The sequence below is a fragment of the Streptomyces sp. NRRL F-5122 genome (assembly GCF_001507435.1).
Lineage (GTDB): Bacteria > Actinomycetota > Actinomycetes > Streptomycetales > Streptomycetaceae > Streptomyces > Streptomyces lannensis.
In genome coordinates this window covers 173,015-227,777 of record NZ_LMWH01000302.1, presented here as the reverse complement: position 1 = coordinate 227,777, position 54,763 = coordinate 173,015, and the positions used below count along the sequence as shown (strand labels likewise).

At 71.4% G+C, this 54,763-nt stretch carries 54 protein-coding genes (1 of these 54 only partly in view); 19 read left to right on the top strand and 35 right to left on the bottom strand.

The features are described from left to right. From ADL25_RS44530 to ADL25_RS44490, 9 genes are all read right to left on the bottom strand, one after another. Positions 1-514 (bottom strand): amino-acid N-acetyltransferase (locus tag ADL25_RS44530; protein ID WP_059133671.1); only part of this gene is annotated, 514 nt, incomplete at its 3' end. A 9-nt stretch (positions 515-523) separates the two neighbouring features. Beyond that, positions 524-1,036, bottom strand: coding sequence for a BlaI/MecI/CopY family transcriptional regulator (locus tag ADL25_RS44525; RefSeq protein WP_059133670.1), 513 nt, complete (start codon positions 1,034-1,036; stop codon positions 524-526). A gap of 202 nt (positions 1,037-1,238) precedes the next feature. Further along, on the bottom strand, positions 1,239-1,418 hold the full coding sequence (locus ADL25_RS44520) for a hypothetical protein (protein WP_059133669.1): 180 nt from the start codon (positions 1,416-1,418) through the stop codon (positions 1,239-1,241). Between the two features lie 88 nt (positions 1,419-1,506). Further along, positions 1,507-2,160, bottom strand: a complete 654-nt coding sequence (locus ADL25_RS44515) for a hypothetical protein (RefSeq protein WP_181923124.1) — start codon at positions 2,158-2,160, stop codon at positions 1,507-1,509. Between the two features lie 205 nt (positions 2,161-2,365). Continuing rightward, entirely contained in the window at positions 2,366-3,163 is a 798-nt protein-coding gene (locus ADL25_RS44510) for a type III pantothenate kinase (protein ID WP_059133668.1), read from the bottom strand. A 6-nt stretch (positions 3,164-3,169) separates the two neighbouring features. Then, positions 3,170-4,147 (bottom strand): carboxylating nicotinate-nucleotide diphosphorylase, encoded by a 978-nt coding sequence (nadC, locus tag ADL25_RS44505; protein ID WP_059133667.1) that lies wholly within the window; start codon positions 4,145-4,147, stop codon positions 3,170-3,172. Positions 4,148-4,152: 5 nt separating this feature from the next. Next, the gene (locus tag ADL25_RS44500) at positions 4,153-5,907 is read right to left on the bottom strand and encodes an L-aspartate oxidase (RefSeq protein WP_059133666.1); all 1,755 of its coding nucleotides are present in this window, start codon (positions 5,905-5,907) and stop codon (positions 4,153-4,155) included. After that, complete coding sequence (panC, locus tag ADL25_RS44495; protein WP_059133665.1) at positions 5,904-6,920, bottom strand: pantoate--beta-alanine ligase; 1,017 nt, start codon at positions 6,918-6,920, stop codon at positions 5,904-5,906. The genes ADL25_RS44500 and panC overlap by 4 nt, the downstream gene beginning before the upstream one ends. Further along, complete coding sequence (locus tag ADL25_RS44490; RefSeq protein ID WP_059133664.1) at positions 6,917-7,837, bottom strand: Rossmann-like and DUF2520 domain-containing protein; 921 nt, start codon at positions 7,835-7,837, stop codon at positions 6,917-6,919. The genes panC and ADL25_RS44490 overlap by 4 nt, the downstream gene beginning before the upstream one ends. A 207-nt stretch (positions 7,838-8,044) precedes the next feature. On the opposite strand from ADL25_RS44490, the gene ADL25_RS44485 reads away from it, so the two are divergent. Next, positions 8,045-9,292 carry a threonine aldolase family protein gene (locus tag ADL25_RS44485; RefSeq protein WP_059133663.1) on the top strand — a complete coding sequence of 416 codons (1,248 nt, stop codon included), beginning with the start codon at positions 8,045-8,047 and terminating at the stop codon, positions 9,290-9,292. A gap of 169 nt (positions 9,293-9,461) precedes the next feature. After that, positions 9,462-10,568, top strand: coding sequence for a DUF5937 family protein (locus tag ADL25_RS44480; protein ID WP_059133662.1), 1,107 nt, complete (start codon positions 9,462-9,464; stop codon positions 10,566-10,568). Between the two features lie 19 nt (positions 10,569-10,587). On the opposite strand, the gene ADL25_RS44475 is transcribed toward ADL25_RS44480, so the two are convergent. From ADL25_RS44475 to ADL25_RS44465, 3 genes are read right to left on the bottom strand one after another with little or no spacing between them, the layout of a single operon-like run. After that, positions 10,588-11,220, bottom strand: coding sequence for an AAA family ATPase (locus tag ADL25_RS44475; protein WP_059133661.1), 633 nt, complete (start codon positions 11,218-11,220; stop codon positions 10,588-10,590). A 46-nt stretch (positions 11,221-11,266) separates the two neighbouring features. Next, positions 11,267-11,938 carry a response regulator gene (locus ADL25_RS44470; protein ID WP_059133660.1) on the bottom strand — a complete coding sequence of 224 codons (672 nt, stop codon included), beginning with the start codon at positions 11,936-11,938 and terminating at the stop codon, positions 11,267-11,269. Positions 11,939-11,995: 57 nt separating this feature from the next. Beyond that, complete coding sequence (locus ADL25_RS44465; protein WP_059133698.1) at positions 11,996-13,201, bottom strand: sensor histidine kinase; 1,206 nt, start codon at positions 13,199-13,201, stop codon at positions 11,996-11,998. A 227-nt stretch (positions 13,202-13,428) separates the two neighbouring features. Between ADL25_RS44465 and ADL25_RS44460 the strand changes: the two genes are divergently transcribed. After that, positions 13,429-14,454: an SAM-dependent methyltransferase gene (locus tag ADL25_RS44460; RefSeq protein ID WP_059133659.1), complete on the top strand. Its 1,026-nt coding sequence runs from the start codon at positions 13,429-13,431 to the stop codon at positions 14,452-14,454. On the opposite strand, the gene ADL25_RS44455 is transcribed toward ADL25_RS44460, so the two are convergent. Beyond that, on the bottom strand, positions 14,419-15,570 hold the full coding sequence (locus tag ADL25_RS44455; protein WP_059133658.1) for an NADH-quinone oxidoreductase subunit D: 1,152 nt from the start codon (positions 15,568-15,570) through the stop codon (positions 14,419-14,421). The genes ADL25_RS44460 and ADL25_RS44455 overlap by 36 nt on opposite strands. 31 nt (positions 15,571-15,601) lie before the next feature. Between ADL25_RS44455 and ADL25_RS44450 the strand changes: the two genes are divergently transcribed. Together ADL25_RS44450 and ADL25_RS44445 are read left to right on the top strand one after the other, a co-directional pair. Beyond that, positions 15,602-16,093 (top strand): PH domain-containing protein, encoded by a 492-nt coding sequence (locus ADL25_RS44450; RefSeq protein WP_059133657.1) that lies wholly within the window; start codon positions 15,602-15,604, stop codon positions 16,091-16,093. Then, on the top strand, positions 16,090-17,418 hold the full coding sequence (locus ADL25_RS44445) for a PH domain-containing protein (RefSeq protein ID WP_059133656.1): 1,329 nt from the start codon (positions 16,090-16,092) through the stop codon (positions 17,416-17,418). The genes ADL25_RS44450 and ADL25_RS44445 overlap by 4 nt, the downstream gene beginning before the upstream one ends. A gap of 69 nt (positions 17,419-17,487) precedes the next feature. Here the strand turns inward: ADL25_RS44445 and ADL25_RS44440 are convergent, their stop codons facing one another. Then, the gene (locus ADL25_RS44440) at positions 17,488-18,918 is read right to left on the bottom strand and encodes a hypothetical protein (protein WP_059133655.1); all 1,431 of its coding nucleotides are present in this window, start codon (positions 18,916-18,918) and stop codon (positions 17,488-17,490) included. A 442-nt stretch (positions 18,919-19,360) separates the two neighbouring features. Beyond that, positions 19,361-20,488: an alpha/beta hydrolase gene (locus ADL25_RS44435; protein WP_059133654.1), complete on the bottom strand. Its 1,128-nt coding sequence runs from the start codon at positions 20,486-20,488 to the stop codon at positions 19,361-19,363. A gap of 205 nt (positions 20,489-20,693) precedes the next feature. On the opposite strand from ADL25_RS44435, the gene ADL25_RS44430 reads away from it, so the two are divergent. The 6 genes from ADL25_RS44430 (at position 20,694) to ADL25_RS44405 (ending at position 26,054) form a co-directional block, all read left to right on the top strand. After that, positions 20,694-22,580 (top strand): phosphatidylglycerol lysyltransferase domain-containing protein, encoded by a 1,887-nt coding sequence (locus ADL25_RS44430; protein ID WP_079051038.1) that lies wholly within the window; start codon positions 20,694-20,696, stop codon positions 22,578-22,580. Between the two features lie 275 nt (positions 22,581-22,855). Beyond that, the gene (gene folP, locus ADL25_RS44425; RefSeq protein WP_059133653.1) at positions 22,856-23,716 is read left to right on the top strand and encodes a dihydropteroate synthase; all 861 of its coding nucleotides are present in this window, start codon (positions 22,856-22,858) and stop codon (positions 23,714-23,716) included. Continuing rightward, positions 23,713-24,216, top strand: coding sequence for a nuclear transport factor 2 family protein (locus ADL25_RS44420; RefSeq protein ID WP_059133652.1), 504 nt, complete (start codon positions 23,713-23,715; stop codon positions 24,214-24,216). Before folP ends, ADL25_RS44420 begins: the two co-directional genes overlap by 4 nt. 300 nt (positions 24,217-24,516) lie before the next feature. After that, positions 24,517-24,876: a dihydroneopterin aldolase gene (gene folB, locus ADL25_RS44415; RefSeq protein WP_059133651.1), complete on the top strand. Its 360-nt coding sequence runs from the start codon at positions 24,517-24,519 to the stop codon at positions 24,874-24,876. Further along, positions 24,873-25,484, top strand: coding sequence for a 2-amino-4-hydroxy-6-hydroxymethyldihydropteridine diphosphokinase (gene folK, locus ADL25_RS44410; RefSeq protein ID WP_059133650.1), 612 nt, complete (start codon positions 24,873-24,875; stop codon positions 25,482-25,484). Before folB ends, folK begins: the two co-directional genes overlap by 4 nt. A gap of 84 nt (positions 25,485-25,568) precedes the next feature. Next, complete coding sequence (locus ADL25_RS44405) at positions 25,569-26,054, top strand: DUF3180 domain-containing protein (RefSeq protein WP_059133649.1); 486 nt, start codon at positions 25,569-25,571, stop codon at positions 26,052-26,054. Positions 26,055-26,073: 19 nt separating this feature from the next. Here ADL25_RS44405 and folE read toward each other — a convergent pair whose 3' ends face one another. The 6 genes from folE to dacB form a co-directional block, all read right to left on the bottom strand. Continuing rightward, positions 26,074-26,679, bottom strand: a complete 606-nt coding sequence (gene folE / locus ADL25_RS44400; protein WP_059133648.1) for a GTP cyclohydrolase I FolE — start codon at positions 26,677-26,679, stop codon at positions 26,074-26,076. Positions 26,680-26,825: 146 nt separating this feature from the next. Beyond that, positions 26,826-28,850, bottom strand: a complete 2,025-nt coding sequence (gene ftsH / locus ADL25_RS44395; protein ID WP_059133647.1) for an ATP-dependent zinc metalloprotease FtsH — start codon at positions 28,848-28,850, stop codon at positions 26,826-26,828. A 221-nt stretch (positions 28,851-29,071) separates the two neighbouring features. Beyond that, positions 29,072-29,632 (bottom strand): hypoxanthine phosphoribosyltransferase, encoded by a 561-nt coding sequence (gene hpt / locus ADL25_RS44390; protein WP_059133646.1) that lies wholly within the window; start codon positions 29,630-29,632, stop codon positions 29,072-29,074. Positions 29,633-29,859: 227 nt separating this feature from the next. After that, positions 29,860-30,888 (bottom strand): tRNA lysidine(34) synthetase TilS, encoded by a 1,029-nt coding sequence (tilS, locus tag ADL25_RS44385; RefSeq protein WP_059133645.1) that lies wholly within the window; start codon positions 30,886-30,888, stop codon positions 29,860-29,862. Positions 30,889-31,079: 191 nt separating this feature from the next. Next, complete coding sequence (locus tag ADL25_RS44380; protein ID WP_059133644.1) at positions 31,080-32,204, bottom strand: zinc-dependent metalloprotease; 1,125 nt, start codon at positions 32,202-32,204, stop codon at positions 31,080-31,082. Positions 32,205-32,296: 92 nt separating this feature from the next. After that, positions 32,297-33,919 carry a D-alanyl-D-alanine carboxypeptidase/D-alanyl-D-alanine-endopeptidase gene (gene dacB / locus ADL25_RS44375; protein WP_059133643.1) on the bottom strand — a complete coding sequence of 541 codons (1,623 nt, stop codon included), beginning with the start codon at positions 33,917-33,919 and terminating at the stop codon, positions 32,297-32,299. Positions 33,920-33,998: 79 nt separating this feature from the next. On the opposite strand from dacB, the gene ADL25_RS44370 reads away from it, so the two are divergent. Beyond that, on the top strand, positions 33,999-34,490 hold the full coding sequence (locus ADL25_RS44370) for an inorganic diphosphatase (protein ID WP_059133642.1): 492 nt from the start codon (positions 33,999-34,001) through the stop codon (positions 34,488-34,490). A gap of 129 nt (positions 34,491-34,619) precedes the next feature. Next, on the top strand, positions 34,620-36,380 hold the full coding sequence (locus ADL25_RS44365) for a threonine/serine ThrE exporter family protein (protein ID WP_079051037.1): 1,761 nt from the start codon (positions 34,620-34,622) through the stop codon (positions 36,378-36,380). Between the two features lie 46 nt (positions 36,381-36,426). Here ADL25_RS44365 and ADL25_RS44360 read toward each other — a convergent pair whose 3' ends face one another. Both ADL25_RS44360 and ADL25_RS44355 read right to left on the bottom strand, forming a co-directional pair. Beyond that, on the bottom strand, positions 36,427-37,599 hold the full coding sequence (locus ADL25_RS44360; protein WP_059133641.1) for a DedA family protein: 1,173 nt from the start codon (positions 37,597-37,599) through the stop codon (positions 36,427-36,429). A 237-nt stretch (positions 37,600-37,836) separates the two neighbouring features. Continuing rightward, a complete protein-coding gene (locus tag ADL25_RS44355; RefSeq protein ID WP_059133640.1) occupies positions 37,837-38,595 on the bottom strand; it encodes a MerR family transcriptional regulator in 759 nt (252 codons plus the stop codon). An 825-nt stretch (positions 38,596-39,420) separates the two neighbouring features. Between ADL25_RS44355 and ADL25_RS44350 the strand changes: the two genes are divergently transcribed. Beyond that, positions 39,421-40,833, top strand: a complete 1,413-nt coding sequence (locus ADL25_RS44350) for a glutamate decarboxylase (RefSeq protein ID WP_059133639.1) — start codon at positions 39,421-39,423, stop codon at positions 40,831-40,833. Positions 40,834-40,889: 56 nt separating this feature from the next. Here the strand turns inward: ADL25_RS44350 and ADL25_RS44345 are convergent, their stop codons facing one another. The 6 genes from ADL25_RS44345 to ADL25_RS44320 form a co-directional block, all read right to left on the bottom strand. Beyond that, positions 40,890-41,618 (bottom strand): ABC transporter permease, encoded by a 729-nt coding sequence (locus ADL25_RS44345; RefSeq protein ID WP_059133695.1) that lies wholly within the window; start codon positions 41,616-41,618, stop codon positions 40,890-40,892. A gap of 77 nt (positions 41,619-41,695) precedes the next feature. Continuing rightward, complete coding sequence (locus ADL25_RS44340; RefSeq protein ID WP_059133638.1) at positions 41,696-42,652, bottom strand: ATP-binding cassette domain-containing protein; 957 nt, start codon at positions 42,650-42,652, stop codon at positions 41,696-41,698. Positions 42,653-42,725: 73 nt separating this feature from the next. Then, the gene (locus ADL25_RS44335) at positions 42,726-43,367 is read right to left on the bottom strand and encodes a PadR family transcriptional regulator (RefSeq protein ID WP_059133637.1); all 642 of its coding nucleotides are present in this window, start codon (positions 43,365-43,367) and stop codon (positions 42,726-42,728) included. A gap of 25 nt (positions 43,368-43,392) precedes the next feature. Beyond that, positions 43,393-43,941: a DinB family protein gene (locus ADL25_RS44330; protein ID WP_059133636.1), complete on the bottom strand. Its 549-nt coding sequence runs from the start codon at positions 43,939-43,941 to the stop codon at positions 43,393-43,395. A 129-nt stretch (positions 43,942-44,070) separates the two neighbouring features. Further along, on the bottom strand, positions 44,071-45,531 hold the full coding sequence (locus ADL25_RS44325) for an aldehyde dehydrogenase family protein (RefSeq protein WP_059133635.1): 1,461 nt from the start codon (positions 45,529-45,531) through the stop codon (positions 44,071-44,073). Positions 45,532-45,667: 136 nt separating this feature from the next. Further along, positions 45,668-46,504 (bottom strand): helix-turn-helix domain-containing protein, encoded by an 837-nt coding sequence (locus tag ADL25_RS44320; RefSeq protein ID WP_059133634.1) that lies wholly within the window; start codon positions 46,502-46,504, stop codon positions 45,668-45,670. 347 nt (positions 46,505-46,851) lie between these two features. Between ADL25_RS44320 and ADL25_RS44315 the strand changes: the two genes are divergently transcribed. Beyond that, complete coding sequence (locus tag ADL25_RS44315; RefSeq protein ID WP_059133633.1) at positions 46,852-47,340, top strand: ATP-binding protein; 489 nt, start codon at positions 46,852-46,854, stop codon at positions 47,338-47,340. 124 nt (positions 47,341-47,464) lie between these two features. Here the strand turns inward: ADL25_RS44315 and ADL25_RS44310 are convergent, their stop codons facing one another. The 4 genes from ADL25_RS44310 to ADL25_RS44295 all read right to left on the bottom strand — a co-directional run bounded on the left by ADL25_RS44310 (position 47,465) and on the right by ADL25_RS44295 (position 49,086). Then, the gene (locus ADL25_RS44310) at positions 47,465-47,713 is read right to left on the bottom strand and encodes a DUF397 domain-containing protein (RefSeq protein ID WP_059133632.1); all 249 of its coding nucleotides are present in this window, start codon (positions 47,711-47,713) and stop codon (positions 47,465-47,467) included. Between the two features lie 173 nt (positions 47,714-47,886). Further along, positions 47,887-48,348: an SRPBCC family protein gene (locus ADL25_RS44305; RefSeq protein ID WP_059133631.1), complete on the bottom strand. Its 462-nt coding sequence runs from the start codon at positions 48,346-48,348 to the stop codon at positions 47,887-47,889. Next, positions 48,345-48,704: an ArsR/SmtB family transcription factor gene (locus ADL25_RS44300; protein WP_059133630.1), complete on the bottom strand. Its 360-nt coding sequence runs from the start codon at positions 48,702-48,704 to the stop codon at positions 48,345-48,347. The genes ADL25_RS44305 and ADL25_RS44300 overlap by 4 nt, the downstream gene beginning before the upstream one ends. Positions 48,705-48,714: 10 nt before the next feature. Next, positions 48,715-49,086: a VOC family protein gene (locus tag ADL25_RS44295; RefSeq protein WP_059133694.1), complete on the bottom strand. Its 372-nt coding sequence runs from the start codon at positions 49,084-49,086 to the stop codon at positions 48,715-48,717. Between the two features lie 547 nt (positions 49,087-49,633). On the opposite strand from ADL25_RS44295, the gene ADL25_RS44290 reads away from it, so the two are divergent. Together ADL25_RS44290 and ADL25_RS44285 are read left to right on the top strand one after the other, a co-directional pair. Continuing rightward, positions 49,634-50,149: a hypothetical protein gene (locus ADL25_RS44290; RefSeq protein ID WP_234381308.1), complete on the top strand. Its 516-nt coding sequence runs from the start codon at positions 49,634-49,636 to the stop codon at positions 50,147-50,149. Positions 50,150-50,276: 127 nt separating this feature from the next. After that, positions 50,277-50,786, top strand: a complete 510-nt coding sequence (locus tag ADL25_RS44285) for a DUF4232 domain-containing protein (protein ID WP_059133693.1) — start codon at positions 50,277-50,279, stop codon at positions 50,784-50,786. 7 nt (positions 50,787-50,793) lie between these two features. Here the strand turns inward: ADL25_RS44285 and ADL25_RS44280 are convergent, their stop codons facing one another. After that, on the bottom strand, positions 50,794-51,954 hold the full coding sequence (locus tag ADL25_RS44280; RefSeq protein WP_059133628.1) for a DUF2786 domain-containing protein: 1,161 nt from the start codon (positions 51,952-51,954) through the stop codon (positions 50,794-50,796). Between the two features lie 79 nt (positions 51,955-52,033). On the opposite strand from ADL25_RS44280, the gene ADL25_RS44275 reads away from it, so the two are divergent. After that, entirely contained in the window at positions 52,034-52,768 is a 735-nt protein-coding gene (locus tag ADL25_RS44275; protein WP_059133627.1) for a Clp protease N-terminal domain-containing protein, read from the top strand. A 56-nt stretch (positions 52,769-52,824) separates the two neighbouring features. Continuing rightward, entirely contained in the window at positions 52,825-54,522 is a 1,698-nt protein-coding gene (locus ADL25_RS44270; RefSeq protein ID WP_059133626.1) for a bifunctional 3'-5' exonuclease/DNA polymerase, read from the top strand. 69 nt (positions 54,523-54,591) lie between these two features. Here the strand turns inward: ADL25_RS44270 and ADL25_RS44265 are convergent, their stop codons facing one another. Beyond that, positions 54,592-54,763 carry the 3' portion of an AfsR/SARP family transcriptional regulator gene (locus ADL25_RS44265; protein WP_059133625.1) on the bottom strand. Its footprint extends 2,942 nt past the window's final position, so only the last 172 of its 3,114 coding nucleotides appear in the window; its start codon lies beyond the right edge, outside the window; its stop codon occupies positions 54,592-54,594.

Here is a 54,763-nt window from a genome sequence, read left to right as displayed (position 1 = left end):
GGCTGTTGCCCAAGGTGTTCGGTTTCACTCGTTCGAGACCGAGGAACTCCGCCACACCCTCGTCATAGGAACGCATCAGCTCCGCGTACACATCGGTGTCCACGGGCGTCTCACCGATCTCCACGAAGCCGTGCTTCCCGAAGAAGTCCACTTCGAAGGTGAGACAGAAAACGCGGCGAACGCCGAGCCAGCGGGCGGTTTGCAGCAACTTCTCCAGCAACTGATGCCCGGCACCCAGCCCTCTGGCCACAGGGTTCACCGCGAGAGTGCGGACTTCCGCAAGGTCTTCCCACATCACGTGCAGGGCGCCGCATCCCACGACCTCGCCGTTGTCGTCCCGTTCCGCCACCCAGAACTCCTGGATGTCCTCGTAAAGGGTCACCGTCGCTTTGTCGAGCAGGATGCCGCGCCGGACGTAGGCGTCGAGGAGGAGCCGGACGGCCGGGACATCGCTCGTCCTGGCCCGTCGAACGGTGATGGCTTTTGCGGTGACTTCGGGGCGCTCTGCTGCCATGACCGGACGCTATCGCCCGGTGGGGTCCTCGCTGGCGTCGGGGCTCTTCTCGTCCCGCATCTCGGCGGGGTTCTTGCCGGGGTTCCCCCCGGGCTTCTCGCCCTCGCTCCCCGCGGGAGCACCCGGGGGCACGGGGGATTCGGCGGATTCCGCCTCCGCGGGGGCCGTTTCGGTACCCGGGGGCTCCCAACTGGTCTCCGGGCCCTGCACGATCCGTACCGCATCCCTCAGCGCCTGCCGCTGTTCGTCGCTCATCATGCCGAAGAAGGCGACGAGCGCGGCGGCGGGGTTGTCGCTCTGCGACCAGGCGTCGTTCATCAGTGCGGCCGCGTAGGCGGCACGGGTGGAGACGGCCTCATATCGATAGGCGCGGCCTTCGGCCTCCCGGCGCACCCAGCCCTTCTGATGGAGATTGTCCAAAACGGTCATGACCGTCGTGTACGCGATGGAGCGCTCCTGCTGAAGGTCTTCCAGGACTTCTCGAACGGTCACCGGGCGGTTCCACTTCCACACCCGCGTCATGACCGCGTCTTCGAGTTCTCCCAATGGGCGAGGCACGTTCAGCACAATAGTGGGAGATGTCCCCCACGGCCCGTCGAACGAGCCCTTGACCCACGAAGAGCTACAAAAAGGGCGTACGACTCGAAAAGTCAGCGAGTCGTACGCCGGACGACGGAAGAGGACCCCGGTGTGCGGGTGCCGCTCGGGCGGGCCCCGGGGCGGGTCAGACCTCGGCGTCGCGGGTGGTCTTGCGGACGCTGTCCGCGCGTGCGAGCGCCGCGTCGACGGCCGCGTCCTCCTTGGCCTTGTTGGCGCCGCCCTGGGTCTTCACGATCACCCTGATGAGCCCGATGAAGAAGACGGCCATGACGACCGGGGGCACGAGCGCGGAGACGTAGTCCATGCGTCCAGGGTAGCCAGGGCCCGTCCCATGCATCCCGGTCGGGTCGGTGTCGCACGGATCGGGGCAGGTACGGCGCCCTCGGCGCGGGCTAGCCGACGGCGAGCTCCCGCTCCGCGTGCGGAGGCCCCGGCTTGCGCTTGGGCGGGAAGACCTCGCCCGGGGTCGGAATGGGGCGCGAGGGGCGCGGCGACTGCGGATCGGGGCGCGGGGCCGGCTTCTCCGGGCGTTCGGCGGGCTTCTCCCCGGGCTTGCGGGTCGGCTTCTCGACCGGCTCGTCCGCGCTCGCACGGCCGCCCGGGAGGGCAGTGAGGCGGGCACGCGAGGCGGGAATGGCCGCCCGGGGCGGGATGAGGTGCACACGCACGTCACGGTCGGCAAGGGCCCGGCAGCGGTCGAGGAGGGCCGCCGCGACGGGGGTGCCACGCAGTGCGCGCAGGGCGGCGAGATCGTCCGGAACCGGGCGGTAGCCCGCACGCAGGGCATCCTCCAGCAGGGCCAGATAGCCGGTGGAGGCACCGGGAAGGGCGGCCCGGTAGCGCACGAGATCCGCCAGCAGGAAGGCCCTCAGTCGGGCACCCTCCCGCACCGCCTCGTCGACTGAATCGGCGAGGCGGAGGCAGTCCTGGACGTCCTCGGCGGAAGCGGTGCAGGGGTGGAGGGCGAGGGCGAGGGCACGGCGGAGCACACGCAGCTCCTCCGCGCCGAACGCCAGGCCGCCACGGGATCCGTATGGCGTGGGCATGCGGCGACGCTACCGCTAATCGGACAAAATCGACCTAAAGGGGTGCCGTGTCGCTCTCCCGTTCCCTCAGGTGGGGGCGGGTAGGGCCCATCACCGCCGTCAGGAGCGCGCACGGTCGCCGGCGGACGCGTCGCGGCCACGCGGCGGACCGCGCACGCACCGCTCCGCGCCCCCGAAGCGGCGAGTGGTGCCCCCGTGACGCGCCCTACATGCGTGACACGTTGCGTTCGTACACCAGCCGCAGACCGATCAGCGTCAGCCAGGGCTCGTGCTCGTCGATCGCCGCGGCCTCGCCCAGGACCATCGGGGCCAGGCCGCCCGTCGCGATGACCGTGACGTCGTCCGGATCGTCCGCCAGTTCACGGGCCATCCGGCTCACCACGCCGTCGACCTGACCCGCGAAGCCGTACACGATGCCCGCCTGCATGGCCTCGACCGTGTTCTTGCCGATCACCGCGCGCGGCCGGGCCAGTTCGATCTTGCGGAGCTGGGCGCCCCGGACGCCCAGTGCCTCCACGGAGATCTCGATACCGGGGGCGATCACGCCACCGGTGTACTCGCCGCGCGCGGAGACCGCGTCGAAGGTCGTCGCCGTGCCGAAGTCGACGACGATCGCCGGACCGCCGTAGAGCTCGACCGCCGCCACCGCGTTGATGATGCGGTCGGCCCCGACCTCCTTCGGGTTGTCCATCAGGATCGGGACGCCCGTCTTGATGCCGGGTTCCACCAGGACCGCGGGCACGTCGCCGTAGTAGCGGCGGGTGACCTCGCGCAGCTCGTGCAGCACGGACGGGACCGTGGAGCAGATCGCGATGCCGTCGATGCCGTCGCCCAGTTCCTCACCGAGGAGGGGGTGCATGCCCATGAGCCCCTGGAGGAGCACCGCAAGCTCGTCCGCCGTGCGGCGCGCGTCCGTGGAGATGCGCCAGTGCTCGACGATGTCCTCGCCGTCGAACAGACCCAGAACCGTGTGCGTGTTGCCTACGTCGATGGTCAGCAGCATGGGTACCTACTCCGCCGCTCTCAGGTCCAGGCCGATGTCCAGGATCGGGGACGAGTGGGTCAGCGCTCCGACCGCCAGGAAGTCGACGCCCGTGTCCGCGTACGCCCTGGCGTTCTCCAGGGTGAGCCGGCCCGAGGCCTCGAGGAGGGCCCGGCCGTCGACGATGGCCACCGCCTCCTCGCACTCCCCCGGTGTGAAGTTGTCCAGCAGGATCAGGTCGGCGCCCGCGTCGACGACCTCGCGCAGCTGGTGCAGGGTGTCGACCTCGACCTCGATGGCCACGTCCGGGAACATCTTGCGGACCGCCTGGAAGGCCTGCGCCACCCCGCCGGCCGCCACGACGTGGTTGTCCTTGACCAGCGCCGCGTCCGACAGGGACATGCGGTGGTTGACTCCGCCGCCGCAGCGGACCGCGAACTTCTCCAGGGACCGCAGACCCGGCGTCGTCTTGCGGGTGTCCCGCACGCGCGTCCCGGTGCCCTCCAGGGCGTCCGCCCACGCGCGCGTCGCCGTCGCGATGCCGGACAGCCGGCACAGGAGGTTCAGCGCGCTGCGCTCGGCGGTGAGCAGATCACGGGTGAGTGCGGTGACCGTCAGCAGCTTCTGACCGGCCTCCACCCGCTCCCCGTCGTCCACATGGCGCTCGACCTCGAACTCCTCCGAGCAGACCACCGAGATGACCGCCTCGGCCACTCTCAGGCCTGCCGCGACGCCGGCCTCGCGCGCGGTGAAGTCGCCCGTGGCGACCGCGTCCTCGGGGATCGTCGCGACCGTGGTCACGTCCACGCCGTGCGCCAGGTCCTCCTGGATGGCGACGTTGGCGATGTCCTCGACCTCCAGTGGGTCGAGCCCGGCGTCGGCCAGGATCTGGGCGAGCGCGGGGTCGAGCCCGCACTCCAGGTACTCCTCGTCGCCGTCCGCGCCGCAGGCACAGCCGTCGCCGCAGCCGCCGCTCGGGACGAGGGGAAGGTCGGGGGTGCTCACTTCTGTCACTGCTCCTGGGAATGCATGGCGGTGCCCGCTGCCCGGACCGGGCCGAGGGCTTGGGGGAGGGTCGGGGGGAAGTCTGCGGTGTCGGTGGTGCGTACGGCCAGCGTCCGGTCCGGGTTCAGTGTCACGACGATGTGGCGGCGCCAGTCGGTGTCGTCACGGTCGGCGTGGTCCTCGCGCCAGTGGCAGCCACGGGTCTCCGCACGCAGCAGGGCCCCGGCGACCAGGACCCGGGCGACGCACAGGAGGTTGGTGGCCTCCCAGGTGTCGACGCCGGGCTCGGAGGTCTTGCCGTTCTCCTCGAGGGCGTCGCGCGCGTCGCTGTGCAGCCGGTGGAGGCGGTCGCTCGCCCCCTGGAGCGAGCGCGCGGACCTGAGCACTCCGGCTCCGTCCGTCATGATCCGCTGAATGGCGAAGCGGTCCTCCGGGGCGAGCAGGGGCTGCGCGGGCTTCTCCGGGTGCGGGACCGGTTCGGGCACGCGCGCGTGCAGCCCGCCCTCCGTCCGGCCGCGCGCGATGTCCGCCGCGATGCGCTCGGCGTAGACGAGGCCCTCCAGAAGGGAGTTGGAGGCCAGCCGGTTCGCGCCGTGGACGCCCGTGCAGGCGACCTCGCCGCACGCGTACAGGCCCGGCACGGTCGTCCTGCCCCGGGAGTCGGTGCGTACGCCGCCGGAGGCGTAGTGGGCGGCCGGGGCGACCGGGACGGGCTCGGTGACGGGGTCGATGCCGTGGGTGCGGCAGGCGGCGAGGATCGTCGGGAAGCGGTGCTCCCACATCTCGGCGCCGAAGTGCCGGGCGTCGAGGAACATGTGCTCCGCGCCCTGCTCCTGCATACGGCGCATGATGCCCTTGGCGACGATGTCCCTGGGCGCCAGTTCGGCCAGCTCGTGCTGCCCGACCATGAAGCGCACACCGTCCGCGTCCACGAGGTGGGCGCCCTCCCCGCGCACCGCCTCGGAGACCAGCGGCTGCTGGCCCTCCGCGTCCGGGCCGAGGAAGAGCACCGTGGGGTGGAACTGCACGAACTCCAGGTCGCTGACCTCCGCCCCGGCCCGCAGTGCGAGCGCCACACCGTCGCCCGTCGACACCGAGGGGTTGGTGGTCGCGGAGAAGACCTGGCCCATCCCGCCGGTCGCGAGGACCACGGCGGGGGCGAGGACGGCGCCGACGCCGTCGTGCTGGCCCTCGCCCATGACGTGCAGGGTCACGCCCGCGGTGCGGCCCTCGACGTCGGTCAGCAGATCGAGCACCAGCGCGTTCTCGATCGTGCGCAGCCCACGCGCGCGTACGGCCTCGACCAGGGCCCGGGAGATCTCGGCGCCGGTCGCGTCACCGCCCGCGTGCGCGATACGGCGGCGGTGGTGGCCGCCCTCGCGGGTGAGCTCGATACCGCCCGCGCCGTCGGTGTCGAAGTGGGCGCCGGTGGAGATGAGCCGGCGCACCGCGTCCGGGCCCTCGGTGACCAGGATGCGCACCGCCTCCTCGTCGCACAGGCCCGCTCCCGCCACCAGGGTGTCCTCGAGGTGCTGTTCGGGGGTGTCGCCCTCGCCCAGGGCCGCCGCGATGCCTCCCTGCGCCCAGCGGGTGGAGCCGTCGTCCAGGCGTGCCTTGGTGACCACGACCGTCCTCAGTCCCGCCGCCTCGCAGCGCAGCGCCGCGGTGAGGCCCGCGACGCCGGACCCGACGACCACGACGTCCGCGGGGATGGACCAGCCCGGTTCGGGTGCGTGCAGTCGTATGCCTGTGCTCGTCACGAGGCGGCTCCGTAGGGGTCGACGGGCTCGGGTGCTCCGAAGGAGAGAGGGAGGTTGTCGATCAGCCGGGTCGTCCCGACCCGGGCGGCGACGGCGAGGACCGCTTCGCCGGTGAAGTCGTCGGAGATCTCGGTGAAGTCCGAGGGATCGACCAGGGCCAGGTAGTCCAGGACGAGCGGCGGGTCCAGACGTGCCGCCTCGTCGAGGACGAGCCTGGCGGCGGCACGCACCGCGGAGGGACCACCGGGCACGGCCTTCGCGACCGCGTGCGCGTCGGCGGCGGCACGCGACTCGCCCAGTGCGCTCAGGGCCTCGGCGCGTGCGTGCGTGGAGGGCACCTCGCGGGCACGCGCGCGCAGCGCCTCCTGCGCGGCGTGCCGGTCCCGGCCCGCGAACAGGGCGCGGGAGAGGGTGAGGGCGGTGTACCGCTCGTCGGGCGCCAGATAGCGGTTGCGGCTGGACAGGGCCAGGCCGTCGTCCTCGCGCACGGTGGGCACCCCGACGATCTCCACGCGAAAGTTCAGGTCGCGCACCATCCGGCGGATCAGGGCGAGCTGCTGGGCGTCCTTCTGCCCGTACAGGGCCACATCGGGACGGGTGAGATGCAGAAGCTTGGCGACGACGGTGAGCATGCCGTCGAAGTGGCCGGGGCGGGAGGCGCCTTCGAGCCGCTCCCCCATGGGCCCCGCCGAGATCCGTATCCGGGGCTCGCCACCGGGATAGACCTCGTCCACGGAAGGGGCGAACACCACGTCCGCGCCGGACTGCTCGGCGATCTTCAGATCGGCGTCCAGGGTCCGGGGGTAGCGGTCGAGGTCCTCCCCCTCGCCGAACTGCAGCGGATTGACGAAGACGGTGACGACGACCTCGCCCTCGTCCCCGGCGATCGAACGGGCGTCGCGGATCAGGGTGGCATGGCCCTCGTGCAGCGCGCCCATGGTCATCACGACGGTACGGCGGCCGTGCCGCACGCGCGCGTGCAGTTCGTCGGCGGTGTGCAGCAGGGTGGTCATCGGGCGCTCCCCTCGGTCCCGTTGGCGAGTACCCCGAGAAGGTCCTCCGCCAGCTCGGGCTTCAGCAGACCGTGGGCCAGGGCCCGGTCGGCGGTCGCGCGGGCCATCGCCAGATAGCCGGCGACGGCGCCCGGGGAGTGCTTGCGCAACTCGGCGACGTGCGCGGCGACCGTGCCCGCGTCGCCGCGCGCGACCGGACCGGTCAGGGCCGCGTCGCCGGAGCGCAGGGCGTTGTCGAGGGCGGCGCCGAGCAGCGGGCCGAGCATGCGGTCGGGGGCCTCGACGCCCGCCGAGCGCAGCAGCTCCATGGACTGGGCGACCAGCGTGACCAGGTGGTTGGCGCCGAGGGCCAGGGCCGCGTGATAGAGCGGCCGCATGTCCTCGGCGATCCACTCCGGCTCGCCGCCCATCTCGATCACGAGCGCCTCGGCGGCCAGCCGCAGCTCCTCGGGCGCCGTGACCCCGAAGGAGCACCCGGCCAGGCGCTGCACGTCCACCGGGGTGCCGGTGAAGGTCATCGCGGGATGGAGCGCGAGCGGCAGTGCTCCGGCCCGCAGGGCGGGGTCGAGCACCTTGGCGCCGTACCGTCCGGAGGTGTGCACGAGCAGATGGCCGGGCCGTACGGCTCCGGTCTCGACCAGTCCCTCCACGAGCCGGGGCAGCGCGTCGTCCGGCACGGTCAGCAGGACCAGGTCGGCGCGCTCCAGGACGTCGGCGGGTGGGACGACCGGCACGTCCGGAAGCATCACCGCGGCCCGGCGGCGGGAGGTGTCGGAGACACCGGAGACGGCGACCGGGCGGTGCCCGGCGAGCTGCAGCGAGGCGGCGAGCGCGGGCCCGACACGGCCGGCGCCGACCACGCCCACGGTGAGCCGCGCGGGGCGGTCCTTCGGGTCCGGTTGTTGGAATGTACTCACTCGACGGTGGCCTTCCCGTTCCAGTCCGCTCCGGGTACCGGACGATTTCTCGTCATGTTAACGCGATTGGGTCCCGGGCCGTTCGGGCCGTCCACAGGCTGTGGGTTTTCGCAGGTCGCGCGGGGCGAGGAAATCGGGGGTGACCGGCGACGCCTGCGCACGGCATGATCCGGGCGTGAGGACGAGGTGACGAGGGCGGACGGGAACATGACGCAGACGACGGACGGGAGCCGGGTTCCGGCGGCAGGGCAGAGGGGACCGGGGCCGGCCCCCGCTCCCGACGAACCGGAGGAGCGGCCGACCCCGGCCGCCGACGAGCCGGGCCGCCTGCGGCGCGAGCGCCGGGCCGCCGCCCTCAGGAGCGCGGACCACGTCCTGGCACGTCCGGGCATGCTCGGGACGCTCCGCGAGCGGCTGGCGCTGCTGGACGGCGTGCAGGACCTCTACGACCTGGACGAGAGCGCCGACATCTACGGCTCCGGGGTCGTCGAGGCGCTGGAGGCGAAGGTCGCCCGGCTACTCGGCAAGGAGGCCGCCGCCTTCTTCCCGACAGGCACGATGGCCCAGCAGGTGGCCCTGCGCTGCTGGGCGGGACGCACCGGCAACCCCACCGTGGCCCTGCACGCGCTCGCCCACCCCGAAGTGCACGAGCGAAAGGCGTTCAGCGAGGTCAGCGCCCTGCGCCCGGTACAGGTGACGAGCGAGCCGCGGCTGCCGACCGCCGACGAGGTCCGCGACTTCGAGGAGCCCTTCGGCGCTCTGATGCTGGAGCTCCCCCTCAGGGACGCGGGATTTTTGCTCCCGACCTTCGAGGAGCTGACGGAGGTCGTCCGGGCCGCGCGCGAGCGGGACGCGGTGGTGCACTTCGACGGCGCGCGCCTGTGGGAGACCGAGGTCCACTTCGGCCGCCCGCTGGACGAGATCGCGGAGCTCGCGGACAGCGTCTATGTGTCGTTCTACAAGTCCCTCGACGGGTTCGGCGGCGCGGCGGTGGCGGGTCCCAGGACGTTCGTGGAGGAGGCGAAGACCTGGCGGCACCGCTACGGAGGTCTCGTCTTCCAGCAGTTCCCCACGGTGCTGTCGGCCCTCGCCGGCCTGGAGCGGCAGCTGCCCCGCCTGCCGGAGTACGTGCGGCACGCGCGCGTGGTCGCCGCGGCGCTGCGCGAGGGGTTCGCCGCGGCCGGGGTGCCGTGGGCCCGGGTGTTCCCCGAGGAGCCGCACACCCATGAGTTCCAGGTCTGGCTGCCCCACGACCCGGACACCCTCGCGGAGGCCGCCGTACGGCAGGGCGAGGAGACCGGCAGGCTCCTGTTCGCCGGCGCCTGGCGCCGCGGCGGTCCGGGCCTCGCCCTGACGGAGGTCTCCGTACGGGCCGAGGGTCTGGCCTGGACGGCGGACGACGTGAGGGCGGCGGTGAGCGACTTCGTGGAGCGGTTGCCGGCGGCCGGGAGCTAGGGTCTGCCGTTCGGATCGGGCCGGCGTGGCGGGGCGGACAGGAATCCGTAGGCTGCGCGGTTGCCCCGGTGGCACCGGGTCGGCGGTCGTCGGGGCCCGGCGTCGCACCGATTGACGAGCACCGTCAAGCGAAGGCCGCGATGTCGGTGACACGGTGCACCATGAGGTCATGAGCGTGGACATCGACATCACCGGGCTGCGGCCGGAGCAGATCGCCGTGGTGGCCTCACCCCTGGCCGAGCTCGGGATGGCCCTCCACGCGCTGTCCGAGCCCGGTCACCATCCGGGGCTCCAGGGCTGGGCGACCACGGTGACCGCCGGACTCGACTCGCATCTCGCCGACCGCATGTCCGAAGCCGACTTCCTGTGGCGCACGACGTACTCGGACCTCTTCCTTCCGTACGCGGGCATACCCGGCCGGTGCACGCTCCCCGGTGCCGGCCTCGCCGAGGACCTGGACCTGCTGGACAAGCTCAGCGACGAGCAGTTCGTGGACGCGGCGCTCGAGTTCACGTGCGCGCTGCCGTACAGCGTGCCCGGCCCGGCCGCGCTCGCCGACGCGGAAGCCCGCCGGCGGGCCCTGGAGCTGGCCGCCGCCCGCGGACCGCAGCAGCTGCGCTTCACCGAGCGTCTGCTGGCCGACCCGCCGCGGACCCGGGCCTGGCTGCGGCAGTTCCTGGAGGACTGCGACGCTGCCTTCTTCGCGGACACCTGGTCCCGGCTGCGGCACCAGCTCGCGGCGGACGCCCGCCACAAGACGGACCTGCTGCGCCGCAAGGGCCTGGCGGAGGCACTGGCGTCGGTGTCCTCCGCGGTGACCCTCGACGAGGGTGGGGCCCGGATCGTCGTCGACAAACTCGGCAGCGGCCGCAGCGCCACGATGGACGGCGGCCTGCTGCTCGTCCCGACCAGTCTCGGCCGGCCGCACCTGATGGTGCTGCACCGTTACGGCTGGCAGCCCGTGCTGCACTACCCGGTCAGCCACCCGGAGCCGGCCGCCCCGCCGTCGGTGGAGCAGCTGACCCTGCGGCTGGCGGCCCTGTCCCACCCGACGCGGATGCGCATGTGCCGCAGTCTGGCCCGCAGCGCCTTCACCACGGGCGAGCTGGCCCAGATCCACGGCATGACGGCACCCGAGATATCCCGGCACCTCAGCGCCCTGAAGAAGGCGGGCCTGCTCACCACCCGCCGCCGCGGCCGGTACGTCCTGCACCAGCTGGACGTGGCCGCGGTGGCCCGGCTGGGCAGCGACTTCCTGGAGGGACTCCTGCGGTAGCCGCCGCGCGACGGGGCGCTCAGTCGAAGCGGATGTGCCGGAGCCCGACCTTCGCCTGCCGCAGCCGGGTGCGCAGGGGCCCGTCGTTGTTGGGTCCGAGCGTGAGCCCCGCCAGCACGGCGATCCGGTCCGCCGTCTTCGGCACCGTGGAGTGGTCCGTCCACAGGTGCTCGGCGAACTCGGGTTCGCGCAGCCGCTCGAGGCAGTGGTCCAGCTGCTGGACGGCCCAGCTCTCCCTGCGCAACGTGGATCCCTTGCCTGCGACGTACTGCAGGACGTGCCCGAAGCCGCGCTCCCGCAGCCGCTCCAGCACGGTCTCGCGCTGTGCGAGCAGTGCGAAGTGCCGAACGTCGTGGCCCAGTTCGCGCAGCCGCCCGATCGTCTCCGCGAAGTAGTCCGGGTCCGTGACCGTCATGGGGACGATGACCACACCGTCGTGCTCGGTCAGCGTCAGATCGAGCACCTCGACCACGCCCTGCCGCCAGGACGCCAGGTCCTGGAAGTCCCCGCGCAGTTCGGGCGGCAGCATGCGGCGCAGTCCGAATCCGGCATCCTCCGGATCGCAGATGACGCTGCCGGGCAGACGCCTGCGTATCTCGTGTGCGGTCTGTGTCTTGCCGCCCCCGAAGGGGCCGTTGATCCACAGGAGCATGCGCCGACCCTAGTGGTCGCCGGTGTCTTGGCGACCACACGGTGGCTCAACCGTGTCCGCCCGCTCGTACGAGACCGGTCTCGTAGGCGAGGACGACCACCTGCACCCGGTCCCTGAGCCCCAGTTTCGTCAGGATGCGCCCGACATGGGTCTTCACGGTCGCCTCCGACAGCACGAGCCGGGCCGCGATCTCCCCGTTCGACAGGCCCTGCGCGACCAGCACCATGACCTCGCGTTCGCGGTCGGTGAGCCGTTCCAGCTCCTTGTGCCGGGGCTCGGTGGTGCCGCCCGGCAGCATCGGCGCGAACCGGTCGAGAAGCCGGCGGGTGGTGGACGGCGCGACCACGGCGTCCCCGCTGTGCACCGCGCGGATGGCGGCGAGCAGTTCGCCCGGCGGCACGTCCTTGAGCATGAACCCGGAGGCGCCCGCCTTCAGCCCGGAGAACGCGTACTCGTCGAGGTCGAAGGTGGTCAGGATCAGCACCTTCGGCGGGTTGGGCTCCGAGCAGATGCGGCGGGTGGTCTCCACACCGTCCAGCTTCGGCATGCGCACATCCATCAGGACCACGTCCACCTCGGTGGCGCGCAGCACCTGGAGGGCCTCGACGCCGTCGCCCGCCTCCGCGACGACCTCCATGTCCGGCTGGGCGGCCAGCACCATCCGGAACCCGGTGCGCAGCAGCACCTGGTCGTCGACGAGCATCACGCGGATCGGCATGGGGGTCCTCCGGTCGAACTTCAGCGGGTCGTGGGCGGGCGGTCGAGGGTGCACGTGTCAATGGGCCGGTTTGAGCGGCAGCAGGACGCTGATGCGGAAGCCTCCCCCGGGCCGGGGGCCCGCGTCCAGGGTCCCGCCGACCATGCCCACCCGCTCGCGCATGCCGATCAGGCCGTGGCCCTGCCCGTCGGCGCCGCCCTCCTCGTACAGTTCGTGCGGGGCGCCCTTGCCGTCGTCCTCGACGAGCAGCCCGAGGCCGTCGTCGAAATAGACCAGGCGCACGCTGGCGCCCGCGTTGGGCCCGCCGTGCTTGCGCGTGTTGGTGAGCGCCTCCTGGACGATGCGGTACGCCGTGAGCTCCACGCCGCTGGGCAGCTGACGCGGGGTGCCCTCCACCTTGAAGTCCACGGGCAGGCCCGAGTTGCGGCACTGCTCGACGAGCTCGTCGATCTGCTCGACGTCGGGCTGCGGAACGTACTCCCCGGCCTCCTTGTGCTCGCCGGTGCGCAGCACGCCGAGCAGGCGGCGCATCTCGGCGAGGGCCTGCCGGCCCGTCCCCGAGATCGTCTCCAGGGCCTTCTTCGCCTGGTCGGGGGCGGTGTCGAGGACGTACGCCGCGCCGTCCGCCTGCACCACCATCACCGAGACGTTGTGGGCGACCACGTCGTGCAGCTCGCGGGCGATACGGGCGCGCTCCGCGGCGACCGCGACCTTGGACTGCGCCTCGCGCTCCTTCTCCAGCCGGGCGGCACGTTCCTCCAGCTGGGCGAGGTACGCGCGGCGCGTGCGCAGCGAGTCCCCGAGGACCCACGCGAGGGCGAAGGGCACGGTCTTGAAGACCGCTATGGCGATGTTGCCCAGGACGCTCGTGCGCTCCTCCGGCCAGCGCATCTGGGCGAGGGTCCCGGCCACCAGGCCGGCGACCAGGCCGACGCGTGAGGCCCAGGCGGCGCCGTCCGCGGCGACCGTGTAGATGATCACCAGCATGGCGAAGTCGGCGATGATCGCCTGCTGGTCGAGCACCAGCTGCGCCAGCCCCATCGCCGCGGCCACCAGAAGCATCTTCTCGGGCATACGGCGGCGCAGCGCGACGACCGTGCAGAGCACGGCGGTGACCGTGAGCGCGACGGGGAGCGATCCGTGGTAGTTGGGCGCCCCGTCGAGGTTCGTCACGCTCACGCAGGAGAGCCCGAACAGGACGACGGCCCAGAAGCCGTCGACCCACGTCGGGTGCCTGCGGAGGAAGTCATAGAGGCGCTGCACGTAACCCAGCGTAGGGAAGCGCACTGCGTGCATGGGTCAACCGGAGGGCCGATCCCGGGCGGACACGTGTACTCCGCAAGGTGGATGCTCCGTGATCCCGGACGGCTGGAGATGCGCGGATACCGGACGGCCGGAGGTGCGCACGCCCGGGGCGCGGGTCGCGCGCGCCGAGCGCGTACGGCCGCGCCGGTGTCCGCACCCGCCCGCGCCCCGCCTAGCCTGGCCCGGTGGCACACGAGGGCGACGGCGAGTGGCGTGGATGGCGGGCGGCTGCCGAGCAGGCGCTGTACGGGGCGAACGGGTTCTACCGGCGGCCCGAGGGACCTGCGGGGCACTTCCGTACCTCCGTGCACGCCTCACCGCTCTTCGCCGGCGCCGTGGCCCGGCTGCTGTGCCGGGTCGACGAGGCCCTGGGGCATCCCGCCGTACTGACGTTCGTGGACATGGCGGCCGGCCGGGGCGAGCTGGTCACCGGCGTCCTGGCCGCGCTGCCCCCGGACGTGGCCGCCCGCACGCGTGCGTGCGCCGTGGACGTCAGCGGCCGCCCCGACGGCCTCGACCCCGCGATCGAGTGGCTCGACGAGCCCCCGACGCAGATCACCGGACTGCTGTTCGCCAACGAGTGGCTCGACAATGTGCCGCTCGAGGTCGTGGAGGCGGGACCCGACGGGGTGGCCCGGCTGGTCCTCGTACGCGAGGACGGCACCGAGCTCCTCGGGGAGCCGGTGCAGGGCGCGCAGGCAGACTGGCTGGAGCGCTGGTGGCCGCTGTCCGCCGAGGGGTGCCGCGCCGAGATCGGCCTCCCCAGGGACACCGCCTGGTCCGCCGCGGTCGCCACCGTCGGCCGTGGGCTCGCCGTCGCCGTCGACTATGCGCACCGCGCGGGCGCCCGGCCGCCCTTCGGAACGCTCACCGGATTCCGCGAAGGCCGGGAGACCACCCCCGTGCCGGACGGGTCCTGCGACATCACCGCACATGTGGCACTGGACGCGTGCGCCCTGCCCGGGGCTCGGCTGCTGACCCAGCGTGCGGCCCTGCACGCCCTCGGGATCTCCGGCGAACGCCCCCCGCTGACGCTCGCCTCGACGCATCCGACGGCCTATGTGCACGCCCTCGCGCAGGCCGGGGCGGCCGCCGAACTCACCGCCTCCGGCGGCCTCGGCGACTTCGGCTGGCTGCTCCAGCCCGTCGGGCTCCCGGAGACCTCTCTCGGGGGGCTACTTGTCGATGTCCCCGACCACGAAGAACATTGACCCCAGGATGGCCACCATGTCGGCGACCAGCGTCCCCGGCAGCAGCTCGGTGAGCACCTGGATGTTGTTGTACGAGGCGGAGCGCAGCTTGAGCCGGTACGGCGTCTTGTCGCCCTTGCTGACCAGGTAGTAACCGTTGATGCCGAGCGGGTTCTCGGTCCAGGCGTAGGTGTGGCCCTCGGGAGCCTTGAGCACCTTGGGCAGCCGCTGGTTGATCGGCCCCGGCGGCAGCTCGGCCAGCCGGTCCAGACAGGCGTCGGCCAGGTCGAGCGCGTTGTGCGTCTGCTCCAGAAGGCACTCGAAGCGGGCCAGGCAGTCGCCCTCCTGGCGGGTGACCACCTTCAGCGTGCCCTGGAGCTCCGGATAGGCCAGGTACGGCTCGTCGCGGCGCAGGTCGAAGTCCACGCCGGAGGCGCGCGCGATCGGCCCGCTCACCCCGTACGCGTGCACGGCCCGCGGTGCGAGGACGCCCACACCGCGCGTACGGCCACGGAAGATCTCGTTGCCGAGCACGAGGTCGTCGAACCGGTCCATGCGCGAGCGCACATCGGCGACGACGGTACGGGCGCGTTCCGTCCAGCCCGCGGGCAGATCCTCCTTCAGGCCGCCCACCCGGTTGAACATGTAGTGCATACGCCCGCCGGAGATCTCCTCCATGACGTGCTGGAGTTCCTCGCGCTCGGAGAAGGCGTAGAAGATCGGGGTGATCCCGCCCAGTTCCAGCGGGTACGAGCCGAGAAACATCAGATGGTTCAGGACCCGGTTGAGCTCCGCGAGGAGTGTGCGCATCCACACCGCGCGCTCGGGGACCTCCATGCCGAGCATCCGTTCCACGGCGAGCACCACGCCCAGCTCGTTCGAGAAGGCGGACAGCCAGTCGTGGCGGTTGGCGAGCATGACGATCTGGCGGTAGTCGCGCGCTTCGAACAGCTTCTCCGCACCGCGGTGCATATAGCCGATGACCGGCTCCGCATGCGTGATCCGCTCTCCGTCCAGCACGAGCCGCAACCGCAGCACACCGTGCGTGGAGGGATGCTGGGGCCCGATGTTGAGCACCATGTCGGTGCTCTCCGCGGCGCCGCCGATCCCGACCATGGTCTCCGTCGTAGGAGTCATGGACACAGTCTCTCGTACGTACGCTTGCGGCATGGAGATGGGGAGTGTGGGGACGGCCGCCGAGCCCGCCTGGACCGGGCTGCCGCCGGGACTGCTGCGGATGCGGCGGCTGCTGCTGGTGGTGTGGCTGGGACTGCTGACCGCGGCCGTGGGACTGCTCCCGGGGTTGTTCGCCGGGCCGGTCTGGGCGCTGCTGGCGCTGCCGCCGCTGGCTCTGCTGCTGTGGGGCTGGGTCATGCTGGGCCGCAACTGGCGGTCCTGGCGCTACGCCGAGCGGGCCGACGACCTGCTGATCAGCCGGGGCGTGCTGTGGCGGGAGGAGACGGTGGTGCCGTACGGGCGCATGCAGCTCGTCGAGGTCACCTCCGGGCCCGTGGAGCGGCACTTCGGGCTGGCGAGCGTGCAGCTGCACACGGCCGCGGCGGCGACCGACGCCACCATTCCGGGCCTGGAACCGGCCGAGGCGGAACGGCTGCGGGACCGGCTGACCGCGCTCGGCGAGGCCCGGTCGGCGGGGCTGTGAGCACGCCCGCGGCAGAGCCCGCCATATCCCGACCGCACGAGGCGGCCGAGCGACGGCTGCACCCCGTGACGCCGCTGCGGCGCGCCTGGGCACCGGTCACCGTGGTCGTCGGCTGGGCCGTGCACGATCCGGGACAGGCACAGAAGCAGCTGACGAAACTGACCGCGACCACACTCCTCGCAGGTCTCGCGGCACTCGTCCTGGCCGCCGCCCTGTACGGCTTTCTGACCTGGTGGTTCACACACTTCGCGGTGACCGAGACCGAACTGCGCATCCGCACGGGCCTGTTGTTCCGCCGCACGGCACACATACGTCTGGACCGGCTGCAGGCCGTCGACGTCACCCGGCCGCTGCTGGCCCGTATCGCCGGCGTCGCCAAGCTGAAACTGGACGTCATAGGCACCGCCAAGAAGGACGAACTCGCCTATCTCGGCGAGGCCGAGGCGCGGCGGCTGCGGGCCGAACTCCTCGCCCGCGCGGCCGGTTTCGCCCCTGCGACGGCGCACGAGGTGGGCGAGGCGCCGGCCCGCACACTGCTGCACGTGCCGCCGCGCATGCTGGCGGTCTCCCTGCTGCTCACCGGTGCGACATGGGGCCCGCTGGCGGCCGCGCTCGTCGTGCCGACGGTGCTGTGGTTCGTCACCCACAGCCTGTGGACGGTCTTCGCCGTCGGGGTGCCGCTCGCCGGCGCCGCCACGCGAAGCGCGGGTCGCTTCGCCACCTCCTACGACTGGACGGTGGGCGAGTCGCCGGACGGGCTCCGCATCGACCACGGCCTGCTCGACCGCGCCCACGAGACCGTGCCGCCGGGCCGGGTGCAGGCCGTGCGCATCGTGGAACCTCTGCTGTGGCGGCGGCGCGGCTGGGTGCACGTCAGGCTGGACGTGGCCGGCTCCTCCAACTCCGTGCTCGTGCCCGTCGCCCCGCGCGAGGCCGCCGAGGCGGTGATCGCCCGGGTGCTGCCCGGGGTGACCGTGCCGTCGTCGCTGTCCCGGCCGCCGCGCCGCGCGGGCTGGTGCGTCCCGTTCTGGTGGCGCGGCCACGGACTGGCCGTCACGGACACGGTCTTCGCCGCCCGGCGCGGCCTGCTGCGCCGCAGTCTTTCCCTGGTCCCCCATGCGAAGGTGCAGAGCGTACGGCTCACGCGGGGGCCCTGGGAGCGGCTTCTGAGGGTCGCCGACATCCATGTCGACACCGGTGCCAACAAGACGGTGACGGCGCGCCTTCGGGACGCCGAGGAGGCGCAGGCACTGTTGTACGCCCAGGCGGACCGGTCGCGCACCGGGCGCCGCGACGCCCGGCCGGACCGGTGGATGGCCTCCTAGACGAAGACGCGGACGGCGAAGGGCGGCGGCACATCGTGTGCCGCCGCCCTTCGCACGGGACGATCTGCCTCAGGACGCCGCGGTGCGCAGCCCCTGGACGTCGATCTGCTCCGTCTCGTCATGGGCGGTCAGGTCGATGACCTGGCCGACGGCGCGCGCCTGCGGGTCCGCGGGCTTGAAGCCGGACTCCGACTCCGCCTTGTGCATCGCGAGCGCCTCCTGGCCGACGACGTCCGCGAGGTCCTCGTTCTGCACCGCGTCCAGGGTCGCCCGCGACTTCTGCGTACCGAAGAAGTCGAAACCGCCCTCGACGGTCGCGCGGCGCCGCGGAGTCGGCGGCACCACGGCCACGGCGGTGGGCACCGTGAAGTGCCCGGTGCTGTGCGCGGGCTTCTTGGCGGACGGCTGGGGCTGCTGTGCGGTCGGGGCGGCGGCCTGCTCGGGCCCCGCGCCCGCCGAGGACGTCCTCTCGGTCCCGCCCTGTACGACGGAGCCGCCCTCCTTGGCCGCGACCTTGGGCGCCGCGGGTCCGACGGGGTTGCGCTTCCGGCCGCCGCCGTTGCCGGGGCCGCCCTTCCTGGGGGAGGCCTCCGTGGTGGCCGACGTCTTCCGGGCGGTCCCGGGCGCGCTGCCGGCGTCGCCCTCGTCCGCGGCGGTGCTCGTCCCGGCCGCCTCACCGCCCTCGGTGGAGACCGCCTCACCGTCCTCGGCGGCAGTCGCCTCCACGGCGTCCTCGTGCGCCTCCACGGCGGGCTCAGGCGACGAGGACGCGGCCTCGTCGTCCTGCGCCACGTCGTCGTCCTTCGTCAGCCGCTCCAGCGCCGAGCCGGCCCGCATGAAGAGCGAGGACCCGTCGGGCGAGAACACCCCCGCGGCCGACGGCTCCGCATCGGGGTCCTCCACCGCGCCGTCCTCGACCGGGGCGGCGACGTCCTCGTGGTCCCTGGCCTCCGCACCGGCGGGCTCGCTCCGGTCGGCGTCGTCGGACGCCTCCTGCGCACCGGACGTCTCCGAGTCGCCCGCCGGCAGCTCCGGTGCGGGCGCCGTCGACTCGATCGCCAGCAGGCGGCGTCCTTCCAGGGCGGTCGCACGCTCCGTCTCCGCCGTGGCGTACCGGCGCAGCAGGGCGGCGTGCTCGTTGCGCAGATTGGCCAGTTCCGTGCGCTTTGCCCGGAGGCGCTGCTCCAGTTTGGTGCGCAGTTCGCGCGACTCCTCCAGGTCGGTCTCCAGTTCGGCGACCCGCTCCTCGTGGTGCCACTCGTCGCTCGCCCGCGCGCGCGTGAGGTCGGCGACGTGTTTACCCGCGGCCACATCCCAGCGGCGCATGACGACGGCGCCCACGACCATCGTCGCCGCAGCGCCCGCGGCCAGCCCACGGAGCACCAACGGCTCCGTGAACAACCAGGGGCCCGCGGCGCACACGACCGCGACGCCGGCGATCACCGAGGGGGGCAGCAGCCTGTGCAAGGGCGGGGAATGGCGGTGACGTCCACGTGGCATGGCCAGAAACTTACCGCGCGTAGGCGAATGATGGTGCCCCGCCCGGTAAAAACACAGCCACACCGATACCTTCACCCCGCCCGCCGGCCCCGGAAAAAGGGATGGGCCGCCCTCCCCCGTCCGGGCGCCCCGAATCCGGCACCCGCTTCGTGCCCCGATACCCCGGATCGACCGAGGACCGCAGCGCCCTCCCCCCGCTCCCGTCCGGTGTGCCGGGGCCTCCCGCCCAATCCGCCGCCACGGCTGTACAAGATCATTCATCGGCGCACCGCTTTCCCGATCTTCGAGCCCGGATCCCGTCCCCGGAAAGGGACTTGACGGCTCGCCCCCGGCGAATTCCGCGGCCGCCCGGCGACAACGCACAAGGCCGAGCTCGCACGGCGGAGCCGGACTCCTTCGCATGGCCCCGAATTCCGGTCGGCGCCCCCGCGCATTCACCCGCTCAGCGATCGCCCAGCCGTCCGCTCAGCCACTGCAACGCAGGCGGGATCTCCCGCCGCCAGGTATTGAAGTTGTGGCCACCGCTGTCGAGCAGGATCGACGAGATCCGGGTCGGCTTCCTGGTCTGCACCTGCCGTATGAACGCGAGCGTGGACCGGTAGCCCTTCTCGCCGGCCCTGCTGCTGGTGACGAGCAGCGAAGTGTCGGGCGCGGCCAGACGTTTGAGGCACCAACCCAGGTCGGCGCGGTTGCGCAGGTCCTTGTTCCCGCGGAAGAGGTCGCCCGTGGTCGGGTCGATCGGCGCCCTGTAGTACGGCGACAGGCCCGCGCCGGCGGCGTAGACGTCCGGATGGTGCATCGCCAGCTTCAGCGCGCAGTAGCCGCCCGTGGAATCGCCGATGACGCCCCAACTGCGCGGCCTCCCACCTATCCGGTAGTGGGCCGTCACCGCGTCGGGGAGGTCCTTCGCGAAGAACGACTCGGTCTGCGGGCCGCCCGGGACGTCCACGCACTCCGTGTCGCGCGGCGGCGCCACGGTCGGTCGCAGCATCACCAGGATCATCGGCTGCATCCTGCCGTCCCCGGCCAGTTCGTGCGCCGTCTGCGGGTACTGCAGCCCCTTGATGAGCGCCTCGGCCGTGCCGGGGTAGCCGGTGAGCACGACGGACGCGGGGAACGTCCGTGTGCGGTACCGCGCCTGGAAGTACTCCGGCGGCAGATACACGAACGCGGGAGAGGCGATCCGGGTCGTCCGGCCGACGATCTCCACCTTCTGGATCTGGCCGCCGATCTCCGGACGGGAGCCGCCGGGAACGGTCACCTGCTGGGTGCCGACCACCTGGAGCGGACCGCCGCCCGCTCCCGCCGCCCCGTGGTCGACGACCACACCCTGCCCGCTCTCCCGGCCGAACAGATCGGTCCAGGTGGCGTAGAACCCGAAGGCCTGGTTGGCGGCCAGGCCGATCGAGGCGAAGACCATGAGCTGGGTGGCGAACAGCAGACCGACCCGTCCCCCGACGGCACGCCAGCTGCGCCGCGACAGCCGGGGCCAGTGCCAGACCGTGCCGACGAACAGCGCCAGTGCGAGCACGACGACCACTACCAGCATTTTGTTGCTCGTGAGACCCATGAGCCCTTTCCCGCCTGCGCCTTGTGGCCCCTTGGCCGCCCCCCGTGATTGGTGAGGGCTTGCCCGGGACTTTCCTTCGGCTTTGAACCGGCTTTGTGATGGGGAGTGAACCTCTCTCCCCGAGACACCGTCCTAGAGGGCGCAATGTCGCCGGATGCCCGAATCGGCACCGGACTCCAGTTCTCTCGCACACATACGGGATGCGATGTCTGTCAGGATAGATGGGGAAAAGTCGGGCGAGGTTCCGGAGCGATCGCGCGGAGCGCGGCGCATACTCCGTGGCCCTCGCCCGGAGGCCGTCCCCGCGCTGATCGCCCGGGCCTGCATGCTCGTGGGGTTCCTGGACATCGCCGCGGGTGTGTTCCCGCGTTTCCGGCACAGCCGTATGCACCGCATGGCCGAGGTGCTGCCCGGCTCGCTCGGCCCGTTCGCGGCGGCCCTTTCGCTGAGCGCCGGCGTCCTGCTGCTGCTCCTCGCGCACGGGCTGCGCCGGCGCAAGCGCCGGGCCTGGCGCGCCGCCGTGATGCTGCTTCCAGCGGGCGCCATGGCGGAGTACGTCTACCGCCATTCGGTCATCGGCGTCGTCATCTCGGTGGCGCTGCTGCTGCCGCTGCTGCGTCACCGCAGCGAGTTCGCCGCCCTGCCCGACCCCCGCAGCCGCTGGCGCGCGCTCGCCAACTTCGTGCTCATGGGCGCCGGTTCGCTGTCCCTCGGCCTGATCATCGTCAGCGTCCACCCGCACCGCCTGGTGGGCGATCCGAGCGTGTCCGACCGCATCGAACACGTCCTGTACGGCATGGTCGGCTTCGAGGGGCCGGTCGACTACACCGGCAACACCTCCTGGACGGTGGGCTTCTCGCTCGGTGCCCTCGGCCTGCTGACCGCGGTCACGACGATCTATCTGGCCCTTCGGCCCGAACATCCGGCCGCCCGGCTGACCGACGCCGACGAGGCACGGCTGCGCGTCCTGCTGGACAAGCACGGCGACCGCGACTCGCTCGGCCACTTCGCGCTCCGCCGCGACAAGGCCGTCGTCTTCTCGCCGAGCGGCAAGGCGGCGGTGACCTACCGCGTCGTGTCGGGCGTGATGTTGGCCAGCGGCGACCCGATCGGCGATGTCGAGGCCTGGCCGGGCGCCATCGAGCGGTTCATGGACGAGGCCAGGGCACACTCCTGGACCCCGGCCGTCATGGGCTGTTCGGAGACGGGCGGCGAGGTGTGGACCCGGGAGACCGGCCTGGACGCCCTCGAACTGGGTGACGAGGCGGTGGTGGACGTCGTGGATTTCTCCCTCTCCGGGCGCGCGATGCGCAACGTGCGCCAGATGGTGAAGCGCATCGAGCGCGCGGGATACGAGACCCGGGTCCGGCGCATCCGTGATCTCGGCGAGGGCGAACTGGAGCGCATACGGCGGGCCGCCGAGAACTGGCGCGGCACGGACACCGAACGCGGCTTCTCCATGGCCCTCGGCCGCATCGGCGATCCCGCCGACGGCGACTGCCTGATCGCCACGGCGCACCGGATCGACGGGGCGTCGCGAAGTGCCTCGGGCCGCGCCGCGGACGGACGGGCGGACGACGAGACCGGACCGTACGGCGATCTCAAGGCGGTCCTCCACTTCGTCCCGTGGGGCACGGACGGGATCTCCCTGGACCTGATGCGCCGCGACCGCTCAGCCGACCCGGGCATGAACGAACTGCTGATCGTGGCCGCGCTCCAGGCCGCCCCGAAGCTCGGCATCAGGCATGTCTCCCTGAACTTCGCGATGTTCCGCTCGGCGCTGGCCCGCGGCGAGAAGATCGGTGCGGGCCCGGTGCTGCGGGCATGGCGGGGACTGCTGGTCTTCCTCTCCCGGTGGTTCCAGATCGAGTCCCTGTACAAGTTCAACGCGAAGTTCCAGCCCCGCTGGGAGCCGCGCTTCGTGGTGTACGCGTCCTCCCGCGACCTGCCGCGCATCGGCCTCGCGGCGATGCAGGCGGAGGGCTTCGTGAATTTCGCCCTCCCCCGCTTCCTGCGCCGTACGGCTCGGTCCCCCCGCCCGTGTGCCCACGGGCTCGCGGACCGCGGCATGGGCGCGGCGAGCGGCGCCTGACCGCACCGCACCTCGCACCGGCGCGCACCGTCTCGGGACGTGCGCCCCGCGGACGGGCGTGACTGCGCGACCGGTGCCGGCAGGGCCGTATGCATCCATGCCGCCGAGGGCCCCGCACCGCGCCGGGGGTGCCCGGCGGCTCGTACCGGTGGACCCGCCCCGCTTCCGGACGCCCCGCCGTTCCCGCCCCGCCCGCGCGGCCCTCGGCCGGACCGCTCACCCCTCGACCGCCCCGTGAACCGAACGCGGCAGCGCCGGGGGCCTACGCTGAACGTATGAGCACGAAGACCGGGCGGGGCCAGGTGGCAGGCCTTCCGACATGGGACCGCTGCGCGGTCATGGGGGTCGTGAACGTCACCCCCGACTCCTTCTCCGACGGCGGTCGATGGTTCGACACCACCGCCGCCGTCAAGCACGGCCTCGACCTGGTCACCGAGGGCGCCGATCTCGTCGACGTCGGCGGCGAGTCCACCCGCCCCGGCGCCACCCGCGTGGACGAGGCCGAGGAGCTCAGGCGCGTCATCCCCGTCGTGCGCGGCCTCGCCTCCGAAGGCGTCACGATCTCCGTCGACACCGTGCGCGCCTCCGTCGCCGAAAAGGCCCTCGCCGCCGGGGCGGCCCTCGTCAACGACGTCAGCGGCGGCCTCGCGGACCCGGCCATGATCCCGGTCGTCGCGGCGGCGGGCGCCCCCTTCGTCGTCATGCACTGGCGCGGCTTCCTGGAGGGCGGCAACGTCACGGGCGTCTACGAGGACGTGGTCGGCGAGGTCGTCGACGAACTGCGTGCGCGTGTGGAGGCCGTCCTGGAAGGCGGCGTCGCCCCCGACCGGATCGTGGTCGACCCCGGCCTCGGCTTCTCCAAGGAGGGCGAGCACGATCTGGCCCTGCTCGCCCATCTGGACCGACTGCACGGCCTCGGGCATCCGCTGCTCGTGGCCGCCTCGCGCAAGCGTTTCCTCGGCCGCGTACTGGCCGGCCCCGGGGGCGCGCCGCCGCCCGCGCGCGAACGCGACGCCGCCACCGCCGCCGTCTCCGCGCTCGCCGCGCACGCCGGCGCATGGGCCGTGCGCGTCCATGAGGTACGCGCGACGGCGGACGCCGTACGCGTCGCACGCGCCATCGAAGGAGCCCGGTGAGCACTGCCCACACGGATGTGGAACAGGTCGAACAGGCCAACACCACCTTCTACGAGACGATGGAGCGGGGGGACTTCGAAGAGTTGTCGTCGCTCTGGCTCGCGCCCTCCGACCTCGGTGTCGACGAGCAGTACCACGACCCCGCCGACGTCGGTGTCATCTCCTGTGTGCACCCCGGCTGGCCCGTCCTGACCGGCCGCGGAGAGGTCCTCAGGTCCTACGCGCTGATCATGGCGAACACCGAGTACATCCAGTTCTTCCTCACGGACGTCCACGTCTCCGTGACCGGTGACACCGCGCTGGTGACCTGTACCGAGAACATCCTCAGCGGTGGCCCCGCCCCGGAGGACAGCGACGAGCTGGGCCCGCTCGTCGGACAGCTCGTGGTGGCCACGAACCTGTTCCGCCGCACTCCCGACGGCTGGAAGCTCTGGTCGCACCACGCCTCCCCCGTACTGACCGAAAGCGACGACGAGGAGGAGGACGACTCCCCCGCATAAGGCGCCTTCTTCGCATAGGCGGACGACCCTCTCCGCAACAGGGGGGTGGGCGGGCCCGCCGGATTGGGTAGGCGGCTGATAGTGGTTGGAATCACCTCCTCCGAGGTATGGGCGGCTACCGACTCGTGAGCCACCCTGTTCCCCAGGGGAAACACCGGATGAACCCTCCTGACCATTGCGCGGGCGCACGCCCTCGCGACCGTGGGACGTCAGTGTCCGCAGGTAGATTCGTTCGGGACCGGTGTGCCGACCGCACTGGGTGAATGCCTGCCGCTGTCGACGATTGCAGGAGTGATTCGCGTGGATCGTGTCGCGCTGCGCGGCCTGAGGGCCCGTGGGCACCACGGCGTGTTCCCCAAGGAACGCGAGGAGGGCCAGACCTTCATCGTGGACCTCGTCCTGGGCCTGGACACGCGGCCCGCCGCGGCCGACGACGACCTGACGAAGACCGTGCACTACGGCGTCGTGGCGGAGGAGGTCGTCGCCCTGGTGGAGGGGGAGCCCGTCGACCTGATCGAGACGCTCGCCGAGCGCATCGCCTTCTCCTGTCTCAAGCACGCACCGGTCCGGGAGGTCGAGGTCTGCGTCCACAAACCGGACGCACCGATCACGGTCCCCTTCGACGATGTGACCGTCACCATCACGCGGAGCCGAGTATGAGCGCCTTCTTCACCGGGGGTCAGAGCGACCCGACCGTCCAGCCGGTGCCCGCCTCCGTGGTGGAGCGCGTGGACGCCGCCGACACCACCCTGCAGAACCCCAAGCGGGCGGTGATCGCCCTGGGGTCGAACCTGGGCAACCGCCTGGAGACGCTCCAGGGCGCGATCGACGCCCTCGAGGACACCCCGGGCGTCCGCGTCAAGGGGGTCTCGCCCGTGTACGAGACGGAGCCCTGGGGCGTGGACCCGGGCAGCCAGCCGACGTACTTCAACGCGGTGGTCGTCGTGAAGACCACGCTGCCGCCGTCCTCGCTCCTCGAGCGTGCCCACGCCGTGGAGGAGGCCTTCCACCGGGTGCGGGAGGAGCGCTGGGGTGCGCGCACCCTCGACGTCGACATCGTCTCCTACGCGGAGGTCGTCTCCGGGGACCCGGTGCTGACGCTGCCGCACCCGCGCGCCCACGAGCGTGCGTTCGTGCTCGCCCCGTGGCACGACCTGGACCCCGCGGCCCTGCTTCCCGGCCGTGGCCCGGTGGCGGAGCTGCTCACGGCCGTCACCCGAGAAGGTGTCACCGCCCGCGCCGACCTGGAACTCAGGCTGCCCGAGTAGTCGTTAAGGTCTACCGGGCCGGGGATCCCTCCCCGCGCCACCACCGTCCCGAGGGGCGGGCGTTCGGGCCGACGAAGGGGCATCGTGAAAGAGCTGCGCATCAGGACGCTGGCAGCGGTGTTCGTGGTGGCCGGAGTGCTCTCCTGGGCGGGTGCCCGCCTGTGGAGTTCGGTGGGCACGCTGCCCAAGGTCCCCTTGGCCGCGCCCATCGTCCTCGCCCTGATCGCCGTGGTCCTGATGGCCACGGCGCTCTCGCTCCGCGCCCGCCTCAAGGCCCAGCGGGAGCGTCGCCCCGGCGCCAAGGGCGTCGATCCGCTGATGGCGGCCCGGGCCGTCGTCTTCGGACAGGCCAGCGCCCTGGTCGCCGCTCTGGTCGCCGGCATGTACGGCGGCACGGGCGTCTTCCTCCTGGAATCCCTGGACATCCCCACCCGCCGGGACCAGGCCATCTACGCCGGGTTCTCGGTACTGGCCGGTGTCGCCGTCATAGCGGCGGCCTTCTTCCTGGAGCGCGTCTGCAAGCTCCCGGAAGACGACGAGCACAACGACGGTACGGCGCCGGTCTCCTAGGCGGTGCCGGGCAGGGGACTCAGCGCGCCATGATGAGGCTCATCGCCTCGTTGCGCGTGGCGGCGTCCCGCAACTGACCGCGCACGGCGGAGGTCAGCGTCTTCGCGCCGGGCTTGCGGATGCCCCGCATCGACATGCACATGTGCTCGCACTCGACCACGACGATCACACCGCGCGGCTCGAGTATCTCCATCAGCGAGTCGGCGATCTGCGTCGTGAGCCGCTCCTGCACCTGGGGCCGGCGCGCGAAGACGTCCACGAGCCGGGCGAGCTTCGAAAGCCCCGTGATCTTGCCGCTCGTGGCGGGGATGTAGCCGACGTGGGCGACGCCCCTGAACGGCACCAGGTGGTGCTCACAGGTCGAGAACACCTCGATGTCCTTCACGAGCACCATCTCGTCGTGACCGAGGTCGAACGTCGTCGTCAGGACGTCCTCGGGCTTCTGCCACAGCCCCCCGAATATCTCCCGGTACGCCCGCGCCACCCGCCCCGGGGTCTCGCGGAGCCCTTCCCGGTCCGGGTCCTCCCCGACGGCGATGAGCAGTTCCCGTACGGCGTTCTCCGCACGCTTCTCGTCGAACTCGCCGATCGTGCCTTCGCCGTCCAGCGTCACCGGGTCGGTCATCTGGTGCCTCGTTCCTGCGCCTGTGACGCGCACGGATCACGCGTCTCATGTGCGGCTCCATGGAAATGCCGCGCCCCCCAGGCTAGAACCCTGGGGGGCGCGGTCGAAATTCCGGGCCTCGGTGAGGCCCTCGGGAAGGCGGTGCCTCAGCTCTCCCGGCGGTCCTCCGGAGCCTTCTCCGTGGAGACGGACTCCGTCACGTTGGCGATCGCCGGGGTCGCGCCGTTCGCCCCGTTCGTCAGTGCGAGCTCCTTGGGGGAGAGCACCGGCGGGCGGGTGGACGGAGTGCGACGCGAGGAACCGGTCCACGCGGGCCGCGGCGGGCGCTTGACGATGGGGGCGAAGATCTCGGCGATCTCCTCCTTGCCCAGCGTCTCCTTCTCCAGAAGGGCCAGAACAAGGTTGTCGAGCACGTCGCGGTTCTCGACCAGGATCTCCCAGGCCTCGTTGTGCGCGTTCTCGATGAGCTTCTTGACTTCCTCGTCCACCAGCGCGGCGACCTCTTCCGAGTAGTCGCGCTGGTGAGCCATCTCACGTCCGAGGAACGGCTCGGTGTTGTCCCCGCCGAACTTGATCGCGCCGAGGCGCTCGGTCATGCCGTACTGCGTGACCATCGCCCGGGCCGTCGTCGTGGCCTTCTCGATGTCGTTCGCGGCACCCGTCGTCGGGTCGTGGAAGACGAGCTCCTCGGCCGCGCGGCCGCCCAGCATGTAGGCCAGCTGGTCCAGCATCTCGTTGCGGGTCGTGGAGTACTTGTCCTCGTCCGGGAGCACCATCGTGTAGCCGAGGGCACGGCCGCGCGACAAGATCGTGATCTTGTGGACCGGGTCGGAGTTCGGCGAGGCCGCGGCGACCAGGGCATGACCGCCCTCGTGGTACGCCGTGATCTTCTTCTCCTTGTCCGACATGATCCGGGTCCGCTTCTGCGGGCCCGCGACCACACGGTCGATCGCCTCGTCCAGCATCTGGTTGTCGATGAGCTTGCGGTCGCTGCGGGCCGTGAGCAGCGCCGCCTCGTTCAGCACGTTCGACAGGTCCGCACCGGTGAAGCCCGGCGTGCGGCGGGCGACGGCCGACAGGTCGACGTCCGGAGCGACCGGCTTGCCCTTCTGGTGGACCTTGAGGATCTCCAGACGGCCCTGCATGTCCGGGCGGTCGACCGCGATCTGGCGGTCGAAGCGGCCGGGCCGCAGAAGGGCCGGGTCGAGGATGTCGGGGCGGTTCGTGGCGGCGATGAGGATCACGCCGCCCTTCACGTCGAAGCCGTCCATCTCGACGAGCAGCTGGTTCAGGGTCTGCTCGCGCTCGTCGTGACCGCCGCCGAGGCCGGCGCCGCGATGACGGCCGACCGCGTCGATCTCGTCGACGAAGACGATCGCCGGGGCGTTCGCCTTGGCCTGCTCGAACAGGTCACGGACTCGGGAGGCACCGACACCGACGAACATCTCGACGAAGTCGGAACCCGAGATCGAGTAGAAGGGGACGCCCGCCTCGCCGGCCACGGCACGCGCGAGCAGCGTCTTGCCCGTACCGGGAGGACCGTAGAGCAGCACACCCTTGGGGATCTTGGCGCCGACGGCCTGGAACTTGGCCGGCTCCTGCAGGAACTCCTTGATCTCCTGGAGTTCCTCGACGGCCTCGTCCGCACCCGCGACGTCCGAGAAGGTCGTCTTCGGGGTGTCCTTGGTGATGAGTTTCGCCTTGGACTTCCCGAAGTTCATGACCCGGGAGCCGCCGCCCTGCATCTGGTTCATCAGGAACAGGAAGACGACCACGATGAGGACGAAGGGCAGCAGGGAGAGCAGGATCCCGACGAACGGGTTCTGCTTGGACGGCGCGACCGTGTAGCCGTCCGGGATCTGCTTGTTCTGGAACTTGTCCTGCAGGGTGTTGGCCAGGGTCACGCCCTGGTCGCCGATGTAGCTCGCCTGGATCTTCGAGCTGCCATCGACCTTCACGCCGTCCTTGAGCGAGACCTTGATGGTCTGCTCGTCGCCTGTGGTCAGCTTGGCCGACTGGACCCTGTTGTCATTGATCGCCGCCACGACCTGGCCGGTGTCCACCGTCTTGTAGCCGCCGGAAGAGCCGACGACCTGCATCAACACGACCACGGCAAGGACGGCCAGCACGATCCACATGACCGGCCCACGGAAGTATCGCTTCACGTCCATCCATACGGAGCGGAGCCGCCCCGTCCCTCCTGCCATAGTGAGTTTGATAAAGACAGTTCTTCTGACGGTACCCCAGGATTGTCACCCGAAGCCGCAGGGGACTGCGGGCATACCGTCCACGCATGCTCCAACGCCGCAGCACCCCCTGGGGTTCCCGAGCCTCTCGAAAGTGCCGGGACCTGGGGGTTCCGCCGTCGTGGAGCACGGCCGAACCCGAGGGGTCAGCCGCCGTACACGTGGGGGGCGAGCGTACCGACGAACGGGAGGTTGCGGTACTTCTCGGCGTAGTCGAGGCCGTAGCCCACGACGAATTCGTTCGGGATGTCGAAGCCGACCCACTGGACGTCGATGGCGACCTTGGCGGCCTCGGGCTTGCGCAGCAGCGTGCACACCTTGAGGGAGGCGGGCTCGCGCGAGCCGAGGTTGGAGATCAGCCAGGACAGCGTCAGGCCGGAGTCGATGATGTCCTCGACGATCAGGACGTGCCTGCCCTTGATGTCGGTGTCGAGGTCCTTCAGGATCCGGACGACGCCGGAGGACTGGGTGCCCGCGCCGTAGGAGGACACGGCCATCCAGTCCATGGTGAGGGGGGTGGACAGCGCCCGGGCCAGATCGGCCATGACCATCACCGCGCCCTTGAGGACGCCGACGATCAGCAGGTCCTTGCCCGCGTACTCCGCGTCGATCTTCGCGGCCAGCTCGACCAGCTTCGCGTCGATCTCTTCCTTGGTGATGAGCACCTTCTCGAGGTCGGCACCCATGTCGTTCGCGTCCACCCGCATCACTTTCGGTCGTCCCGCACTTGTCGCCCGCTCGCCTCCGGGATGCCGGCGCCGCCCTCGGCGGTCGGCCGTACCCGCTCGTCCGCCCGCGGCGGCAGCATGTCCGCTGCGCCCCGCGCGGCCTGAGCGCGCTCTCCCTTCGGCAGCGAGCGCCCTTCGGCTCGCTCGCCCGGCTGACCGGCCCCTCCCGGAGGTGCGACCCGGCGCCTCCCGCAGGCGGCGCCATTTCAGCCTTGCCGAATCACCAGTCTGCCACCCTGGCGCTGGGCGACCACTTTGCCCGGGAGATTGATGGCTCCCTGGCCCCGCCAGCCGGTGATCAGGCGGTCGACTTCCTCGATGTGACGGGCGAAGAGCGAGCCGGCCGGCGCGCCCGCCTCGATGGCGGCGCGGCGCAGCACCCGGCGGCGCACGGCCGGGGGCAGCGCATAGAGCTTGGCGCATTCCAGGAGGCCCGAGGCGTCGCGCACGGAGGTCTCCACCTGGCTGGCCCAGGCGTCGAGGGCGTCGGCGTCGTCGCGGGAGAGCTGCGCCGTACGCGCGAGGGCCTCGACGACACCCTTGCCGAGCGCCTTCTCGAGGGCGGGCAGGCCCTCGTGGCGCAGCCGCGAGCGCGTGTAGGCCGGATCGGTGTTGTGCGGGTCGTCCCAGACGGGCAGCGACTGCTCCATGCAGGCCTTGCGGGCGGTGTGCCGGTCGAGATGCAGGAAGGGGCGGCGGTAACGGCCGCCGGCCCCCGAGACCGCGGCCATTCCCGACAGGGAGCGGATCCCGGAACCGCGGGCGAGACCGAGCAGGACGGTTTCGGCTTGGTCGTCGCGGGTGTGTCCGAGAAGGATCGCGGCGGCGCCGTGGCGCTCGGCCGCGGCGTCGAGGGCGGCGTAGCGCGCGTCCCGGGCGGCTGCTTCGGGGCCGCCGTCGCGGCCCACGCTCACGGCGATGGACTCGATCGGGGCCAGTCCGAGCTCGCGCATGCGCAGGGCGACTTCCTCCGCGCGCAGGTCGGAGCCGGGCTGCAGACCGTGGTCGACCGTGATGCCGCCGGCGCGGATGCCGAGTTTGGGCGCCTCGAAGGCCAGGGCGGAGGCGAGCGCCATGGAATCGGCGCCACCCGAGCACGCCACGAGCACGAGCGGCGCGAACGGACGCTCGTGGACCCGAGCCCTGGTGTGCTCGGTGGACGCCTCGGTGAGGATGTCGTGGAGGACGCGGCGCACCGCCAGGCGTATCGCCGCGACCGCAGGATGGGGACCCATGTCCGGTTCCCTTCTGAAGTTTTCGGGGGGTGTACCCGAAGCCGGTCACTCAGAGTGTGTAAATGGTGACAGAAACGGGCCGTTCCCCGAGCATCGCACGCCTACCCATGCCCCACGGTCCCTCGGACGGGTGATTGGCGAGGCGTTCACCTGCCGAAGGCCTGATTCATTTCCCTACGCTCGCGCGAGGCTCACGAGTCCGCCTTGCGGTGCACCCGCGCGACCCAGTCCGCCGGTTTGGCGATCTCCGCCTTGGTCGGGAGGGTGTTCGGGGAAGTCCACACCCGGTTGAAACCGTCCATGCCGACCTGCTCGACGACCGCCCGCACGAACCGCTCGCCGTCGCGGTACTGCCTGAGTTTGGCGTCCAGGCCCAGCAGTTTGCGCAGGGCGAGGTCGAGCCGGGAGGCGCCCTTGGCACGGCGCTGCTGGAACTTCTCGCGGATCTCCGCGACGGACGGGACCACATCGGGGCCGACGCCGTCCATCACGAAGTCGGCGTGGCCCTCCAGGAGGGACATCACCGCGGTCAGCCGGCCGAGGATCTCCCGCTGGGCGGGCGTCTGGACGAGCTCCACGAAAGAGCGCCCGTCGTCGTCCTCCTCGCCCTCGGGGCGGCCGCCGGCGAGCGACTGTGCCGCCTCCCTGATGCGCTCCAGGACCGTCATGGGGTCGATCTCGGTCTCCGCCAGGAAGGACTGGATCTCGCCCTCCAGGTGGTCGCGCAGCCAGGGCACCGCGGTGAACTGCGTGCGGTGCGTCTCCTCGTGCAGGCAGACCCAGAGCCGGAAGTCATGCGGGCGCACGTCCAGCTCGCGCTCAACGTGCACGATGTTCGGCGCGACCAGCAGGAGGCGGCCGCCGCCGTTGTCACCCGCGGGCAGTTCGCGGGTGGCGGGCGCGAAGGTCTCGTACTGCCCGAGGACCCGGGAGGACAGGAACGACAGGAGCATGCCCAGCTCCACGCCGGTGACCTTGCCGCCGACGGCACCGAGCACGGCTCCGCCGGGCGTGCTGCCGCGCCGCTCCTGCATCTTGTCCAACAGGGGCCTGAGGATCTCCCGGAACCCGGCGACGTTCGCCCGGACCCAGCCGGGGCGGTCGACGACGAGCACGGGGGTGTCGTGCACGCCCTCCTCGCCCATCCGGGTAAAGCCCCGGACATGCTCCTCCGAGGACTTCGCGTGCCGGCGCAACTCCGCGACGACGGCCCGGGCCTCGTCGCGGCTCACTTCGGGGCCCGGCCGTACGAGCCGCGTCGCGGTCGCCACCGCGAGATTCCAGTCGACCATCTGGGCACCACCGATGCTCGTCATGCGTCAACGGTACGTGCTCGTGCGCGAGCGCGGAGAGGGTGCGACACCGTCGGGGCCCGGAATCCGGGCCCCTGGGGCCGCTGCCGCGGCTGTCAACGGCAGCCGCAGCCCGCCAGTGCCGCCGCCGTACGGTCAAGTGCCGCTCTGGCCGAGGTCTGGTCCATCGAGCCGTCCGTCAGGAACGCGAACGCCAGCAGGCGCCCGTCGGCGTCGACCACCGTCCCGGCGAGCGTGTTGACGCCGGTCAGGGTGCCCGTCTTGGCTCGTACGACGCCGATGCCGGAGCGTTCGGCCGCCTCCTCGTAGCGATCGCTGAGGGTGCCCGTGAACCCGGCCACCGGCAGCCCCGTCAGAACCGGTCGGAGTTCGGGGTGCGCCGGTGAGCCGGCGCTCGCCAGCAGGGACGTCAGCAGGCCGGCGGTGAGCTTGTCCTCGCGGTCGAGACCGCTGCCGTCGTGGAACTGCGCGCCGCCGAGCGGGAGTCCGAGCTTGCGGAGCCGGTCGGCGACGGCGGCCGCGCCCCCGGCGAAGCTCGGCTGCCCGCCGGTGGCGACGGCGGTCTGCCGGGCGAGGGCCTCGGCGATGTCGTTGTCGCTGTTGGTCAGCATCCGCTCGACCACGGCGGACAGCGGAGGGGACTGGACCGAGGCGAGGGTCTGCGCGCGGGCCGAGGCCTTCGCGCCGGAGGCGCCGGGGGCCGAGGTGCGGATACCGCGCTCGTGCAGCAGGTCCCCGAACGTCCGATCCGCGTCGGCCGCCGGGTCCCCGCTGCGCGGGGCCGGCCCGCTGGTGGAGCCGTCCGTGCGGCCCTCGTCGACCATCAGGGCGGTGACGGGCGCGAGATTGGGGTTGACGCCGATCGGGTGCAGCACCTCACCGGCGAACAGCGAGGTGTCGTACGAGAGGGTCACCGAGGACAGGTGGCGCTTCTTGAGCGCCGCGGCGGTCCGGTCGGCGAGGGTGCGCAGACCGGCCCAGCCGTCGGTCTTCTTGCGGGCGGTCAGGGTCGGGTCGCCGCCGCCCACCAGCACCACCTTGTCGGTGCCGGGCTCGAGCACGGTGCGTGTGGTGAGGCGGTGGTCGGTGCCGGCCGCGGAGAGCACGGCGACGGCCGTGGCGATCTTCGTGGTGGAGGCGGGGGTAAGCGCCTGATCGGCACCCTTGTCGTACAGGTGTCTGCCGGTGGCCACGTCGACGACGGCCGCGGTGCGCCTCGGGCCGAGGGAACCGTCGTCGAGCAGTTTGTCCAGGACGACGTTCAGGGGCTGTCCGAGCGGCGCGGACTTGGTGGTGGCGGCGCCGACTCCGGCCAGAACGGGCGCGGCGCTGGGAGCGGCGACAGGGGCGTCGGCCGCCCGCCCGGTACGGCCCCCGTGATCTGTGCCACCCTCGCGGTCCCACGCTGCGGCCCGGTCGCGCTCGGCCGTACGCTGACCCGAGGAGTCCCAGGGACCGGCAGCGGTCGCGGTCCAGACCGCGAGCGCCAGGCCCAGGGTGACGGCGATCGCCGTCACCTGCGGGGTGGTGAGGCCTCCGGAACGCGGTGTCACCACCCGGGTGATCCGCGTCACGCGCGGTCTCGCGGCCTCGGTGATCCGCCGCGCACGGGGTCTCACGGTCCTGGCCACGCGCGCGATACGCGGTTTCACGGCACGCGCTACCCGCGCCACACGCGGTCGCGCGGCCCGCCAGGCCCTCAGCTCCGGCACGACCACCAGCCCCTTTCGCGATCACACACCTGCGTGAGGGACACTTAACCACCAGAACTATGTGTTGATCATGGAGGAGCCACCGGTGGAGTTCGACGTCACGATCGAGATCCCGAAGGGTTCGCGGAACAAGTACGAGGTGGACCACGAGACCGGTCGGATCCGCCTGGACCGTCGACTCTTCACCTCGACCAGCTACCCGGCCGACTACGGCTTCGTCGAGAACACCCTCGGCGAGGACGGGGACCCGCTGGACGCCCTGGTCATCCTGGAGGAGCCGACCTTCCCCGGCTGTCTCATCAAGTGCCGCGCCATCGGCATGTTCCGTATGACGGACGAGGCCGGCGGCGACGACAAGCTGCTGTGCGTGCCGGCTTCCGACCCGCGCGTGGAGCACCTGAGGGACATCCACCACGTGTCCGAGTTCGACCGCCTGGAGATCCAGCACTTCTTCGAGGTCTACAAGGACCTGGAGCCCGGCAAGTCCGTCGAGGGCGCCAACTGGGTGGGCCGCGCGGACGCGGAGGCCGAGATCGAACGCTCGTACAAGCGCTTGAAGGAGCAGGGCGGTCACTGACCCCCGCTGCCGTCCTGCGGGCCGCGTGACCCCGTTGGGGGTGGCGCGGCCCGTTCGCGTTCGTGCGCATACTGAGGCGTAAGCCGGTAAGCAGGGAAAGCACGACCACGAAAGGCGGGACGGAAACTGGTGGCGGAGCCGGACGCGGAGGACCGCAAACCGCGGTCGGACCAGGCGAGGAGCACGTTCGCACCCGTCGGGCGCGGCGGTGAGGACGACCCGTCCTCGACATCCGGATTCTCCCTTCCCGAGGGCCTGCGCACGCCGCCCCCGACCGTCACCGACTCGTCCACGACCTCCGAGTTCGCCGTCCCCGTGGGCCTCGATGTGCCGCACGCGACCGGTGCGGAGCCGGAGACGACATCGGAGTTCGCCCTGCCGAAGGGCATGGAGACCCCGCAGCCGCTCGCCGAACCGGAGGGGTCGGCCTTCAGCCGGCCGAGCACGTACACCTCGGGGCAGGCCCCGCCCGCGTTCACACCGCCCTCCGGGATCCCCGCGGTCCGGCTGACCAAGGAGGCGCCCTGGCAGGACCGGATGCGCACGATGCTGCGCATGCCGGTGACCGAGCGGCCCGCCCCGGAGCCGGTGCACAAGGACGACGAGTCGGGGCCCGCCGTGCCGCGTGTGCTCGACCTGACGCTCCGTATCGGCGAACTGCTGCTCGCGGGCGGCGAGGGCGCCGAGGACGTGGAGGCGGCCATGTTCGCGGTCTGCCGGTCCTACGGCCTGGACCGCTGCGAGCCCACCGCCACCTTCACACTGCTGTCGATCACGTATCAGCCGTCCCTGGTCGACGACCCCGTGACGGCTTCCCGGACCGTCCGCCGCCGCGGCACCGACTACACGCGTCTCGCGGCCGTGTTCCGGCTCGTGGACGACCTCAGCGACCCCGAGACGGCGGTCTCCCTGGAGGAGGCCTACCGGCGGCTCGCCGAGATCCGCCGCAATCGGCACCCCTACCCCGGCTGGGCGCTGACCGGGGCGAGCGGGCTGCTCGCCGGTGCGGCCTCCGTGCTGGTCGGCGGTGATGCGATCGTGTTCATCGCGGCCGCGCTGGGTGCGATGCTCGGCGACCGGCTGGCCTGGTTGTGCGCGGGGCGCGGGCTGCCGGAGTTCTACCAGTTCACGGTGGCCGCGATGCCCCCGGCCGCGATCGGTGTCGCGCTCACGGTCGCCCAGGTGGACGTGAAGGCCTCCGCGGTGATCACCGGTGGTCTGTTCGCGCTGCTGCCCGGGCGGGCGCTCGTGGCGGGCGTCCAGGACGGACTGACCGGCTTCTACATCACCGCGGCGGCGCGCCTGCTGGAGGTCATGTACTTCTTCGTGGGCATCGTCATCGGCGTCCTGGTGATCCTGTACTTCGGCGTGAAGCTGGGCGCCCAGCTGAATCCGGACGCGGCCCTCAACCTCTCCCAGCGGCCGGTCGTCCAGATCGGCGCGTCCATGCTGCTGTCCCTGACCTTCGCCGTGCTGCTCCAGCAGGAGCGGTCCACCGTGCTCTGGGTGACCCTCAACGGGGGTGTGGCCTGGACCGTGTACGGGGCCATGCACTATCCGGGCGGGCTCTCGCCGGTCGCCTCCACCGCCGTGGCCGCGGGTCTGGTGGGCCTGTTCGGGCAGTTGCTCTCGCGCTACCGGTTCGCGTCCGCGCTGCCGTACACGACCGCGGCGATCGGGCCGCTGCTGCCCGGTTCCGCGACGTACTTCGGGCTGCTGTCGATCGCCCAGAACAACCTGGACAAGGGGCTGGTCTCGCTGGCCAAGGCCGCCTCGCTCGCCATGGCCATCGCGATCGGCGTGAACCTGGGGTCGGAGATCTCACGGCTCTTCCTGCGCGTGGGCTCCGCCAGGGGACGGCGGGCGGCCAAGCGGACGCGCGGATTCTGAACCGGGGGAGCCGTGCCGGACGGTCCCCCGGGAGCACACGCGCGGGTCAGTTCTGCGGGTAGCCCTGGCCGTAGGGGTACTGCTGGGGCTGCTGCTGCCCGTACGTCGGGTCGGTGTCGTACGGCTGCTGCTGCGGCCCACGGCCCTGGTGCGGGGACTGCTGGGCGTACGGACGGCCCTGGTTCTGGTTCTGGTTCTGGTCGTAACCCTGGTGCACGTCATGGCCCGGAGCCGGGTCGTAGCCCTGGTGTCCGTCGTAGCCGCGGTCCGGGTGACCCTGGCCCGGGTGGCCCTGATACGCGTCATGGCCATGGTTCGGGTGGCCCTGGTACGCGTCGTGGCCCTGGTACGCGTCGTGGCCCTGGTACGCGTCGTGGCCCTGATACGGGTCGTGGCCCTGGTTCTGGTCGTACGGCTGCTGGTTCCGCTGGTGGGCCCGGCTCCGGTCGGCGTAGGGCGGGTACTGGCCGCGGTCCTGGTAGGCCGGAGCGACGGGGCGCAGCCGGGTGGTCGCGTCGTCCATGACCGGCTGCTGCTGCACGCCCTGCACCGGCTGCTGCCAGGCCGGCGTCTCCGGCTGGTCCGGGTTCGGGTTCTTCCTGGCCTTGGAGCGGGCGCGCAGGAACTCGATGGCGATCGGGACCACCGAGACGAGGACGATCAGGATCAGGATCGCCTCGATGTTGTTCTTGACGAAGTCGATCTTGCCCAGCCAGGAGCCCAGCAGGGTGACGCCCGCACCCCACAGGACGCCGCCGATGACGTTGAAGGTCAGGAACGAGCGGTACTTCATGCCGCTGACGCCGGCGATGATCGGCGTGAACGTGCGCACGACCGGTACGAAGCGCGCCAGGACCAGGGACTTGGGGCCGTACTTCTCGAAGAACTCGTTGGCCTTGGTGACGTTCTCCTGCTTGAAGAGGCGGGAGTCCGGCCGGTTGAAGAGCGAGGGTCCGACCTTCTTGCCGAACATGTAGCCCGCCTGGTCGCCCAGGATCGCGGCGACGCAGATCAGGACGATGGCCGCCCACAGCGGGAAGTCCAGCTGGTTCGAGGTGATCAGCAGTCCGCACGTGAACAGCAGCGAGTCACCCGGCAGGAAGAACCCGATGAGCAGGCCCGACTCGGCGAAGACCACGAGGAGCAGTCCCCATATGCCGAAGTTGTCCAGCAGGGTGTTCGGATCCAGCCAGCTCGGTCCGAGGGCAAGCGTCGTCACGGTTCCGGGCTCCTGATGTGAGAGGAAGTGCGGCGTCCTGGGGGCGGCCTGCACGACGGTGGCCGCACAAAGCTATCAACGCACGGTTTCCGCACCAGGTTCCACCGGTGGCCCCGGCACGCGCACGGTGCGCGGCCGGGGCACACGGGTGGTGGCCACGGGCACCCGGGGCACGGCGCCGGTTCCGCGACGGCGGCGCTCCCGGCCGGAGGCGGGCCGCCCCGGGCCGGGTGCCCGTCAGGCGTGGCGGGCCGCGTTGGCCGTGATCGCGTCCCTCAGATGCTCGGCGAGGCCCGGCCGCATGGAGTCGTAGAACTCCTTGAACCGCTCGTCGGAGACGTACATCTCGCCGAGCCCGCGGTGGATGTCGTAGGAGCACTCGTAGAACCACTTGCTGATGTGCTGCCGGTGCTCCTCGGCCATGTCCATGGCGCGCTCGCCGGACGGATCCTCTCCTTCGGCCATCAGGGCGACGTAACGCTCACCCCAGGAGGCCACTTCCGCCTGCATGCGCTTCCAGTCGTCCTTGGTGTAGCGGGCGACGCGTCGCTGCGACTCCGCGTACTGCTCGGTGCCGCCCCAGCGGCGCTCGGCCTCCTCGGCGTGTGCCTCGGGGTCCTTGTCCCCGAAGACCTCGAACTTCTCCTCGGGCGTGAGGTTGATGCCCATCGCGCGTGCCTCCATGGCGTGCTCCACGGCCGCCGCCATCCTCTGCAGTCTCTCGATCCGGGCGGTCAGCAGTTCGTGCTGGCGGCGCAGATGCACACGCGGGTCCGCGTCCGGGTCGTCGAGCAGGGCGGCGACCTCCTCGAGCGGGAAGCCGAGCTCCCGGTAGAACAGGATCTGCTGCAACCGGTCGAGGTCCGCGTCGCCGTAACGCCGATGGCCCGCGCGGGTGCGCTCGCTGGGCACGAGCAGGCCGATCTCGTCGTAGTGGTGAAGCGTGCGCACGGTCACGCCGGCGAATCCGGCGACCTGGCCCACCGAGTAGCTCACTTCCGCTCCCTTCTGGGTACGCGCTCCAGGCTGGGTCCTCACGTCGCGTGAGGTGCAAGCCCGTTCCCCCGGGTGTGGCGGCGCCCTCTGCGACGGCCCGCGGACCAGGGGCGTTCTGCCCGATTCACGCCCTTGGGGTGTGCCCGTGGCTCAGGGCACCGCGCAATGGGCGACCGCCGGACCGGCGACCCCCGCGCGGCGGCTGCTGCCGCTGGTCCCTCCTGGCGCTCGTCGTCGGCGCCGGGGGCCAGTCTGCTGTACCTGGCCGCCCCCTGACCGACACGTCCTGTGGCCGACCCTGCCCGATGGGCTGGATGGGATCGGCCGCTATTGCGCGGTCCGGCTGCTCGTCGTGCTCACCGCTACCGGTGCGCTCGTGGGACCGGCCGCGTGTCAGGCACGCGTGCCCCGGCCCCGCGACGCCGCTCACCATGACGACCCCGCCGCAGTCAGCGAGCTCGGCCGGCGCCGCCGGGTGATCGCGAGCAGGACGCCCGGCGCTCCCGGATTCGGCTGGACGCAGCCGCCGTCCGGTGAACCGGGAAGGAGCACATCCCGGGGCGGCGGGGCATCCATGAGTCGGCGGGCGGCGGGGAACCCATGGAGCAGCGGGAGGAGGACACAGGGAGCGAGGGGCCCGGAGCGGCCGGCACAGAGCAGTCGAGGGGCCGGAGCCGGGCGAACGGGTGATACGCCGGCGGCCGGTGAACCGGCGGCCCCGCAGGCCCGATGAACCATCAGGACGTCCGGATCGGGTGATCCGGACGGCCGGATTCCGCAGGAATCGCACGTGTACTGCACCGACGTGATGGGAGACGAGACACGATGCCGCTCCACACCGGCCCGGGGAAGCCCGAAGAGCGCCCCATGTCGATGAACCCCTTCTTCGGGGAGGCCAACCCGGTCGTCGAGATGAACCAGGCGCCGCCCAAGCACCGGCTGCCCGACGGGCCGATGCCGCCCTCGGTCGCGTATCAACTGGTCCACGACGAACTGATGCTGGACGGAAACTCCCGGCTCAATCTCGCCACGTTCGTCAGCACGTGGATGGAGGACCAGGCCGACCGGCTGATGTCGGAGTGCCGCGACAAGAACATGATCGACAAGGACGAGTACCCGCGCACGGCGGAGCTGGAGCGCCGCTGTGTGGCCATGCTCGCCCATCTGTGGAACGCACCGGACCCGGAGTCCGCGGTGGGCTGTTCGACGACCGGCTCCAGTGAGGCCTGCATGCTCGCCGGAATGGCGCTGAAGCGGCGCTGGGCCCGGCGCAACGCGAACCGCTACCCGTCCGCGGACGCCCGCCCCAACCTGGTCATGGGCGTGAACGTACAGGTCTGCTGGGACAAGTTCTGCAACTTCTGGGAGGTCGAGGCGCGCCAGGTGCCCATGGAGGGCGACCGGTTCCATCTGGACCCGCAGGCGGCCGTCGACCTGTGCGACGAGAACACGATCGGCGTCGTGGGCATCCTCGGATCCACCTTCGACGGATCCTACGAGCCGATCGCCGAGCTGTGCGCGGCCCTGGACGACCTTCAGGAGCGCACGGGCCTGGACATCCCCGTGCACGTCGACGGCGCGTCCGGGGGCATGATCGCGCCCTTCCTCGACCCGGACCTGGTGTGGGACTTCCGGCTGCCGCGGGTCGCGTCGATCAACACCTCCGGCCACAAGTACGGCCTCGTCTATCCGGGTGTGGGCTGGGCGCTGTGGCGGGACCAGGAGGCCCTCCCCGAGGAACTGGTCTTCCGGGTCAACTATCTGGGCGGCGACATGCCGACCTTCGCGCTCAACTTCTCCCGGCCCGGCGCCCAGGTCGTGGCGCAGTACTACACGTTCCTGCGGCTCGGCAAGGACGGCTACCGCGCGGTCCAGCAGGCCGCGCGGACCGTGGCGCAGGGGCTCGCCCACCGCATCGAGGCGCTGGGCGACTTCGAACTGCTCACCCGCGGGGACCAGTTGCCGGTCTTCGCCTTCACCACCGCACCGGATGTGCAGGCGTACGACGTCTTCGACGTGTCCCGGCGCATGCGCGAGTTCGGCTGGCTGGTCCCCGCGTACACGTTCCCGGCCAATCGCGAGGACCTGTGCGTGCTGCGGATCGTGTGCCGCAACGGCTTCTCGACGGACCTCGCCGCCCTGTTCCTCGAGGACCTCGACCGGGTGCTTCCGGCACTGCGGCGGCAGCCCCACCCATGGACCCGCGACAAGCAGAAGGCCACGAGTTTCCATCACTGAGGGCCCGCACGGCCGCCCACGCCCACGGCGCGAGCGGCCGTCGGACCGCCGTACGGCTACCCGTTCAGCCGTCCGAACCTGCGCACCGCCAGCGGGAAGAAGACCGCCAGCAGCGCCAGCGGCCAGACGACGGCGGCCCAGACGTGCCCGGCCTCGCCGCCGGGCCCGCCGAGCAGGTCGCGTACGGCCGTCGCCGTGCGGGACATCGGGTTCCACTGGACCGCCGTGCCCAGCCAGCCGGGCATGGAGTCCGGAGCGGCGAAGGCGTTGGAGAGGAAGCCGACCGGCCAGACCAGGATCTGTACCGCCTGCACCAGCTCCGGCTTCCCGGCGACCAGCGCCAGATGGATCCCGATCCACAGCATCGCGAAACGGAACAGCAGCAGCAGGCCGACGGCACCGAAGAACGCGGTGATCCCGTTGTGCACACGCCAGCCGAGCGCGAGCCCCACGCCTGTCAGGGCCGCCAGGCCGAGTACGGACTGGAGCATGTCCGCGGTCGCACGGCCCACGAGCACCGCGCCGTCGGCCATGGGCATCGCCCGGAAGCGGTCGATCACGCCCTTGTCGAGGTCCCTGGTGACGGCGAGCATGGTGCCCTCCAGGCCGAAGGCCATGGTGAGCGCGAGCATCCCGGGGACGAGGTAGTCGAGGTAGTCGCCGGTGACACCGCGGCCGCCGCCGACCAGGTAGCCGAACATCAGCAGCAGCATCACGGGGAAGACCAGGCCGACCAGCACCTGGACCGGCTGCCTGGCCCAGTGGGCGAGTTCGCGGCGGGTCATGGTCCAGCAGTCGGCGAGGACGTGCGCGCCCGGCACGGGAGCGGGGCGGGCGGGGCCCCGGTGGGCGAAGGTGGTGCTCACGCGGCCTCCTTCACGTTCCGGTCCGCGCCGGTGAGATGCAGGAAGACCTCATCGAGGGTGGGGCGGCGCAGGGCGATGTCCTCCGCCTCGATGCCGGCCGCCTCCAGGGCGCGTACGACCCCGGAGAGCGCCGCCATGCGGTCGGTGACCGGGGCGCTGAGCAGGCGCCGGTCCACGTCGACCGAGACCTCGTCCCCGGGCAGGGGCCACAGGGAGCGGGCCGCGCCCAGCAGGCCGCCGTCGCGCAGCACGACGTCGATCCGGTCGCCGCCGATGCGGGCCTTGAGTTCGCCGGCCGTGCCGTCGGCGATCACCCGGCCGTGGTCCACGACCGAGATGCGGTCGGAGAGCTGGTCGGCCTCCTCGAGGTACTGGGTGGTGAGCAGGACCGTGGTGCCGCCGCCCACCAGGGAGCGGACCGCGGACCACACCTCGGCGCGGCCGCGCGGGTCGAGACCGGTCGTCGGCTCGTCCAGGAACAGCACCTCGGGTTCGGTGATGAGGGACGCCGCGAGGTCCAGGCGGCGCCGCATGCCTCCGCTGTACTGCCTGACCGCCTTGCGGCCGGTGTCCTCGAGGCCGAAGCGCACGAGGAGTTCGGCGGCGCGCCGCCGCGCCCCACGGGCGCCCATACGGTGCAGGCGACCGAACATCTCCAGGTTCTGAAAGCCGCCGAGCTCCTCGTCCAGGGCCGCGTGCTGTCCGAGCAGGCCGATGCGGAACCGCACCTGCCGGGCGCCCTTCACCACGTCGTGCCCGGCCACCTCGGCCCGGCCGCCGTCCGGCCGCACCAGGGTGGACAGGATGCGGACCAGGGTCGTCTTGCCCGCGCCGTTCGGACCGAGGACCCCATGCACCGTGCCGCGCCGGACCACCAGGTCGAGCCCGTCCAGCGCCGGTGCGCCACCGTACTTCTTGCGTACCCCTTCGACAGTGATCGCCGTCTCGGCCACCCGTCGCTCCTTCGCTAGTCAAACTTGACTACTGGGGGAAGGTAACGCGGCCGAAGGCATTGGTCAAACTTGATTAGTTCGCATCCCCCGGATGCGGCTCCCCCGTCGCGTACGGGTTCTCCTGGCCCTCCGTCAGAACGCCCACGAACGGCTCCCCCTCCCCCGCGAAGGAGTACGCCCCGCCCTCGATCCGCTCGACGAGCCCCCGGGTCCAGGCCGCGTCGGAGTCCGCGGTGTGGACCCAGAGATTCATGATCTCGCCGATGTGGCCGAGCTGCCCGGGACCGTCCTCGGGGATGTAGTGCTCGGTGACCGCGGCCCGCCACGCCTCGATCCGCCGGGTCCGCTCCCTCAGCAGGTCCAGCACCTCCTCCCGTGGCAGGTCGACGACGAAACCGATGGCCGCGGACTGGATGTCCATCTTCTGGTCGTATGCGACCAGGGACTCACGAAGGAGCCGCAGGAACTCCTCGGTCCCCTTGTCCGTGATCTCGTACTCGGTGCGGGGCGGGCCGCCGGCCGTCGACGGGGCGACCTCGTGCGCATGCAGCAGTCCCTGTTTCGCCATCTGCTTCAGGGCGTGGTAGATCGAGCCGGGCTTGGCGTTGGACCACTCGTGCGCGCCCCAGTACTCCAGGTCGTTGCGCACCTGGTAGCCGTGGGCCCGCCCGTGCTGACGGACGGCGCCCAGCACGAGGAGGCGGATCGCTGACATGCGCCCCAGCGTAGGACGCGTGAGATCAGCCCCAGGACGTGCCCTGCTCCATGGCCACCAGCTCGAAGGCCGTCTTCCCGTCCAGCGACTCCCTGACGATGTCCGCGTGACCCGCGTGCCGTGCGGTCTCGCGGATCAGATGGAGCAGCAGCCAGCGCATCGAGACGCGCTCGTCCGGCGGGAACCACGGGTCGTTCGGCAGCGCGAACGTGTCGTCCAGGCTCGGCACCGACCGGATGAACGCCTCGGTCTCGTCGGCGACCTTCCGCCAGTACGCAAGCTGCGAGTCGACCGTCTCGTCGCCCATGAGCCGGAAGCACTCGTGCCAGTTCGACTCGTCCCGCGGTACCGCGGGGGGCTCGCCCTTGGCGCGGGCGATCCAGCCCTGCTCCACCTCCGCGGCGTGCTTGAGCAGACCGGACAGGGTCAGTTCGCTGGCACTGGGCCGGCTCGCGGCCTGCTCCTCGGTCACGCCGAGCAGGGCCCGGCGAATACCGCCGCGCTGCTCCTCCAGGAAGGAGAGCAGTGCTCCGCGTTCATCGCCCTGCGCCTCGGCACGCACATGAGTGACCACGACAGTCCGCCTTTCACCGGTTCCGGCTGGTTCGCCCTTGCCTTGCACCGATGAAGCTACGGGCCCTTGCGGTCGACTTCTGTCCGCAAGGGCCCGAGGGGGACGAGGAATCGCCGGCAGGCGGTGTCGTCAGAACGGGAAGCCGCTGCGCCCGTGCTGCACGGAGATCCACTTCAGCGTGGTGAAGGCCTCCACGGTCGTCTCGCCGTTCAGCCGGCCGACGCCCGAGTGCTTCTCCCCGCCGAAGGGGACACGCGGCTCGTCGTGGACGGTGCCGTCGTTCACATGGAACATGCCCGTGTCGATCCGCTTGGCGAAGGCGACGCCGCGCTCGATGTCGCCGGTGTGGACGGCACCGCTCAGTCCGTACGGGGTGTCGTTGACGATCCGCACGGCCTCCTCCTCGCCGTCGAACGGGATGAGGAAGGCGACCGGGCCGAAGATCTCCTGCCGCAGCAGGTCGGAATCGGCCGGGACGCCCGTCAGCACCGAGGGCTCGACGAGGTTGTCGGTGGTCCTGCCGTGCACCAGCGCGATCGCGCCCTCGGCGATGGCCTGCTCGACGACGCCCGAGACCGCCTCGGCCTGGGAGGAGTTGATCACCGGGCCGATGACGGTCTGCGGGTCCCGCGGGTCGCCGACCTTGAGGGACTTGACCTTGGCGACGAACTTCTCGGTGAACTCCGCCTGCAGCGAGCGGTCCACCAGAACGCGGTTGGCGGCCATGCAGACCTGGCCCTGGTGCACGTACCGGCTGAAGACGGCGGCGTCGACGGCGTAGTCGACGTCCGCGTCGTCCAGCACCACGAGCGCGCTGTTGCCGCCGAGCTCGAGGACGGACCGCTTGAACAGCGAACCGCAGACGGTGGCGACGTGGCGGCCGACCTTGTCGGAGCCCGTGAAGGAGATGACCTTCGGGATCGGGTGCTCGAGGAACGCGTCGCCTATCTCCGCTATGTCCGTGATGACGACGTTCAGCAGACCGCCCGGGAGCCCGGCGTCCTCGAAGATCCTGGCGACCAGGGAACCGCCGACGACGGGCGTCTCCTGATGCGGCTTGAGGACGACGCCGTTGCCGAGCGCGAGCGCCGGGGCGACCGACTTGATCGACAGCAGGAACGGGAAGTTGAAGGGGCTGATCACTCCGACGACACCGACGGGCACGCGGTAGAGGCGGTTCTCCTTGCCGTCGATCGGCGACGGGAGGATCTTGCCCTCCGGGCGCAGCGTCAGCCGGATCGACTCGCGCAGGAACTCCTTGGCGAGATGCAGTTCGAAGGCGGCCTTCACCCGGGTCCCGCCGAGCTCCGCGATGATCGCGTCGGCGATCTCGGTCTCGCGCTCCTCGATGATCCCGAGGGCCTTCTCGAACACGGCACGGCGGCCGTACGCGCTGATGGCCGCCCATTCCCGCTGGGCGTCCGCGGCGGCCCGGTACGCCTCGTCGACCTCGTCCACCGTGGCGATCGTGATCGACGCCAGCTTCTCGCCGTCATAGGGGTTGAAGTCGATGATGTCCCAGGAGCCGGTGCCCTGGCGCCACTCACCGCCGATGAACTGCCGAGCCAGATCGGTGAAGTAGGACGACATGTGACCCCTCAATCCCTCGCAGCCGAAGCAGACACCCGTTCACCTGCCCGTGATCACGACACGGTTTGATCTCGCGTCATCGTACGCAAGTCCAAAAGGAGTTGGGGGAACGCCTCGAAGCACTCTGTGCGGACAGTCAGGAAAGCTGGAGCAGACCCCGCAGCAGATCGCGGCTTTCGTCCGGACCGGGGCTGTCCTGCTGCAGTTGCTTCATGGCCGACTCGTACTGAGCGACGTCCTCACGCTTGTCCAGATACAGCGCACTGGTGAGCTGCTCCAGGTAGACCACGTCGGACAGGTCGGACTCGGAGAAGCTCAGAATCGTGAAGGAGCCGCTCTCGCCGGAGTGCCCGCCGAAGCTGAACGGCATGACCTGAAGCCGTACGTTGGGGTGCTCCGAGATGTCGATCAGATGCTGGAGCTGGCCCCGCATCACCTGCCGGTCGCCGTAGGGCCGACGCAGCGCGGCCTCGTCGAGCACCACATGGAACTCCGGGGCGCTCTCCGCGACGAGGTACTTCTGGCGCTCCAGCCGCAGCGCCACCCGCCGGTCGATGTCCGCGACGCTCGCGCCCCTCATGCCACGGGCGACGACCGCGTGGGCGTACGCCTCGGTCTGCAGCAGGCCGTGCACGAACTGGACCTCGTAGGACCGGATCAGATGGGCTGCCCCCTCGAGGCCCACGTACGTCGGGAACCAGTTCGGCAGAACGTCCGAGTAACTGTGCCACCACCCGGCGACGTTGGCCTCCTTGGCCAGCGACAGCAGGGACGTTCGTTCGGCCTCGTCGGTGATCCCGTACAACGTCAGCAGATCCCCGACATCGCGTGTCTTGAAGCTCACCCGTCCCAACTCCATGCGGCTGATCTTCGACTCCGAGGCCCGAATCGAGTAGCCGGCCTGCTCTCTGGTGATGCCGCGCGCCTCCCGCAGACGCCGGAGATGGGATCCCAGCAGAATGCGCCGCACCACCGACCCGCTCGAGTCCCCAGCGCTCACGTTCGTCAGCCTCCCCAACCGTCCTTCAGATCGCGCAGTCTGCCACTAAAACACTTCGAGCAGTACTCGTACGGTTACAGAAACGGAAAGGAGTCGAAGGGGATCCGCAGGCAGGCATCAGGAAGTGGCAAGCAGGCGGCAAGAAAGTGTCAGAAGAAACAAGCAGAAAGCGGTACGGGAACCACCAATTCCGGCGCGTGCACGTGCATCTGCCCTTGCATCTGCCTGGCTCATCCGAAACCATGGTCCCCGCGCCACCGCTGCATCGCCACGACCGCGAACACTCGGGAGTGCCTCGCATGGGGACGAATGGATCGACCATGCTCGAGCCCTTACGGCAGGGACTTCCGCCGCTCGATCCCGCGGCCGTGTCCGACTCCGCCTCCTGCGCCCTTGCCGCCCGGCTCGAAGCCGTGCGCGAAGCACGGCAGTTCACCCGCAAGACCCTCGGTCAGTGGGATGTGGGCGATCGGTTCGACGACGTCTGCCTCGTGGTCTCCGAGCTCGTGACCAATGCGCTGCGGCATGCGCTGCCCGCGGCGGCACGGGATGCGGGCGAACAGGACGCGCCGGTACGGCTGCATCTGATGCGCTGGACCTCGCGGCTGGTGTGCGCCGTACGCGATCCCAGTCACGACGGTCCGGTCGCGGGCGACTCGGACGACTTCTCGGCGGAGTCCGGCCGCGGACTGTTCCTGGTCGACTCGTTCGCCGACAGCTGGGGCTGGCACCCGCTGGCGGGCACGCTGAGCGGCAAGGTCGTCTGGGCGCTCTTCCTGCTGTCGGCCGGGCCGGTGTGCGCGGAGTAAGAGCCGCGGTCCTTTTCCGAGGTCACGGTTCTACGCGTGTTGCGGCCGTGGTACATCGGTGCACCACGGGGCGGACGCGTGTCCGGCGTCCGCGGGACCTCCACCCGGGCCCGCGCCGGGCGCATCAGGCGATCAGATGGTCGAACTCGCCGTCCTTGACGCCCAGCAGCATCGCCTCGATCTCCGCACGGGTGTAGACAAGGGCGGGCCCGTCGGGGAAGCGCGAGTTCCGTACCGCCACGTCTCCCCCTGGCAGCCGCGCGAACTCCACGCACGACCCCTGCGAATTGCTGTGCCGGCTCTTCTGCCAGGCCACTCCGCTCAGCTCCGCGGCAGCCATGCCGTTGTACACGTCGTACACGTCGTGGTCCACAGGTCGCTCCCCGAACGGTGCATTTGGCTGGTGTGGCCATTGATGCAGTGGTCAACTGTCCCGGATCATAACTCCGTTCACATGCAGCTGCATGCGCAAATGCACGTGCACGGGGGGTGTTCCTGCGGTTACAGCTTTTACAGTCCCTTGACTACTGCCTGACTGCGGCCTGACTACAGTCGGTCAAGCGTCTGCCCCAGAGCTCGCATTACATGCGACCTCCAGCCCCCGTCCATGATCGTCCGCGCCGTCATCTGTGCCGGGTCGTCCGGGTCGAACCCTTCATGCACTAGGAAGAGACGCGTCCCGCGGCCTTCCTGTTCCAATGTCCACGTGATGGTCCAGTCCGCGGGATTGGCGGGGTCCGCGTCGGCCCACCCCACACGCAGCATCCGCCCGGGCTCATAGGCGAGTACCTGCACGTCGACGGTGCCGGAGAACCGGGTGTTGGGCCGCGGCACGGAGGTCATCGTGTAGCGGTGCCCCACTTCGAGCCGGAAGTTCTCGGAGCCCGGCATCTGCCACTGGGCCAGCAGTCCGGGCTCGGTGAGGGCGCGCCAGACCTTGGCCGGGGGATGCGGCAGGAACTGGTCGACGCGGATCGTGGTGAGGTCGTCGCCGGGCGCGGTGCTCATGGGCGGTCATCGTCCGGCATACGGTCGAGCAACTCACCGAGCCCGCGCAGCCGCTGCCGCCAGAACCGCTCGTACGGATGGAGCCAGTCCTGCACCTCGGCGAGCGGGGCCGCCTCAAGACGGTAGATGCGCTGCCGGCCCGAGCGCTGCTCGGAGACGAGGCCGGCCTCCCGGAGCACCTTGAGGTGTTCCGAGAGGCTCGGACGTCGCATGTCGAATCGGTCGGCCAGGGCCTGGACGGGCTGCGGTCCCTCGTCGCGCAACAGCCGCAGCACCTCGCGGCGGGTGCCGTTGGCGAGCGCGGCGAAGACGCGGTCCTCGGCGGCGGTGTCCGCCCCGGCCCCGGTCGTGGTCATGCCGGACTCCCTATCCCTGTGCCTCCGTCAGCAGCATCAGACCGTTGCCGTCGGGGTCCTGGAAGGACACCATCCGGCCCCACGGGAGGTCGTCCGGGCCCTGTACGGACACGCCCGCCCCGGCCAGCCGTGCGCAGTCGGCGTCGACATCGGTCGTGACCAACATGATCCCCCGGGTCGAGCCGGGTTCGAAATCGCCCATCCCGGGACCGGAGAGCGTGAAGACGGTCTGCGCACCCCGGGGGGCGACCTGAAGCCACCGCCCCTGCGGCATGTCCAGGTCGGCGGAGACCTCGAAGCCCAGGACCTCCGTGTAGAAGCGCAGGGCGCGGTCCTGGTCGGTGACGGGAACAGTGACGAAAGAAGCGTGTGTGACGGTCATGCGGCACACCATAGGTAGGAGATTCCCTACCCGTCAAGCGTAGGAAATTCCCTACCTATGATGACACCCGGACAACGGGCATGACGCTCGGACGGCCGTGCAGGCAAGGCGCGCCCTGGGAAGGCGTGCACGGGCACCGCAGCGGCCGGAGCCCGTGCCCCCGGCGTGAAGATCCGAGGAGACCAGGGGCCGGTACGGCGAAGAATGGGTGGATCGCGACGATCGAGAGGCATCGGCGCGCCCGTCGTGCGGCGGTCCGCGCGCCGCGCCGGACCGCGCGGGGATCGTCGGCCGTCGATCGCCGCAAGACCGGAGCGGCTCATCGCCCGGCCGAAGCCGCGCAGGCAGCCGCCCGGACGCGGGCCTCCCGGGGCTGAACCGGGCAGCGGGCCGCACGACGGCGCACCTCGCCTTCGGCCCGTGCCGGGTCGGCCCGCGTGAGCAACCGCACGCCCGGCGTCTCCCCGGCGCGCACAAGCCCTCCTGGTAGCTTGCTGCGATCGTCCCCATGACCTCATCGGCAACCCGGCAACCCTGGGAGACTCCAGTGACAGCGACGCATGTCACGCGCCGGCAGGCGCGCATCGGACTGACGGCCGCCGCCGGTCTCGCGGCCGCGCTCGTGCTGACCGGCTGCAGCGGCGACTCCGGGGGCAGCGACTCCGCGAGCGGTGGGGCGTCCACGCCCAGCGCGTCCGGGGCCACGGCGGACGCCGGCGGGGACTCCGGCACACCGGGCGCCGCTTCCGGGACGATGGAGGGCAGCTGGCTGGCCACGACGGGCGGCAAGGCCGTGGCCCTGGTGATCACCGGCAAGCAGGCGGGACTCTTCGCGACGGGCGGCACCGTCTGCACCGGTGTGGCGGGCGAGGAGTCGGGCAAGCAGACGATCCACCTCAAGTGCACGGACGGCAGCAACGACCGCGGGACCGGGACGGTCGACTCGCTGAACTCGCGGAACATGAAGGTGACCTGGCAGGGCGGCATCGGCGCGGAGACCTTCATGAAGGCCGAGGGCGGCACGCTGCCGAGCGGACTGCCGACGGCGAGCCTGGGATCCTGACCTCCGGCTGCGCGCGACGGGCCGCGGGATCCGGGACCGGGTGCACACACGGCGACGGGGGCGCGCAACCCCGCCCCGCCCGCCTGCGTGATGATCCATGCACATCGTCACGACCCAGAGGACCTTCATGCGCACGCTCCACGTCCGCCTCTCCGCCGCCGCCTTCGCCACGGCCCTGGCCCTGACCGCCTGCGGCAGCGGCGGGGGCGGCGGCAAGGAAGCCGCCCCCCCCCCCCGCCGCATCGGCGTCGAGGTCGGTCCCGGCAATGCCGCCACCAGCCCCGGCGACACCGGCAACGTCCCGGTCACCCTCACGAACCGCGACAGCAAGCAGTGCACCCTGAAGGGCTTCCCCGCCATCGAGCTGCGCGACGGCGACTCCGCCTGGACCGTGCCCGACCAGGAGGGCGCGAAGCCGGCCGAGGTGACGCTGCAGAAGGACGAGACGGCGACCTTCACCATCACGTACGTCCGCGGCGACGGCGGATCCCGCAGCGCCCCGGTCAAGACCGTGAAGATCGACGTTCCGGGCGCCGGTGACACGGGCAGCCACCCGTGGTCGTACGGGGACGTGGCACTGAAGGACGCGAAGACCCCGGACGCCTCGGTGAGTGCCGTGCAGGTCGCCGGGGACTGACCCGGTCTCAGGGGAGCCGGGGCCGTCCCGCCACCTGCGCCCGGTCGGCGGCCGCGGCTCCCTGCTCCCATCCGTCCGCATCACCGACGCCGCGCAGCCGGGTGGTGACCGTCTCCGGGAACATCCGCTCCATCCGGTCGGCGACGGCCACGTCCCGGGCCACGAGCATCGGCAGCAGATCGCCCTCGCTGTGTGCGACCTGCCCCTCGGCCGCGGTCCGGAGCCGGTCGCCGATGCGATGCGCGTACGCCGCCAGGAACGACTGCCGGAACGTCTTCGTGCGCTTCCGGCCGCCCTTGCGCTGAGCCGCCTCCGCCTTCGTCATCGCACCGGTGGCCTGTACGAGCAGCGAGGTGTAGAGCAGTTCGACGGCCTCCAGGTCCGGTTCGAAGCCGATGACGGTGGAGAAGCCCAGGGCCCCGTGCCACACGGCCCGGCAGCGGTTCGCGGTCGCCACCGCGTCGAGGAGCACCGCCTTGGCCGTCTCGTAGGGCGGCTCGACCCCGATGCGGCAGGCGCCGGGGGCGTTCCCGGGGTGCGTACGGGCCGCGAGCAGCGCCTCGTCGATGCTGTGCCGCGCCATCAGCTCCTGCGCCTTGGCGCTCAGCGCCTCGGCCTCCTCGGGGTAGCCGGTCGCCTCCGCCTTGGCGAGCAGGGCACGGATGCGGGTGAGCATGCGTGACTCCGGCTGCCGCGGGGCGGCGTCCTGCCCGGGCGCCTCGAGCGGTTCGAGGGCGGGCAGCCGCAGGAGCAGGCGGTACAGCTCCAGAACGGCGGTGGCGTGCGAGAAGCGGTCGAAAGTCCCCGAGGGCTCCACGTCGAGGTCGCGCAACTGTGCGGCCCAGCGCGGGCCGGGGGGCGTGCGCCCGCCGGCCTCCCCGAGGACCAGCGCCGACACGAGGCGCACATGAAGGGCGTCGAGTTCGCGGCGCACGATGCGTACGACGTCCGCGGGCTGCCAACCGCGCCGCCAGGCTGCGGCCACGAACTGCTCGCCGCGCCGGACGAGTTCGGCGTCGGCCCCGGTATCGGCGGCGAGCAGCGAGGCACCGGTGTCGAGGGCCGCGTCGGTGTCGTCGTAGAGGGCGGCCCGGAAGGCGCGGTCCACGGTGGTCGTCGTACTCACGCGTTCGATCGTGACACGAGGCGCGCCGGAGCCCGCCGCCATCCCCTCCGCGGGCCCGCACCTCGCGGCCGGGTGTCAACTTCGGGTTGACAGTCTCAGGGTGTCAACTTACGGTTGACGCATGACGGAGAAGCCGTACACCTCAGCGAACCTGCGTCTCGACGACCTCATCGAAGCCATCAAGAAGGTCCACACGGACGCACTCGACCAGCTTCAGGACGCGGTGATCGCCGCGGAGCACCTCGGCGACGTGGCCGACCATCTGATCGGCCACTTCGTGGACCAGGCCCGGCGTTCGGGCGCGTCCTGGACCGACATCGGCAAGAGCATGGGCGTCACCCGGCAGGCGGCCCAGAAGCGCTTCGTGCCCAAGGAGTCCGCGGACCTCGACCCCAACCAGGGATTCAGCCGCTACACCATCCGCGCCCGCAACGTGGTCGTCACCGCGCACAACCGGGCGAAGTCGGCCGGCAACGCCGAGACCGTCCCCGAGCACCTAGTCCTCGGGCTCCTCGCCGAGCCGGAGGCGCTGGCCGCGAAGGCGATCGTCGCCCAGGGGGTCTCGCTGGACGCGGTGCTCGAGGCGGCGACCGCCGCCCTGCCGCCCCGCGCCGAGGACGCCCCCGAACTCGTTCCCTACTCCCCCGCCGCGAAGAAGTCCCTCGAACTCACCTTCAGGGAGGCGCTGCGCCTGGGTCACAACTACATCGGCACCGAGCACATCCTCCTCGCGCTCCTCGAGCAGGAGAACGGCGAGGGCCCGCTGACCGGCCTCGGCATCAGCAAGGACGCGACGGAGGCACATGTGCTCAAGGCGCTGGACGACATCCGCAAGCAGCTCTCGCAGGAGGACTGAGCCACCCGGCCGGCACGTCCGGCCCCACTGTCAGACCCCCCTGCCACACTCGCAGCATGACCGGGCGCTGGGCTCTCGCTCCGGCCGAGGACGGTGGCGCGGAGGTCGCCGCACTCGGCCCGGACGGGCTGCTCGCCGGGCCGGTGGTCAGGGAGGGGGATCTCGTCGAGGCCGTCCGGGCGCGGCCGGAGGTCACCCGGTGGGTGTGGCGGTCCACCGCCGACGTCCAGCCGCGTCTGCTCGCCACGGGGGTGCGGGTCGACCGGTGCTATGACGTCGAGGCCGCCGAGACCCTCCTCCTGGGCCACGAGGGGCGGCTCGGCGAGCCCCGGTCGGCAGCCGCCGCGCTGGCCCGGCTGCGCGGCGGCCCCGTACCGCCGGACCCGCCGTCGCGGTCCGCCGAGCCCGGCTCGCAGTCCTCCCTCTTCGAGCCCAGCCCCGTCCACGTCCCCCTCCGCGACCTCGTCGAGGTGTACGCGGACCAGCAGCGCCGGCACGAGTCCACCGCCGACCCCGACCGGATGCGTCTGCTCACCGCCGCCGAGTCGGCCGGCATGCTGGTGGCCGGCGAGATGAACCGGTCCGGGCTGCCGTGGAGCGCGGACGTCCACCGCGGGTTGCTGCACGATCTGCTCGGCGAGCGGTACGCGGGCGGCGGCGAGCCCCGGCGCCTGGCCGAGCTGGCCGACGAGGTGTCGGCCGCCTTCGGCCGCCGCGTCCGGCCCGACCTGCCCAACGACGTGGTCAAGGCCTTCGGCCAGGCCGGCATCCGGGTGCGGTCCACCCGCCGCTGGGAGATCGAGTCGGTCGACCATCCCGCCGTGAAGCCCCTGCTCGAGTACAAGAAGCTGTACCGCATCTGGGTCGCCCACGGCTGGTCGTGGCTGCAGGACTGGGTGCGCGACGGCCGCTTCCGGCCCGAGTACCTGCCTGGCGGCACGGTCACCGGCCGCTGGGTCACCAACGGCGGCGGCGCCCTGCAGATCCCCAAGATCATCCGACGCGCCGTGGTCGCCGATCCGGGCTGGCGGCTGGTCGTGGCCGACGCCGCCCAGATGGAGCCGCGCGTCCTGGCCGCCATTTCGCGCGACCCGGCGTTCATGGAGGTGGCGGGCCGCGACGACGACCTGTACCAGTCGGTGTCCGACCGGGCCTTCTCCGGTGACCGCGGCCACGCCAAGATCGCCGTTCTGGGCGCGATCTACGGCCAGACCTCGGGGGACGGTCTGAAGAACCTCGCCCTGCTGCGCCGCCGTTTCCCGAAAGCCGTTGCGTACGTCGACGACGCGGCGCGCGAGGGCGAGGAGGGCCGGCTCGTCCGCACCTGGCTCGGTCGCACATCACCGCCGGCCGCCGGTGCCTCGGACGACGCGACGGAGGAGGCGGGCATTCCGCAGGAGGACGGCCCTTCGGCGGCGGCCGGGGAGACCCAGCAGTGGATGCCGGGATACGCCTCCACCAACTCCCGTGCCCGCGGCCGCTTCGCCCGCAACTTCGTGGTCCAGGGCAGCGCGGCGGACTGGGCTCTGCTGATGCTCGCCGCGCTGCGCCGCGCCTGTGCGGGCCTCGCCGCCGAGCTGGTCTTCTTCCAGCACGACGAGGTCATCGTGCACTGCCCGGCCGAGGAGGCGGACACGGTGGTGGCGGCGATCCAGGAGGCCTCGGACCTTGCGATGCGGCTGACGTTCGGCGAGACGCCGGTTCGGATTCCGTTCACGACGGGCGTCGTCGAGTGCTACGCGGACGCGAAATGACGTGGTGCGCACGGCCCGAGGGCGATCCCGCCGCCCGCGCATGCCCCACGGGTCGCTCACCCGCCGGGCTCACCCGTCCGCCAGCAGTTCCCTGAGCTCCCCGGCAACCGGACTGTCCGTCCCGTCCAGCGCGGCGAGAGCGGTCTCCCACTGCCGGCGGGCCTCCTCGGCGTCACCCTCCGCCCGCAGGAGCAGGCCGCGCTGGTGGAGCGCGAGCCCCTTGGTGTAGCAGTCGCCATGA

Excerpts from the sequence above, each read along its gene's own strand:
- ADL25_RS44525 (WP_059133670.1), bottom strand. The coding sequence starts at position 1,036 with ATGACGCGGGTGTGGAAGTGGAACCGCCCGGTGACCGTTCGAGAAGTC.
- ADL25_RS44520 (WP_059133669.1), bottom strand. The coding sequence starts at position 1,418 with ATGGACTACGTCTCCGCGCTCGTGCCCCCGGTCGTCATGGCCGTCTTC.
- ADL25_RS44515 (WP_181923124.1), bottom strand. The coding sequence starts at position 2,160 with ATGCCCACGCCATACGGATCCCGTGGCGGCCTGGCGTTCGGCGCGGAG.
- ADL25_RS44510 (WP_059133668.1), bottom strand. The coding sequence starts at position 3,163 with ATGCTGCTGACCATCGACGTAGGCAACACGCACACGGTTCTGGGTCTG.
- panC (WP_059133665.1), bottom strand. The coding sequence starts at position 6,920 with ATGACCACCCTGCTGCACACCGCCGACGAACTGCACGCGCGCGTGCGG.
- ADL25_RS44485 (WP_059133663.1), top strand. The coding sequence starts at position 8,045 with ATGACGCAGACGACGGACGGGAGCCGGGTTCCGGCGGCAGGGCAGAGG.
- ADL25_RS44480 (WP_059133662.1), top strand. The coding sequence starts at position 9,462 with ATGAGCGTGGACATCGACATCACCGGGCTGCGGCCGGAGCAGATCGCC.
- ADL25_RS44475 (WP_059133661.1), bottom strand. The coding sequence starts at position 11,220 with ATGCTCCTGTGGATCAACGGCCCCTTCGGGGGCGGCAAGACACAGACC.
- ADL25_RS44470 (WP_059133660.1), bottom strand. The coding sequence starts at position 11,938 with ATGCCGATCCGCGTGATGCTCGTCGACGACCAGGTGCTGCTGCGCACC.
- ADL25_RS44455 (WP_059133658.1), bottom strand. The coding sequence starts at position 15,570 with ATGACTCCTACGACGGAGACCATGGTCGGGATCGGCGGCGCCGCGGAG.
- ADL25_RS44450 (WP_059133657.1), top strand. The coding sequence starts at position 15,602 with ATGGAGATGGGGAGTGTGGGGACGGCCGCCGAGCCCGCCTGGACCGGG.
- ADL25_RS44440 (WP_059133655.1), bottom strand. The coding sequence starts at position 18,918 with ATGCCACGTGGACGTCACCGCCATTCCCCGCCCTTGCACAGGCTGCTG.
- ADL25_RS44435 (WP_059133654.1), bottom strand. The coding sequence starts at position 20,488 with ATGGGTCTCACGAGCAACAAAATGCTGGTAGTGGTCGTCGTGCTCGCA.
- ADL25_RS44430 (WP_079051038.1), top strand. The coding sequence starts at position 20,694 with ATGTCTGTCAGGATAGATGGGGAAAAGTCGGGCGAGGTTCCGGAGCGA.
- folP (WP_059133653.1), top strand. The coding sequence starts at position 22,856 with ATGAGCACGAAGACCGGGCGGGGCCAGGTGGCAGGCCTTCCGACATGG.
- folK (WP_059133650.1), top strand. The coding sequence starts at position 24,873 with ATGAGCGCCTTCTTCACCGGGGGTCAGAGCGACCCGACCGTCCAGCCG.
- folE (WP_059133648.1), bottom strand. The coding sequence starts at position 26,679 with ATGACCGACCCGGTGACGCTGGACGGCGAAGGCACGATCGGCGAGTTC.
- ftsH (WP_059133647.1), bottom strand. The coding sequence starts at position 28,850 with ATGGACGTGAAGCGATACTTCCGTGGGCCGGTCATGTGGATCGTGCTG.
- hpt (WP_059133646.1), bottom strand. The coding sequence starts at position 29,632 with ATGCGGGTGGACGCGAACGACATGGGTGCCGACCTCGAGAAGGTGCTC.
- tilS (WP_059133645.1), bottom strand. The coding sequence starts at position 30,888 with ATGGGTCCCCATCCTGCGGTCGCGGCGATACGCCTGGCGGTGCGCCGC.
- ADL25_RS44380 (WP_059133644.1), bottom strand. The coding sequence starts at position 32,204 with ATGACGAGCATCGGTGGTGCCCAGATGGTCGACTGGAATCTCGCGGTG.
- ADL25_RS44350 (WP_059133639.1), top strand. The coding sequence starts at position 39,421 with ATGCCGCTCCACACCGGCCCGGGGAAGCCCGAAGAGCGCCCCATGTCG.
- ADL25_RS44345 (WP_059133695.1), bottom strand. The coding sequence starts at position 41,618 with ATGACCCGCCGCGAACTCGCCCACTGGGCCAGGCAGCCGGTCCAGGTG.
- ADL25_RS44335 (WP_059133637.1), bottom strand. The coding sequence starts at position 43,367 with ATGTCAGCGATCCGCCTCCTCGTGCTGGGCGCCGTCCGTCAGCACGGG.
- ADL25_RS44325 (WP_059133635.1), bottom strand. The coding sequence starts at position 45,531 with ATGTCGTCCTACTTCACCGATCTGGCTCGGCAGTTCATCGGCGGTGAG.
- ADL25_RS44315 (WP_059133633.1), top strand. The coding sequence starts at position 46,852 with ATGCTCGAGCCCTTACGGCAGGGACTTCCGCCGCTCGATCCCGCGGCC.
- ADL25_RS44305 (WP_059133631.1), bottom strand. The coding sequence starts at position 48,348 with ATGAGCACCGCGCCCGGCGACGACCTCACCACGATCCGCGTCGACCAG.
- ADL25_RS44300 (WP_059133630.1), bottom strand. The coding sequence starts at position 48,704 with ATGACCACGACCGGGGCCGGGGCGGACACCGCCGCCGAGGACCGCGTC.
- ADL25_RS44295 (WP_059133694.1), bottom strand. The coding sequence starts at position 49,086 with ATGACCGTCACACACGCTTCTTTCGTCACTGTTCCCGTCACCGACCAG.
- ADL25_RS44285 (WP_059133693.1), top strand. The coding sequence starts at position 50,277 with ATGCGCACGCTCCACGTCCGCCTCTCCGCCGCCGCCTTCGCCACGGCC.
- ADL25_RS44280 (WP_059133628.1), bottom strand. The coding sequence starts at position 51,954 with ATGGCGGCGGGCTCCGGCGCGCCTCGTGTCACGATCGAACGCGTGAGT.
- ADL25_RS44275 (WP_059133627.1), top strand. The coding sequence starts at position 52,034 with ATGACGGAGAAGCCGTACACCTCAGCGAACCTGCGTCTCGACGACCTC.
- ADL25_RS44270 (WP_059133626.1), top strand. The coding sequence starts at position 52,825 with ATGACCGGGCGCTGGGCTCTCGCTCCGGCCGAGGACGGTGGCGCGGAG.